The sequence below is a fragment of the Heliophilum fasciatum genome (genome assembly GCF_004341395.1).
GTDB classification, from domain to species: Bacteria; Bacillota; Desulfitobacteriia; order Heliobacteriales; family Heliobacteriaceae; genus Heliophilum; species Heliophilum fasciatum.
The window spans coordinates 1-57,671 of record NZ_SLXT01000020.1 but is presented as its reverse complement, the minus strand read 5'-3'; the positions used below and the strand labels follow the sequence as shown (position 1 = coordinate 57,671).

Genomic DNA, 57,671 nt, shown 5'->3' with positions numbered 1-57,671 from the left:
GAAATGATCACCGGCACAACGGATTGATCAATCATGCGAAACTTTTCGGCTACTTCTGGGTATCGGAAATTTTGGCGCAGCGATTGTATTCCTTTGGCATCGGTCTCGACATTCTGATATAGGCCTTGAAAGAATTTTTCATAAACGGCCGGATCATGAAGATCGATGGAAGGATTCGCAAGCATCATTCGTGATTGTTGCATTGCCGAAAGGTAGGTGCCCGGCGGTGCGCTTCCTTCACTGGGATCAAAGATGATTACTTGGCCTAAACAAGGTCGACCTGCTTCATCTTTCAACCGGCCCTCTCGATTGCATCGTCCTGCTGCTTGCACGATGCGATCAAGTGGGCCAATCGCACGCATCACGACCGGAAAATCAACATCCACCCCCGCTTCAATGACCTGTGTGGATACGAGGCGACAATCTTCCCCCGCCTTGAGACGCCGTTTTACTTCCGCTAAAACTTGCCTGCGGTGTGCCCCACATAATAAAGTGGAAAGATGCATCGCTCTTTCATCATCAAGTTCTTGTAATAGAGCCAATGCGTCTTTTTTGGTATTGACCACAACAAGGCACTGTTCATGGGACCGCATCGCCTCGGCAACTTGAGCCCATGACCATGCTTCATCGGACCGTTGATAATCCACCCGTTTTAAGCGCTGGAAATACCGTTCCGGTTGTGGAACGATCTCCGTGATGCCGTTGATTTTTTGAAGGTCCTGGTTTTCGGTCAGCGCCGGTTGCGTGGCCGTACAAAAAACGACGGTTACACCATAGTGCTTAACCAGGATTCTCAACATATCCAAGATCGGATCAAGCAAATGAGTCGGCAACGTTTGCGCCTCGTCGAGAATGATAATACTCCGGGCAATGTTATGGATTTTTCTGCAACGGGACGTTTTGTTAGCAAATAAACTTTCAAAAAGTTGAACGGTTGTAGTAACAATCAGCGGACTGTCCCAGTTCTCTGTTGCCAGTTGATGCTTTTCTTCCTCTGCCTCGTTACCCAAATGCGGCTCAACAGCGCTGTGATGTTCTAAGACAGCGTCTTCCCCGAAAATTTTTCGATACACATCCACGGTTTGCTCCACAATGGAAGTGTAGGGAATCGCGACAATAATCCTGTCCAAGTTATGGATCATGGCGTGTTTTAAGGCAAATCCCATTCCAGAGCGGGTTTTTCCCCCTCCGGTTGGAACCGTTAATCGATAAAAGCCCGGTTGGTTTTCGGCCGCTTCAAGGCAGGCTTGGAAAATCTCGTTTCGCGACTGATTTAGCATACTTTCGCTATGTCCACTCAGGCGTTCTTGATCATCAATAAACTTCTCCCAAAGCAGCGCTAGTTTGTGTGATTGTTGGCGTAATTCTGTCTTTTCAGGAGAAAAGTAATTCTCGGTGTCTAAAAAATCTGCATCAACGAGGGTAGAAAAAAGCATACGGAGATAGACTTCTGCTTCTTCTTTTGTTTTGACCATGGGCGTTAGCTTGGCGATGATCTGTTTTTTATTGGCCTCTGTTGGTGATAACCCCTTGAACATTGATGCAGCGATATTCTTCACTTCTTCAAAGATGTTATCGCGTGTTTTATCAAAATGAAGTTTTTTAACCGTATCCCAATCGGGCAAACCCGCGTGATGTCCGGCAATGGTTCCACTTAGCATACCGCCAGCTAATTCTTTGGCATACACAGCACCTACCCAAGCGTGGGGTGGTCCTTTTTTTCCTTCAGGATTTCGAATATAGGTTTGAAATCCTTTTTGAAATTTGCCCAGATCATGCCATAAACCTAACCAATAAGCAGCGTCACCATTCCCAAACTTGTCGGCAAACTCTTTGGCCATCATGGCAACTTCCCTTGCATGATCGGTCAGCAAATGTCGTCGATCGCTACTTTCGGATGAGTGCGCCCAATATTCCATATGGTCCCTCCCGTTCCGACACTGATTAAAAGCTCGATTATGATTTGAATTTTCTTTTCCAGATACGCCCTTCCCTTTAATTATTATCTATCGTTATAGCTATTGCAAATGACCTGGAAAATCGTTTGATAGGTATATTGACAAATTTCAACTTCCTGTTTTACAAAATAAAAAATCAGTATGCTGTTCTTCGATACTGCCATACTGAAAAAATGCTGCGGTAATCAATATAAGTTAGCCACTTTATGACTTTCTGTTTTTATCCTCTCAATCAGACTGTTAGGGGACAACACCTTAGCATCACTTCCCCAGGACAGGACCCAGCGGAATAGGCCATCACTGACGGCAGCTTCAAAGACAATTTTAAATGAGTTTCCATCCACTTTCTCAATATCAATGTCCTGCCCAAACTTGTCCAAGATGACATTAATCAGTGAGTTATCAAACTGGATCTCAATGTATTCCGGTTCTCCGGAATACATTAAAAATGTCTTGCGCACATATTCACTGACGTTAAATTCCGTTTTCTCGATGGTATTCTCAATAGTTTTTTTGATTTTTATCGAAACACTTTCCATTCGATCAACCCGGTAGTGGCGAAATCCGGTTTCCCCTATTTTTTTACCAATAAGGTAGTAATAATCGCTATCCTAAACTAAACCATAGGGAATAATCGTATAATGGTTGCCGTTATTTCTATAAATAAAATTTTTGTTGAGATCGTATTTCTTATATTTAAACGTAATTATCCTCGATTCCGTGATCGCTTGGTTAATTGTTTCGATAAGATAGTGAATCTTACTGTTTTGTGCTTTGATGCGTTCATCAATATAAATCTGACTTGTTAACTTTTCAGCAACGCTTTCACTGGTCAGTTCTTTTAGTTTATTGATGATCGATTCTGTCTGTTTTTTAGTCAGAAACCGCGCAGATGATACTGCATCCACTAGAATTCTAAGTTCATTGGTGTCAAAAGGACCGCTATAATAAAAACCCTTTTTGCCATCTTCACTATCCAGAATCTCGCCGATAGAGTATCCTGCGTCTCGCAATACTTCAATATCGCTCATCAAGGTGCTTTTGGTTGTTTTGATTTCCTCTTCTTTCATTCTATCCATTATGTACTTTACGGAAATATGTTGTTCATCATCGGTTTCCTTTTCTAATAAGTTCAAAAGAAATAACAACCGCCGGCCATAACTGGACATTTTACCGACTCCTTTTGATGGCCCCCATCTTCGGGACGCATCCATTGCGTTCGCTGATATGTTGCTACTGCTACTTTCACCGTTGAACACTGTTCCTTGCTTTTTTTATCTCTTTGCGAATCCCAATCATGTATCGATTATCCATTTTTGTTTTTAGATATTATTCAACATTCGACAAGGAAATCCTTCGTAAATTAGGATGAGAACAACTGCCTTCTGTCACTAACTACCGCTCTTCATTTACCAGTCCATTGCAATCACTTGTGAATACTCCGGAGTAAAATGAGCACCTATTCCGGAATATGAGAGCCACGGTTCCAGTAATTTTGAGCCACGCTTCCGGTCCGGGGGCCATACGTCAAGCGGACACAAACACTGCCTCTCGGATTGTCCGTTCGCGTCTGCCATCCGTCAATGGCGAGGGGCTTCGCCTGCCTCTACGCGTTGCTTCGAGGCCCATTGACAGCCATCAGTCGTGAACGGAGTGCGGCAGTTAGCCAGTGTTAGTTTAGTTGTGTGTTTGTTTGGCTCTATGATTTCGGAAAGCTGGCTCATTTTTTCCGGAGACTTGGCTCAGTTACTACCGGAATGGTGGCTTTAAGATGCCGTAATATTCACTTGTTCTCATGTAGATATGATCACATACATGAATAAAATAATTGGTACCCAATCAAATCAAAAAAAAAGAGAGCATATTAGCACCAGCTAAGCTCTCTTCGTATCCAGCAGTCTTGCTCACCAAACCCCACTTTTGAAAACAATAAAAACATCTTGGATTTCAATATATTTTTTAGTTTTTTCGGAGGCTAACCAGGTCAGGTGCGTCGAGACAAATCCCTTATGTGTATGGTAGGTAGGTTTTTCCTATTTCAATAAATTGGATCGTCCAGTACTTTACTGAACAACGGCAGCATGTAATCCGGCGACATGCTCGTCGTACGTTACGTTGGATGATTTTCTTCGTCTGATCGCTGTAGTCTCCAATGTTCAAGACGTCTTTGGATAGCAGAAGCCTTTAGGCATTGCCGTGAGTCCCGGAAGTCTACTACTTCAATTCCTGGCCGTACTGGGTGTAGCATGCCCTTGAATTCGCGCTTATTTCCGGCCACTTGTATAATGTCACTTCAGTGATTCCCGTCTCCCGGGTCAGGGTGGATATGGGGGTATTCTCGGGAGGCATCATCTACGTATGATCGATTCTTTGAACTCTGGATTGTATGCATCCCCTAGATCTACCCTCGGATTATCCTCCTGTCATTATATTGTTTGATGTATCACTGGATCGGCAGAAATCAACGCTCATCCGTTGGTTTCTGGATTATCCGGAGGTCCGACTTTTTATCGAAAACCATTATGCTGGTGTCTCCGACAAGTGGTCGATCCACATGTGGTCTTGATGGATTCAATGGAAGAACCACGGACCCAAAGCCTCCACAAAAAAACAGGTCGTCAGAGAAAAATGGACGCGGAAAGTACACCCAAAAACAAAAACGATTCTCTGGTATTCTACTATAGGAACATTATCCGCTGTAGTGCATCCACAGCGTTTCATTATGTAGTTATTCCTTATAAATCGATTGTTCTAGAACTCTATGAAAAGGTGTTCCATAGAGATATCGGTTACCCCGGAAGTTGAAAAAGTCTAAGTTATTTTATTTAACGCCGCCATCATAGGTGGCTTTATTTGTACTTGTACAAAATAGTGGATTGGCATTAGCGTGAACCCATGGACTTGTTAAAACCACTAAATTCCAATCCTTATCTGATACATAAAAAACATTACCATCAATCGCCACGACTATACTATCGATTAATACGTTTGTGTAATTATTTATGTAAAACTCAACATTACATTTATACCCTTTAATTACTTCGTCAGGAATAGCTGTTCTTACATATTTTCCGGATATTAATGACATATAAGAACTTCCAATCACCACATTTAAACCAATGGTGGTCGGCAATACCACAAGAGATATTAAAGTAGGTATCGTCATAATAATATTTAATTGTTCTTTATTCTGTTTATTTATACGATTTGGAGTAAAATAAATTACAATGCATATAAAAGCAGAAGCCACAAAAGAAATAACAGAAGAAATCATAAGATCATTTTTAGTAAAAGAAATAGCTATAACTAGTATTATAATAAAAGCCAAAGGAGCTACAAGTATCGTCTTTCTAACCCCCCCCTTTAATTTCTTTTCGAGTAATCTACCAAAAAAAGCGCTAGACACAAATAATATTAGAAACAAAATCATTGATATCAGAAACTTTTGATCATTGTTTATTTCTTTAAAGTATTCAATTTTTCCAATAAATAATCCTATGTACAAAAAAAATATCAAAGCCCAAAACAAACCACTTAGTGTTGGAATCGGCCTTGATGCTAAGTTAAATAACCACCATAACATTAATGCAACGATTAACGGAGTAATCCATAGATAAAACACAAACTCAATAGTTCTAGAAGATATGTCACCTAGAAAGAAAATAGACAAACAGAATTGCATTGTTAAAAACACTACCACTGAATAGATCGCGTAATCTAACCTATAATTACTGGGATACTTTTTCATTTGTCCAATGATATAAATCAAATATAAAACTAAAAGTACGTTGAGAAAATAGAGGACACCTATGATTAAAATCGATCTAAAATTTATTGGCACTGCATTAATTACCAATTCCTGCAATGACGGGAGCGGTGTATTTAATTGTTTTCCAAAATAAAATCCGTATAAAAAAGAATATCCTAACCCATAAAAAAACAAAAAGGTTACAGTTCCTAATAGATATTTAATATAACGGAGATATTTTGTTAAATTATGTCTTTGTATGAATTCTTGAAATATCTCGCTTGATAAAATTAAGTTAGTAATCAAAACATAAGCCCTCCATTTCCGTTACTTTTAGCTTATTTTCAATAGCTTCTTGATTTTTCTTTCATAATATTTTTTTCTTATGAAGCATGTACGAATTTAGAATTAAGCTAACCCGACTTCGCAATCCAGTGCCCTTCTTTAAATCCTCTGTTTAAACATCCTCCCATCTCTTATCTAACCTACAAACTACGTTTCCACCCATATAAAGTAAATACCCCACCACAATTGGTGAAGTTTCGAGCAGATAACCGTTTGTTACCTGAAGTCTCAAATAAATCTAAAGACCTACTCACTCCCCCAACCGCTCCAACACCTGCCGATGCGCCGGCACATCCAACCCCAACGCCTCCGCAGCCCGCACCACATACCCCGAAAAGGACCCAATCTCCGTCCGATGCCCCTGGGCTACATCCCGCTGCAGCGATGTCGTGCTCGCCGGGTCTAACGTATCAATCAATGCCAACGTCTTATCCGCCGCATCCGGCGCCAGCGCAATTCCCTTAGCCTGCGCCAACTGCGCAATCTCCTGCAACAACCCCGTCAACAACGCCCGTTTCTCCGGTCCCTTGCGCACTTCCCCGACCGGTTCCCCATAATAAGCCGTCGCGCCGCCCATCGCACAGATCATGAGATACTTCATCCAAACCGCTTCTTCAATCGCCGTGGTGAACTTCGCCCGGATCGACGCCGCTTTGCACAAGGCCTCGAACGCCTGCAACTTCTCCTTCAACCCCGTATCGGCACCTTCCCCGTTCAGCCCAAAGACCATCCGTGAGTGTGGGCCGCTCTGCACGATCTCCCCAGGCCCGGCGATCCATGAAAAAATGTAGCAACAGCCGTTCACCACTTGTGCCTCCGGCAATACCGCCTGTAATCGCTCGGCATTGTCCACGCCGTTCAATAAGGGAATCACCACCGTCGTCGCTTGGACGATCGGGCGAATCTGCTCCGCCGTCGCTTCCAGATCATACCCTTTCGTACAAAACAGCACCACATCCACCGGCCCGATCGCTTCGGCCTTATCCGTCGCTAACGCAGGCACGGCCACAAATTCCTGATCCTGCCCCTTCACCAGCAGCCCTTTTTCTTGGATCGCCTGCAAATGCTTGCCGCGGGCTAAGAAACACACCTCATGCTCCCGGTGCTCCTGCCCATACCGAGCCAGATATCCGCCAAAATACCCACCGACTCCACCTAAACCAACAACTGCAACCCGCATTGTTCATCCATCCTTTCAAAGCAAAAAGCGCCAACCGAGCGGTTGGCGCAACTTCATTCAAACACTCCGGCGCTAATACTCATTCGGTAACTCATGCAGCTGATCCAATCGATACACCGGGCCATCAAGGCAAACATAGCTGTGGCCGATATTACACCGGCCGCACTTGCCAATCCCGCACTTCATGCGCATCTCCAGCGTTGTATAGATATTTTCCGGCTGGAAGCCCAGCTTACGCAATACGTTCAACGTAAACTTGATCATGATCGGCGGCCCGCAGAGCACACAGACCGTATTCGCTACCTCCGGCCGTAACTCCTCCACATAAGCCGGTACAAACCCGACATGGCCCTGCCACTCATCATCACCGTTATCGACCGTCATCGATACGGTAAAATCCTCAACAGCCGGCCAATGCTTCGTGAGATCGTCCAGAAAAATCAGATCGGCCGGCGTACGGGCACCGTAGACCAAATGCAGCTTACCATAATCAGCGCGATGATCAACACAGTAGCGCACGACAGAACGCACCGGCGCCAAACCAATCCCGCCGCCGATAAACAACACATTCTTCCCCTGCATCTCGGTCATGGGAAAGCCGTTACCGTAAGGACCGCGCAAACCCACTTGCTGACCTTCGGCCATCTCATGCAGTTCATCAGTCAGACGGCCGACCTTCTTGATCGACAGTTGCAGATGATCGCCGCCATCGGTCGCCGAAAACATCGCTTCCCCGACACCCGGCAGTGACAGCATCGCTAATTGGCCGGGCAAGGTATGAAAAGGTGCCGAGCAACGGCCCCCTTGATCACGAAGCGCCAGGTAAAAGGTCTTCACATCCGGTGTTTCATCAATGATCTTTGTCACCGTAACGCTCTGAGGGATCAATTCACGTTGCCCTTCACCCATCCAAGGTCACCTCGCCAACTTCTTTGATCACATCGGTGATCTCGATATGCACCGGACAACGGGCGACACAACGGCCGCAGCCTGTACATTGCCACTTGCCGTAACGCTCAGGAAAATAGCGTAACTTATGCATAAACCGCTGCCGGACACGCTCTTTTTTACCGGGCCGGGGATTATGACCGCCGGCCATCACCGTATATTCCGTAAACATGCAAGCATCCCAGCAGCGAATCTTTGTTCCCTCATGAGCATTGCGGCGATGGTCCGTCAGATCAAAACAGTGGCACGTCGGGCACAAGAACGTGCAGGCACCGCAGTTTAAGCACGTTGCCGCCAGTTCATCCCAATAGGGATGCTCAAACATCTCCACTAACTTTTTATCGATGCCTTCCGGATTCACCGCCCGGGTACATGCCTGGGCTTTTGCCGGCGGTTCGATGGTCTCCACCAACAGCCCTTTTTCGGCCAAGCGCGCAACGATTTCTTCGCCGCGCGCTGTACGCGCCTCCACACCGTAACCATCCGTCAGTATGTGGAGTTGCACATCCGTTGATGCATGTTCCGCCGGCTCAAGCCCCATAGACGTACAAAAACAGTCCGGTCCCGGCGTTGTACAAGCCAATGCGACCAGCGTTGTGGCCGCCCGCCGCTTGGCATAAGCAGCATCTTGAGGCTCACGGCTTAAAAACACATCATCCTGGCAAAGAATCGCCTGCACATCACAGGAATGAATTCCCCAGATGATCGTCGGCGGTACTTCTTGCTCGACCGCTTCAAAAGTCACATCCATGCCGTAAGCACTGTAGCGGTAGAGGCTTTCCGTCTCCGGCAGCAAGATTTCTTTGGGGCTGACCGCTGGCGGCGTTGCTTCTAGATCAAGCGTCACCGCTGGGGACCAGGGGGCAAAGCGCGTCACACCGGCCACCTTGGCCGGCACCCAGACGGTTGCCTGGCCCGCCAACAGGGCCAAGGCATCGGCCAGATTTTTTTTGGCTAACGCTTTCAATCGCTTTTCACCTGCCTTAGAGGAATTCTTCCGGGTCATCGGTTTGATAGCGTCCCAACGGCGGTACGACCGTTTCGTCCACACCGGCATCATAGGGGCCGAAAAGCGCTTCAATATCTTGCTGCAGTTTGCGGTTGACCGTCATGATCGGAATGTCCATGGGGCAAACCCGTTCACATTCACCGCAGTCGACGCAGCGCCCGGCCACATGCATGGCTCGGGTGATCGCGAAGAAGGCATTGGCCGACGATGTGGCCGCTTTACTGACCCAGCCTTTTTTCTCCGTATCAAAAATACAGTCACGGCAATTGCATGCCGGACAAACGTTGCGGCAAGCATAACAACGAATGCACTTGTCATGCTGCTCCGCCCAATAGGCTTCTTTCTCGGCCGCTGTCTTCCCTTCCAGTTGGGCCACCTGGGCCATGCGCTCACCGGCGCGGCTGCCCACACCGACTTTCCGCGCGGCTTCCGCCGTTACACCGGTCGGTGCCGACGGTTGCTTGGAAACTTCCACACCGCCCAGGACCTGATCGGCCATGACCGGGTTGGGAAAGCGGCACTCGGCACATTTCGTCAAAAGCGAACCGGCTTCATCAACCATACCCGGACAGGGTAGGCCGATCACCAGCACCTGCTCCGGCGTGATCTGTTGATCCTGCAAGAGGCGCACGACGCCGCGGCTATCACAGCCTTTGACAAAGATCGCCCGCTTCTTGTCATTGTTGCGGTGATCGAGGAGCAACGCCGATAAGTTCGATACCGCGTATTGATCGTAGGCCAGCCGATCGGCTTTGGCGGCATCTTGAATATATAAGGGCGACGTCAGCGTCGGCCGACTGCCTTTTTTCCATCCATACACACCGGCGACGGTACCGGACTCCAGCAGTTCCCGCGCCAGTGTACGCATCGCTACATTTACATTATGCAATTCCTTCAAGGCTCTACCTCCCTCCAGAGACGGTTCGGTCCCAGTGGGCGCACTTGTTCGGTCAGTTCAGTCACAACATCGCGGAATTTCGGCGCTTCCGAACCAGAAATCCACCGTGCTTGAAAGCGGCGCGGATCGACACCCATAAAGGTGAGCAAGCGCTGCATCAATAAAAACCGGCGGCGCGTAAAATAGTTGCCTGTTCCATAATGGCAATCACCGGGGTGGCAACCGGCCACCAGCACTGCATCGGCACCTTTTTGAAAAGCCCGCAAGACAAACTGCGGATTGACCCGGCCGGAGCAGGGCACCCGCACCAGCCGCATATTCGGCGGATACTGCATGCGCGACAGCCCCGCCAAGTCCGCACCGGCGTAGGTACACCAGTTACAAGCAAAGCCGACAATATAGGGTTGCCATTCGCCGTTTTTGGTCTTGCCCGTATCCGGCGCCGCTGTTGGTGGCGGATCGAGTACCGGCAGGCCCACATGGCCCTCCGTGACGGCGCAATCGGCCGGCGAACCCGATTTGGGGCTTAGCGCTGACATAAAGCATCCACCTCCGCCATGATTTGTTCATCGGAAAAGCCGCCCATATTCATCGCACTGGACGGGCAGGCAACGGTACAAGCGCCACAGCCCTGGCAAAGGCCGCTGTTGATGGTCGATACCATCCGTTCGCGCATCTTACCATGAATCCGTTCCTGCTTGGGCTGCCGTGTAATCGCTTTGTAGGGGCAGATGGTTACACAAAGACCGCAGCCGGAACACATTGCTTCATTGCACTGGGCGATCATCGGTTCCCCCGTCAGTTCTGTTTTGGTCAGCAAGGCGGAGGCTTTGACGGCCGCCGCTGAACCTTGGGCCACCGAATCAGGAATATCCTTGGGGCCTTGACAAGCGCCGGCCAGGAAAATACCGCCCGTTTGCGTTTCTACCGGCTTCAGTTTGGGATGAGCTTCTGTGTACCAGCCATGGGCATCATAAGCGATCCCCAGCGTCCGGGCCAGTTCCCGGGCGTCATGTTGCGGATCCATCCCCGCCGCCAGGACCACCAGATCCGCTTCGATTTCCACCGGGCGGCCCAAAAGCGAATCGTCGCCGCGCACGATCAACCGATCGCCCACTTGGAAAATCTTCGACACACGCCCACGGATATAGTGGCCGTCATAATCGACCTGCGTGCGCCGGTAAAATTCTTCATAATTTTTACCGCCGGTGCGCACATCCATATAGAAGATGTATGATTTCGATGCTGGCAGTTTTTCCTTGAGTAGCGTCGCTTGTTTGGCCACATACATACAGCAAGTCTTGGAACAATAAGGTCGATTCTTCGCTTCATCGCGGGAACCGACGCATTTAATAAACACAATGTTCTTTGGTTCTTTGCCGTCAGAAGGCCGCTTGATCTTGCCGGATGTCGGCCCGGAGGCATTCAATAAGCGCTCCAAGTGCATCCCCGTGATCACATCAGGGATCCGGCCGCCGCCGTATTCTTCATAAGCGCTGATATCAAACTGCTGATAGCCCGTGGCGACCACGATCGTACCAAAACGCTCTGTGACGACTTCATCTTGATCATCAAAGCGGATCGCGTCGGTCGGGCAAATCTTCTTACAGATCCCACATTTGCCAGTCTGCAAATAGCGACAATGAGGCGCATCGATGACCGGTTTATTGGGCACCGCCTGCGGAAAGGGCACATAGATGGACTTACGAGGACCCATTTCCATCTCAAACTCCGAAGGCACTTTGCTGGGACATTTTTGAATACAAGCGCCGCAGCCGGTACACCGCTTGGTATCGACATAGCGTGCTTTTTTGCGAATCGTCACATCAAAAGAGCCGATAAAACCGCCGACCGACTCCACTTCGGCATAGGTCATCAGCTCCACATTGGGATGCTGGGCCACTTCCACCATTTTTGGCGTCAAAATACAAGCGGAGCAATCCAGCGTGGGGAAGGTCTTGTCGATCTGGGCCATCCGCCCGCCAATCGAATGTTCCCGGTCCAGCAGCGTCACCGGAAAGCCGTTATCAGCGATGTCCAGGGCCGCTTGAATCCCGGCAATTCCGGCGCCGATAACCAGAGCGCGCTTGGTCATGGGAATCGTTGCCGCCTTCAAGGGCTCATTCTTGAGCACCTTGGCCACACCCATGCGCATCAAGTCGATGGCTTTTTCCGTGCCGGCTTCTTTATCGGCATGCACCCATGAGCAATGCTCACGAATATTCACCTGCTCGACCATGTAAGGATTAAGCCCGCACCGACCGGCACATTTGCGGAAAGTCGTTTCATGCATCCGCGGTGAACAAGCCGTAACGACATACCCATCCAAATTGTGTTCCTTCACGGCCTCTTGAATCAACACTTGTCCCGGTTCCGAACACATATACTTATATTCCTGGGCATGGACAACGCCCGGCATGGCTGCGGCTTCATCAGCCACTTGCTTACAATCCACCGTGTGGGCAATGTTGCTGCCGCAGTGACAAACAAAAACTCCTATTCGCTTCATCTTTTACCTCCTCAGCCGCTGGCCGGGACCGGCAACGATTGCAACAGGCCCGTTGCTTCCACAAAGTGGCGATCAAGTCCCAGTGTTTTCATCGGCAGACCAAAAGCGAAGCCCATCAGTTCCGTAAAGTAATAGATCGGCAATCCCAGGGAACGGCCTAATTTTTTTTCGGCGGTCCCTTGCCGCATATCGAGATTGGATGTGCAAAGCGGACAAGGTGTCACTACACAATCGGCGCCGGCCAGCTTTGCATACTTCAGGACTTCTGCCGTCATCTGCACGCCTGTATCGGGTCGCGTCAGGGTCAAACTGCCGCCGCAACATTCCGTTTTATAGCCCCATTCCACCGGTGTGGCCCCGAGCCGTTCCATCAAGTGATCCATCGTCATGGGATTTTCCGCTTCATCCATGGCGATCGCACGGGGTTTCACCAGTAAACAGCCGTAGTAGCAAGCCACTTTCAATCCCTGCAAGGGACGGCGGATCTGGGCTGCCAATGCACTGTCATCGATATCATGTACCATGATCTCCAAAAGTGAACGAGCCACAATGGCACCGCTCAATTCTTCTTCAATCACTTCTTCCATTTCCCGACGCTTTAGCGGATCCCGTGCCGCCACTTCCGCCGCTTTGATGCGCTGGTAACAGGCGGCACAAGGAACAGCCACTTCACGAAACCCCTGTTGCTCCGCCAAGGCCAGATTGCGCGCCGGCAAAGCGATCGACAACAACGGATCATGGTTATGGGCCGATGAAGCGCCGCAGCAATTCCAATCGCGGATCTCCTTCATATCCATATTGAGATGGCGAATCACCGCATCAGCAGACAGGCCATACTCGATGCCGGTTCCAGTCAACGAACAACCAGGATAGTACCCATATCTCACTTGATTTCACCTCGCTTTTTGCGCACATTGGCAAAGATGCGCGCTACAGCTTCCGGGTTTTCAATCTTTTTCGGCAAAAAATGCAATTTGCCTTGAGCCAGCATGGCCGGCCCAAATTCAGCATTGCTAAACAAGTTGCCGGTCAATACATTTAAGCGCGCCATCATGCCCACTTCATGCAGCAATCCATGATCCTCCACGGACTGCAAAAACAGATCATGAAAAGTTTTGCTGGTTTTATCCGAGACCAGTCCCGCTCTTTGCGCTTCAATGCGCAGCGACTCCATCAGCCGCGCCGGTTCCACTTCCCGTGGACAGCGCACGGAGCAAGTTTCACAAGCGGCACAAGCCCAGATACTATAGGAAGAAAGTACTTCGCGAATCAATCCCATTTGAATCATGCGGATTAACTGGCGAACTGTATTTTCCATCGCAAAAGCCGTTGGACAACCGGCGGCACATTTGCCACATTGATAACAAAGAGCGGTATCAATGCCGTACACCTCTTTAAGCCGACGGCGAAAATCTTCGCTATTGTCGACGGTCGTAGATACCATCACGGTCCCCATTTTGCGTCCCTCCTTTGGAGTAGCCCGGTAACCCTAAAAAAAAATCCAGTGTCCGTCATGGGAAATCCCCTGTCAAACAACCGGATGTCGATATATTAATCCTATCACGGATAGTAGAAAAAACCTAGTGGTGGAAATTACAAATCACAGATTATCCGCCCCGGATGAGTATAAATATTCATCCGCCGTCCCCGGACAAAACCGATGACGGTCACACCGATCTCTTCGGCCAACTTGAGGGCCAGATCGGTCGGTGCAGAGCGGGAAGCCAGCAAAGGAATGCCCATCTTCGCGACTTTCAGCAAGATTTCCGAAGAGATTCGTCCCGATGTCAGCAAAAAACATTCATCCAGCGGGATCGCTGCCCGGAAACAGTGGCCGATGATCTTATCGACGGCATTATGACGCCCTACATCTTCCCGAAAGATGGTGATGCCTTGCGCACTGGCCAGCGCCGCCCCGTGCACACCGCCGGTCTCACGATACAGATCCGATCGCCCTTGCATCTCGCCCATCGCCTGGAGAATCTGCTCCGCCGACACTTGCAGCGGGCGATCGTGGAGGGGACGCACCAGTTGCGTATCGGTCACATCATAATAAGTCGTTCCTTTGCCGCAGCCCGTCGTCACATACCGTTTCATAAACGTCTTCGGCGCGATCAGTGATGTTTTTCCTTCCACAAACACCTGCCCCGTCACCCGTTCCCAGCGCAGCTCCGTCACGTCCGACAAGTCTCGAATAAAACCTTCGGCCACCAAGAACCCCAGAGCCAGATCTTCCAGATACTCCGGACTGGCCAGCAGCGTCACCAGTTCCTCCCCGTTTACATAGATCGTCACCGGCGATTCACAGACAACCGGATCGTCTTTTTCCTGCTTCCGGCCGTCAGCGATGCGCTCGATCGAAACAAGGCGGTATGGTTGCTCATACCGCCTTGTTTGATCGAAGCGTTCACCGGAACCGCTTATATTTTCATCTTGCACTGACGATGCCTCCTACTCCAGATGCCCCGTTTCCACCGGAATATAGCGGCGGACGCGAAAACCCGGCTGCCGTACCGGACGTTGCCGGAGTTGTTGATAGGCCAACAGGATCACCAGTACCGAAAGCACAACCGCACTGATCCACGCCCAGTGGTACTGGCGAAAATCAAACAGTGTCGGGTAAATGTTCAATCCATAGTCAGCGGCGTCATTAAAGACAATCCACAGACTAACCCACTTCCAGGTGATCGTGGAAAAGGCGAATCGCGGCCAAAACAACAGCGCCTGCACGGCCATGCCCAGATGGGACAATCCCAACATCCAGTTGACGATCGACGGGCCTCCGGCTAGATAGGCCCCATGGATATTCAGGATCACCGCCCACAGGCCGTATTTGATCAATACCGCCGGCGCCAGGCAATTCAGCCATGATGAGTGCGTCCCCATCAAACGTAGGACCAAGATGATCGTAAAATCCAGCGAAGCCAGCGGGCTGTCCGGAACCAAAAGCCAAAGATACCAGGGCGTATCGGCTAATTGTTCTTTGTACCACCAGAATCCATAAAGAGTACCCACAAAATTAATCAAGATCAACAAGAGTATGATTTGATCACGTTCAAGCCACCGTCGCAACCGTTCCGTCTGCTTCTGCAGGCCACTAACCAGAAAAGGGGCCATCCTGTATCTCACCTCATCCTCTCTTTTCCTAGCTATGGCAGTCGCATCAATGTAACTTGGGCCTGTTCATCATCAAATATGGCCAAACTGCCACGCCGATGATCGCGCGGTACCCCTAAGGACCCCACACCGATAATATATCGTTCACCGGGCTGTAACCGAAGCGGCTGATGCTCCGTAAACGGTACCTCTTGAACATCACCGTCATTCCAAATATAACACGTAGCCAAGTGCGTATGACCATGAAAACAAACCGTAAAGTCATCGGCCAAAAAATTACGCCAGGCCATCTCCGGAGAATGGATGCGCGTCGAATCGGCACGCAGCGGTCCGCCATGAACAAACAACAGACCGTCTTCACGCCGGGCCAGCGGCCACGAACCATAATAGTCCCACAGTGCCGGGCTCACATCGGCCGGTCGCGGATACCTTTCGACAAAACGATCGCAATTTCCTTTAATCCCCAGCACATGGGCATGATGAAAAAGGGTCAGACAATCGGCCAATCCATCAGTGTCACCATAAGGCAAGACATCACCTAAAAAAATCAAGCGATCCGTTGCTTGCAGCAGGGCCAAGGCTGCCGCCGTCTGAAGTGCATTGCCGTGCACATCGGCAAAAAGACCCCAACGCATCACCGGACTCCCCTTTCATCCTCCCTTACCAAAAGGTAAAGGGATCTTGATTCTGGCGATGCGGCACCACGGTCAGGGGCACCTTCGCCTCCCCGGCACAACGGGTTAAATAAGTACAAAGCGCTGCGATCACCGGTTGCTCTGTAGCATAATGCCCGGCATCCAGTACATCAATTCCCAATTCCAGCGCCATTTGCGCTTCATGATATTTCACATCACCGGTAAGCAACAAATCAGCGCCTTGCATCGATGCTGGGCGCAACAAACTCATGCCGGAACCGCCACAAAGAGCAATCTTCCGGACAATCCGCTGGCGATCACGGCCGATCCAGCGCAATGCCGGTATGGACAGGCGCGATTTCACCAGGTCCACCAGATCTTCCACGGTCATCGATTGCGCTAACCAGCCGTAGCGCCCCAGGCCTTGGGCGGGGCCGCGGTTGACCAGTCCATACACATCATAGGCCACTTCTTCGTAAGGATGCGCTTTCAGCATCGCTTTCAGTACGCGCGACAATTGCGATTTACGGACAATCGCTTCCACGCGGCACTCTTGAACTTCTTCCATCACACCGGTTTGCCCGATAAAAGGCTGCGCACCCGGTAACGGTAAAAAGCTGCCCAGCCCTTCCGTGCGAAAGGTACAATGGGAATAATCGCCCAGTTGTCCGGCACCGGCGTCACCCATGGCTTTACGCACCATCGCTTCCTGCGCCAGTGGGACAAAAACCACAATCTTCATCAGTTCTTCCGCGCGATCATCGGCCAGCGGCCGCACTTCTTGCAGTCCCAGCGTCTCGGCCAGCACGTCATTCACACCGCCGGTCGCACTGTCTAAATTAGTATGGGCCGCATACACTTGCAGTTGTTCGGCAACCAGCGTACGGATCAGGGCACCTTGCGGTTGATCCCAGCGCAAGGCTTTCAAGGGCTTAAATAAAAAGGGATGATGGGTGACGATTAGCTGACATCCGGCTGCCAGCGCCCCGTCAATCACCTGCTGATCCAAATCCAGGGCTACATAGACCCCATCGATCGCTGCAGCGGGACTTCCTACTTGCAGGCCAATGGCATCCCAATCTTCCGCCAGCCTTTTCGGTGCTAGCTGTTCGATCCATTGGATGATTTGTGCGCAAGCAACAGCCATTCTTTCACCATCTCCAGATTCTTGATTCGTTCCGCTTTATGGCCGATCGCTGCCGTATCGGGCTGTTTGCTGCGCCCCATCCCGGCAAGCGCTCGCCGGTCTCGCTCCAGTAACCGCTCGATCAGGGTGACCAACAGCGGGTGGCGCCGCTCCAGCAACAGCGGTCCCAACTCGGCGCTCAAGGATTGCACATAAGCCGGCCAATCGGGATGCTGCAACTGGGCCTGCCCGTTGCCACGGTGCATCTGCATCACTTCATAGATGCGTGGCCCTTCAGCAATTAGATCTTCCTGATTAAAAAACCAGCCATGGTCCGCCAGCCATGTTCGTAATCCCGTCGCTCCCTCTAAGGGCTGCAAGATCAAGCATTCGACACCGGCAAGCTTGCCCTGCGCCATACCTTCATCAAGGATGTGCCGGATCGTGCCGCCGCCCATACCGGCGATGACGATGGTTTGCACCTCGCCCGGCGCGATCACCTCCAGGCCATTGCCTTCGCGCACATGCACACGATCAGCAACGCCATAAAGGGCCACATGCTGCCGAGCCGTTGCGAGCGGACCGGAATGAATATCACCGGCTACCGCCATCGGTACCGCACCTTGCCGCACCAGCGAAACGGGAATATACGCATGATCAGTGCCAATATCGGCCATGCCCCATCCCTGGGGAATGGCATCATGGATCCAAGCTAAACGCGGACTCAATAGGACGGTCATGATTCGTTCCTTTCTTGATACAAAAACCCCGTCTGCCACCAGAGCAGACGGGGTCGCTTAAAACAAATTGGTGGGCCCACCTGGGATCGAACCAGGGACCAACCGGTTATGAGCCGGCCGCTCTACCGCTGAGCTATAGGCCCGTGGGCAATATTATACCCCACTTGCCCACCTTCGTCAACGGGTGAACGGACCAATTCTTGCGATTGGCTGGAGCCGCTCAGGGCGGGTATCGCCTCGGCTAATCCAAATAATCTTTTAACTTCTTGCTGCGGCTGGGATGGCGCAACTTGCGGAGCGCTTTGGCTTCAATCTGCCGGATCCGCTCCCGGGTTACCCCAAACTCTTGTCCCACTTCTTCTAACGTCCGTGACCGGCCGTCATCGAGGCCAAAGCGGAGGCGCAACACCTTCATTTCCCGCGGTGTCAGCGTTTCCAGCACTTCTTCCAGTTGCTCTTTGAGCAGGATAAAGGAAGCGGCTTCCGCCGGGGCCGGTGCATCTTGATCTTCAATAAAATCACCAAGATGGGAATCTTCTTCTTCACCGATCGGCGTTTCCAGGGAGACCGGCTCTTGGGCGATCTTCATGATCTCACGGACCCGCTCGACAGGGATGTCCATTTCTTTGGCAATTTCTTCGGGTATGGGCTCACGGCCGTATTCCTGCAGCAACTGGCGCGAAACGCGAATCAATTTGTTGATGGTCTCCACCATGTGCACCGGAATCCGGATCGTCCGTGCTTGATCAGCAATCGCCCGCGTAATCGCTTGGCGAATCCACCACGTAGCATAAGTAGAAAATTTATAGCCCTTACGGTAGTCAAATTTTTCTACCGCTTTGATCAAACCGAGATTTCCTTCCTGAATCAAGTCCAGGAATAACATCCCCCGGCCCACATACCGTTTGGCAATGGAAACGACGAGGCGCAAATTGGCTTCTGCTAAGCGGCGCTTGGCTTCTTCATCGCCTTCTTCCATGCGCTTGGCCAGGGAGATCTCCTCTTCGGCCGAAAGCAACGGTACCCGGCCGATTTCCTTGAGATACATCCGCACCGGATCATCAATACCGACACCTTCCGGAACGGAAAGATCAACTTCAATCTCTTCTTCTTCCCGAATCACCGGTTCTTCCGTCTTGACGATGGCTTCAACCTCTTCAGCAGTTCCGGGGACCACCTCAATGCCCATGTTGCCAAGGTTTTCATAGATCTCGTCAATTTGTTCAGGCGTCATTTCAATCCCTTGCAAGGCATCCATGATTTCCTGATAAGTAAGAATCCCTTTTTTCTTGCCCTTGACAATCAGGTCCTTGACGTTTTCCATCTGTTGGACTTGCTCATCTTTCATCCGTGGTTCCCCCCTTGTGCCAGAGCCGTTGATTCCACCGAGTTCCTAACGGCATGGCTCCGTATATGCGCGCCGCGCGATTGCGGGCTTGCTGTAAGCTCGTCAATTGCGGCAAAATATGTCGTACTGTATCCAAATCGCCTTGCTGAGATCGCACTGCAATCTCCAACTCTAAGCGCTCGATTTCACTTAACATCCAGGCGTAGCGTAAGATATTAACACAATCCTCCACGGTTGCTTCATCAGGGCTACCCCAATCGGTCAGCAACAGGGAACTGTAATAAGCACCGGCCGGCGATGCCGCCAGTTGATCCGTTACGGCCATGGTCAAGGAACCAGAGCGTTCTCCTGCAGCGCGTTGCATAGCCTGGACAATCGTTTGGATCTCCGGACTGGCCGGAGGAAATTGATCACCCAAACGCTGCTCCAGCCAGCGCACGCGCTCCCCATCATCGGTCATCCAGTGAATCAGATAGCGCCACGCTTGTTCCAGGCGACTGGCACCGTCGGGGCCTTTCGCTGCCGCCGGGCTTGCTTCTGATGAAACCGTAGCATGTTCAGGAATAGTTTGCCTAGAAATTCCCTTTTTATGCCCCATTTCGGCCCCATTCCGGGCAATTCCTCGCAATTCCGACTCAATCGTATTGGGTGCCAAGTACAACTGTCGTGCCAGCCAATGAATCGTCGCTTCCTGTTCCACAGGACTGCGCATCATCAAAATATCTGGCGCTAACGCTCGCACTAACGCTACTTTCCCATCGACTTGGGCGCCATCATGCTGGGCCGCTTCTTGCCGGTACCGAAACTCAAAAAAAGAGCATGCGCTATCCATAATTCGCCAAAAAGCATCAGTACCATGCTTTTGCAGGTATTCGTCAGGATCTTTTCCATCAGGAAGCGAAATGACTTTTACCTGCGCACCAAGGGGAACAAGGATCCGTCCTGCCTTCACCGTCGCTTCCATTCCCGCTTTATCACTGTCATAACCGATCACCACTTGTGACGCATAACGCAACAGCAACCGTCCCTGGTCTGCCGTCAACGCTGTTCCTAAGGTGGCCACCGCTTGGGGAATACCGTACTGATGACAAGCAATGACATCCATGTATCCTTCGACTAATAAAGCCAATCCTTTTTGCCGAATTGCCGGACCTGCTTTATGCAATCCATAAAGCTGCTGCCCTTTTTTAAATAATGCCGTTTCCGGTGAATTTAAATACTTAGGAACCGTATCATCAAGAACACGTCCACCAAAGCCGATTACCCGTCCACGTACATCATGAATCGGAAACATCACCCGGTCACGAAATCGGTCGTAAGCTCCCTCGCCCTCCGGTCGGCGCACGGCCAAACCAAAGCGCTCCAACTCATCGACGCGATACCCTTCTGCCAGCAAGCGCCGGTAAAGAAAATCCCACCCCGGCGGTGCAAAGCCCAGCGAAAAAGCAATGATCACACTGTCTTGAAGGCCACGGCGGTGAAAGTATTCGCGGGCGACCCGGGCCCGTGCGTCTTCACGCAGGCACTGAAAGAAAAGTTCCGCTGCCCGCTGGTGCAACGCATAGCCGCGTTCCACAAGCGAACGCGCCTCCCGCTGCGCCGGTGTCAGTTCCTTTTCCGGCAAGGTCACTCCGGCTTGTTCCGCCAGCTTGCGCAAGACTTCAGGAAAACTTAAATTCTCGCGAAGCATCACAAAACTAAAGACATCGCCGTGAACACCGCAACCAAAACAATGAAAAACTTGCTTTTCCCCGGAAACACTAAAGGAAGGCGTTTTTTCCGAATGAAAAGGACAAAGTCCCACATATCGGCCGCCTTGGCGTTTCAAAGGTACATATTGAGCCACTACATCGACGATATCCAACCGATGGCGAACCTCATCCACGATACGGGGATCCTGCAATGCTCATCACCCCATCATGATTTCGCCATTATGGGCGTAATTCCTGCTTTTTTGACTCGGTTTCCCGCTTTCCTGTCGCGAGCGAAGGGCAACCTCCCTGTTCAAGTATCTTTTAATTCGCGTCGGAGCTAATATTTCCTTCACAATACGACATTTTTTTTCATCGCGAACGGCTATAGTATGCCAGAAGTTTACAGCCTATAATCTCAACGGGTAAACCAAGGCATGGGCAAAAACATTTTTTCATAGATCTTGAGGGCAAAACGATCGGTCATGCCCGAGATATAATCGACAACCACTCGCTCTAAACCGTCGCGCTCGACATTCGCCAGGTATTCTTCCGGTAAATGTTCCGGCCGGGCCACAAACAAACGATACAGCGCAACCAGTAACTCTTTGGCTTTGGTTTCCTCTTGTTTGGCCACAGAACCAATGTAGACCCGATCAAACATAAATTGCCGCAAGCAGAGTGTCGCTTCTTCCACGGCCGGCGAAAGACGGATGGTCCCTTGCCCCTGAGACGCTTGCACGATATCCATGATCATCGTATTGATCCGCACGCCATGACGATCACCGAGAATGCCCGTACATTCCGCCGGCAAATCATGGCGGCTGATGATCCCGGCCCGCAGCGCGTCATCAATATCATGATTGATGTAGGCAAAGCGGTCGGCCCAGCGAACAATTTGACCTTCCAGCGTCGCCGGTCGGCCACGGCTGTTATGATTGAGAATCCCGTTGCGTACTTCCCAGGAAAGGTTCAACCCTTTACCTTCTTCCAGCAGATCGACGATCCGCAAACTCTGGGCGCAGTGGGAAAAACCGCCGGGGTAGACTTGATCGAGCGCTTCTTCCCCCGCATGCCCAAAAGGGGTATGACCAAGGTCATGCCCCAACGCAATTGCCTCCGTCAAGTCTTCATTAAGTGCCAGTGAACGGGCGATGGTGCGCGCGATCTGCGCTACTTCCAAGGTATGGGTCAGCCGCGTCCGGAAGTGATCGCCTTCCGGCGCGATAAAGACCTGCGTCTTGTGCTTTAAACGGCGAAAGGACTTGGCATGAATGATGCGATCCCGATCCCGTTGAAAACAAGTGCGCATCGGACAAGGATCTTCGGGCCGGCTGCGGCCGCGACTGTTCTTACTGCGAACTGCCAAAGGGGACAGGAGTGCTTCTTCCCGTTGCTCCCAGTCTTCACGCATGATCACGGTCACACCTCCCGTACCTGGATCAGATGCGGCCCAGTTTGGCCATGGCCGCCAAACGGCGTGCTAAAATCTTGGCGCGCTTCAAGCCATCACTGTCATTGGCCGCCGGACGCTGCGCTGATGCGCCAAAGTGGCCGCAGTCGGCATCACCATAGCCGTCGCCGACAATCGTCATGCCTTGGACGAGCAACAGATCATGAAGCGCCCGTGTGGTTGTTTCCTGTCCACCGTATTTGGAAGCGCCGACGGTGACCACACCGGTTGGAATGCCCAGCCACGCTTTCGTGCCGCGTACTTGCCGCGTTTTATCGAAAAAAGCCTTGAGTTGTGCGCTGACGCTGCCAAAATAAACGGGGCTGCCCCATAATACGGCATCGGCTTCGCCGATGATCCGGAAGGCTTCCTCCAGCGCTGTCCCGCGAAAGCAAACGCCGCTGCAAGGATTGGAACAAGCCGTACAGAAGGGATGTTTCGCTGCCAGCACTCGTTCCTGGGCGTGGAGCCAGATCACTTCGATGCCGGCTGCCTGCCATTCTTCCTCGGCTGCTTTTAATAAGGTTACCGTATTGCCGTCACGATTCGGACTGCCATTGACAATTACAATCTTCAACCATCATCGCTCCTATCCGATTTTAAGCCATCCCTACGATATGACCCTTAGTTAATACCACTTCCAATGGCAAAATACCTGCTTTTCTCTCATAACAAAGAAGCCGGGATCGCACTCCCGACTCCTTTGCCTTGTCTCTTGACCACTTAGATAATAATACAGATAAGTCCACCGTGCCCATCGTTGACGATCCGCTGCAGCGTTTCCTGCAGCTTGCCTTGGACGTTTTCCGGCATCCGCTGCAGTTTATTTTGGACACCTTCCCGCACCAGATCATGGAGTGATTTGCCGAATATGTTGGATTCCCAGATCTTTTGCGGGTTTTCTTCAAACTCATCTAACATGTAGCGAACCAGTTCTTCACACTGCTTCTCCGTACCGATGATCGGTGTGATCTCCGTCGTAATGTCAGCGCGAATGATGTGCAGTGACGGGGCGCTGGCTTTGAGTTTGACACCGAACCGGCTACCCTGCTTAATCAATTCCGGCTCTTCCAGGGACATTTCTTCCAGGCTGGGATTGACCATGCCATAGCCGTTTTGACGCACATCCTCCAGGGCACCGGCCACTTTGTCAAACTCCCGCTTGGCCATCGTCAGTTCTTTCATCAGGCGCAGCAAGTCATGCTCTCCGCCGATCCGCAGTCCCGTTTCCGACTGCAGCACTTCGTAGAACATGCCCTCCGGCGCGGTCATCTCGATCGTCGCCGCTCCGGACCCAAGGTTCATCTCCTGCAAAAAGGCTTCGTTGACAAAGTCAAAGCTGCCCAGTTGCTCCACGGCCAGATCAATATCACGTAGCCGTTTGACTTGGGCGATCGTATCCCGAACGGCTTGCTCGAATTGCTGACGCACTGCATGGTCGGCGCTTAATTCTTCGATCCACAAGGGCAAGTTGATGTTCACTTCGGTCACCGGAAACTCATAGAGGGCTTCTTCTAAGATTTTCAGCACATCATGCTGATCAAGCGTCGCCACATTCAGCGGTAACACCGGTACCTGATAGCGCCCCTCCAGTTCATACGCTAACTCGGCCGTATCTTTGGTATGGGGTCGTGTGGAATTCAAGATCACCACAAAAGGCTTGCGCAGTTCTTTGAGTTCCTGAACCACGCGCTCCTCAGCTTCCACGTAGGCTTCCCGCGGCAGATCCGTAACGGAGCCGTCGGAAACCATGACAATGCCGATCGTCGAATGGTCAGCAATCACCTTGCGCGTACCAATTTCCGCTGCATCTTGAAAAGGCATCTCTTCATCGGACCACGGCGTCATGACCATGCGGGGACCGGCTTCCTCCTCATAGCCTAATGCCCCGTCCACTGAATAGCCTACACAATCGACCATCCGCACCCGCATTTTGATCCCGTTTTTGACGCCGATTTCGACGGCTTCATTGGGAATAAACTTCGGTTCTGTCGTCGTAATCGTTCGACCTGCACCAGATTGCGGTAATTCATCGCGCGCCCGTTCCTTATCATGAACGTTCTTGATGTTTGGCAAGACCAGTAATTCCATAAAGCGTTTGATAAAGGTGGATTTACCCGTGCGGACCGGGCCTACCACCCCGATGTAGATGTCGCCTCCGGTGCGATCGCTGATATCACGAAAAATATCGAGCTTCTCCATCGCGGTCTTATCCCTCCTCTTTTGTTTTTTGCCCTAGCCGCCCGGGCAAAAGCGCCCTGAACAAACACAAGCAGGTAATACCGCTACCAATATATGAGGACAACCTCACACCTAGACCTACCAGAGCAGTTCCATTCCAATCGATCCTCAAGAGGTCCCAGAAGAAGGAAGTTAACTCCTCTCAAGCAAGGGTATGAACCCGCATGACTTTCCAGAACAAAAAAAGCAGGATCGACATGCGATCCTGCTTTTTCGCTAGCAGACAAAATCATGATTTCCAACGCTATGTTGCTTAATGGGCCCAGCCTTTGACGCCCTCTTCCACCTCATGGGTTTTTAAGCGTCCCATCAAGTTGGCTACGGCCTCGGACGGTGCGACGCCTTCCAAAAGAACGCGATAGCATTGGGTAACGATGGGCATTTCGACGCCCAGGGTCTGCGCCATTTGATAGGCCGCTTCGGTGGTGCGAATGGCTTCCACGGTTTGACCGACCGCATCGAGGGCAGCCTGCAACTTTTTGCCTTTACCAATGAGTACGCCAAAACGCATATTCCGCGAATGGTGGCTTGTACAGGTAACGACTAAATCGCCGATACCGGCCAGGCCGGAAAAGGTGCTGGCCTGGGCACCGGCCGCCACACCGAGACGAGTGATTTCCGCCAATCCCCGTGTCACCAAGGCTGCCTTCGTATTGTCACCAAAGCCCAGGCCTTCGGCGATCCCACAAGCTAAGGCGATGACGTTTTTCAGCGCGCCGCCCAACTCGACACCCAGCAAATCGGGATTGGTATACACACGAAAATGAGGACGCATCAGCAAATCCTGCACCGCTTCGGCCATCGCCCGGGACTCTGACGAAACGACGACCGTCGTCGGAATATCGCGGGCCACTTCTTCCGCATGGCTGGGGCCGGAAAGCACGACGACCCGCTCGGCCATCGCCGCCGGCAGTTCTTCTTTTAAGACTTCCGACGGTCGTTTGCCTGTGCTGGGCTCAATCCCCTTGCATGTGCTGATAATCACCGCATCGGGCGATCCTTTTTTCGCGACCAGCCGCGCCGTTTCCCGGAGCGCCGCCGAAGGCACCGTCAGTAAAATGACCGACGCATCGGTGATCACATCGTCCAGGTTGGCCGTTGCCCGTACCCGTGCCGGCAGCAGCACGCCCGCTAAATAACGACGATTTTCCCGGTATCCATTAATATCCTTCGCCAAGTCGGAACGACGCGACCACAACTGTACCGTCCGATCCGGTTGCGCTAATAAACGCCCTAACGCCGTGCCCCAACTCCCTGCTCCTAATACAGCTACCTTATCTGCTTGCATCCCGAACAGACCTCCTATGACAGTTATTGCATGTTACCGAAGATGGTTTCATCATTTGCGGCGAATGGGATTTTCTTGACCGGCCAATAAGCGTTGTAAATTCGGAATATGCCGGTAGAACACAAAGGCACCGGTAACAACGGCCACGATCTGATAGGGAAAGGGTTTATCCCACCATACCATTAATGCCGGCAACGTAACCGACGCCAACATGGAACCAACGGAAACATAACGCGTCAGCAATACAGAAGCCAAAAACAAAACTACCGTTACGCCCATGACATCGGGCGCCAGCAGCAAAAAAACACCGGCCGCACTGGCCACACCTTTGCCACCTTTAAATCGCATAAACGGCGAAAAGGTATGTCCCAGGATGGCGGCCAAGCCCATCAACACCGCAATCAATTCCCCCTGTGCCAGCCCCCACCAAGCGGCCAGCGCCCCTTTCGATGCATCGCACAACAGCACCAGCGCACCGAGCGGCGCGCCTAAGACGCGAAAGGCATTCGTCGCCCCCACATTGCCACTGCCATGTTGGCGAATGTCGATCCCACGCAGACGACCGGCCAGGTACGCAAAGGGGATGGAACCCAAGACAAAAGCGGCTACCATCAGCAACAGGGATCCAACCCATTCTTGACCCATCATCGCTTCTCGATCACACCTTCTCTTTTTCCCGTTGACGAATGATAAAGCGAATCGGCGAACCTTCAAAGCCGAAGGTCTGACGGAAACGATTTTCAATATGTCGCTTGAAGGAAAAATGGAACAGCTTCTCATCGTTCACAAAGAAAACAAACGTCGGTGGTCTTACATCAGCTTGTGTCACAAACAAAATTTTTAAGCGCCGCCCTTTATCGGAAGGAGCCGGCATGACTCGTAAAATATCGGCCATCACTTCATTAATTACCGATGTGGCAATGCGTCGCGTATTTTGCTCAACAACAAAATCAACCAGTTCTAAGATCTTCGGCAACCGTTGTTTGGTCAAGGCCGACACATAGATCGTCGGCGCATAACTTAAAAACAGCAATTCCGAGCGCACCTTTTTATCAAAACGGGCCATGGTCTTGTCGTCTTTCACGACCAAGTCCCATTTATTGAGTACAAGCACGCAAGGTTTTCCCGCTTCGTGGGCATACCCGGCGATTTTTTTGTCTTGCTCCGTCACGCCCTGGGACGCATCGATGACCATCAAGACCACATCACTGCGGTCAATGGCCCGCAAGGACCGCATCACGCTGTAGCGCTCCACCGCTTCGTCGATCTTCCCTTTACGGCGCATGCCGGCCGTGTCGATCAGCATGTAGTGCTTGCCGTCCCGTTCAAAAAGCGTATCGATAGCATCACGGGTTGTACCGGGAATATCGGAGACCATGACCCGATCTTCACCTAACATCGCGTTGACCAGCGAAGATTTACCGACATTGGGGCGGCCGATAAAGGCAATTTTAATCGCGTCCGGATCCTCATCGCCAGAATCTTCCGGCGGCAGCGCTGCCACTATGGTATCGAGCAGATCGCCTGTATTCATCCCGTGCGATGCCGAGATCGGAATCGGTTCTCCTAAACCTAAACTATAAAACTCCATGTAGCGCTCAGGTTTCGAAAAATCCTCCACTTTGTTCGGAACTAAAAAAACCGGCTTTTTCGACCGGCGCAGCAATTCCGCAATTGCCTCATCACCGGCCGTCAGCCCCTGCCGTCCGTCAACGAGAAAAACGATCACATCAGCTTCGGCGATAGCCGCTTCCGCTTGCAACCGCGTACCTCCTGAGAATACATTATCCTCAGCGCCGCCCAATTCTAACCCGCCCGTATCGACTAAGGTAAACTCTCGCTCTCCCCACTGGGCATGGCGATAAAGACGATCCCGCGTCACCCCGGGCTGATCCTCCACGATCGCCACACGGCCACCGGTAATACGATTAAAAAGTGTGGATTTACCTACATTCGGCCGGCCTACCACAGCTACGATCGGTCTTGCCATAATCCTCTCCCCTTTCGTTGGCGCTTTTGGCGACGCCATAAGGCGGACCAAAAGGCCCCTCCATCTGCTTCAATCACTTCTACAGTTACATCACCAAGCGCAGCGCTGATCATCGCTACCGTCATGCTATCTAAGGTGATATCTCCATCGGCGCGCAACATCGTCGCCGGCAACAATACTCGATCACCCGGCCTTGGCGGGTCATCCAAGGCCTGCAGCGTCGCTACCACATCGCATCCTGTCAACAGCCCCGTCACCGTCACCGTGGGGCCAAAAAAAGTATTCCTTACCGCCACGAGGCGAATGTGCTCCGAACCGGGCAATCCCTGTTCCTGTGCTTGGTCCAGTAATGGCACCAACACCCGCTCGGCCGACACACCAGCGATCACGAAGGTTCTTCCCGTACCTACCGGCGTCACACCAGCCAGCGATGCTTCCATTTGTTCCGACCAACTGTCGATAAACAAGCGGCTGATGCCGATGCCATTTTCCAACTGGCTGAAGTCATCATAAGCTTCCGCCTCAGGAAAAGGCCGCTCGGCCGCCAGATAAAGCTCATCGGCCGCGTAAAAAAGCGATTCGCCACGCTCTGGCCGGGCCACCGCTTGCCACCGCTCCACTTCATCGATCACGGCCGCCGCTTCCTCCGGCGTAAACACCCGCAGCGGGTACAAGCCCTGGCGAAATTGCGTCAGACCCACCGGCACAACAGCCACACTGGCCAGCCCTTCACCGAGGGACCACAGATCTTCAAAGGAACGCGATAAGACTTCACCGTCATTGACGCCGGGACAGCAAACAATCTGCGTATGCACTTGCATCCGTGCATCGACCAGTTGGCGCAATCGCGGCATCAGTTCCGCCGCCTTGGGCTGCGCCAGTAACCGGCTGCGCACCGCCGGATCGGTCGCTTGCACCGATACATATAGCGGACTTAGCCTCATCATCAACAGCCGTGCCCAGTCATCGTCACTCATATTCGTCAAGGTAATAAAGTTACCGTGCCAAAAGGAGTGCCGATAGTCATCATCCTTTTGATAAAGCGAGCGGCGCAACCCCGGCGGCATTTGATCAACAAAACAAAAAAGGCAACGATTGTGGCAACGGCGCATGCCATCAAACGTCGCTTCCGCAAAAGACAATCCCAGATCATCGTCTTCATTTTTTTGCACATGAAAACAAAGAGGCTCCTGCGCGCCTTGAGGCAGCACCTCCAGCGTAACCGCCCGATCGCGAATGAAAAAACCAAAATCCAACACATCGTGAATGGCTTGCCCATTGATCCGCACCAACCGGTCACCCCGTTGAATGCCCAATGATGCTGCCAGTCCACCGGGCTCTACGCCTTCAATCAACCCGCCTGCGGTGCGCACCTTGTAGCCTCCTTACGAACACCCTTACGAACAACAATTCACTGGCTACCCATTATCTTTTCTATTATGCAGGACTACCCTTGTTTCGTCAAGGAAAGAGGTACCAGTTACGAGTCCAGTGCCCTGCCTAAAGCTCCCCCCAAGGCATCCATCCTTTTCTCTGCCTGGGCCAATTCGCCGGGCACTGCTGGCGGCACCCATAGGTCAAGCATGCGCGGGCACAAATGTTGCTGTGACGCTTGACGATGCCAAAACACCAGCGGCCGTTCCGGTGCCGGCAGGGCCAGTGCCCATCGCTCGGCAAAACGGCTGTTGGCGGCCACGCGCACGTGATTAAGGGCCACCCCGATGGCCGGACGACGATCCGGCTCACCGTTAGACCAAAGCGGTGTTGTTTGTTGATGGATGCGCACAATGGCCGCCGGGCCTTTTTCTGCCCAGGCTTGTAACCGGAGTTGGTCAATTTTTGTGGCATCTTCCACGACGACTTCATAGCCAACACGTTGCACCGCCTGCGTCAGCGGCTCAAGCGTCTCCCATTGGACCTTGTCGCTTATTTCGGTGATCAAGACAACCGTGCCGCGCCCTCCATCGTCAGGAAAACGTAGCTGGCAAGCCGGCCCCCATCGGCTCACCAAATCATCTTCTGCCCATCGGTCCGCCGGGGACGCCGATTTCACCTGGATAGCTTGTTCCGAGACTTCCGTGACCTGCCAATATCGACCTTGCTCATCCAGCAGCCCTTCCCCGGGTTGCCAAGGCCGAAAGGTGATCGCCAAGGAGCCGCCGCGCTCATCAATCACCCTGCGTTGCACTTCCCAGGGCGCCGCTTCGGCAATCCGGTGCCACGGCCCATAGCGAAAGCTGATCCAAGCCAGTCCGGCTATCGCTGCAAAGAGCAACGGCAGGAGAATCAGCGCGCCCAGACAGCGCCTTCCGATGATCCTGCGCTCAGCGTTCATCATCACGAGCACCTTCGAACGAATGCTGCTTGTTGCTTGCTTCTGCTTTTTTTCCGAGCCAGTTGGCTAATGGGCGATCGAGCCAGTCACCCAGGTAGGACAAGGGCAAGGAAAAAAAAGACGCTAAGACCACGCGATCAAAGGCCAGTCCGCTTCCCCACGTTATATTGCGCCACCCTACAGTCAGGGCGAGCCAACTACCGCTGACGACTTCCGCCACCACCGTTCCCCACAAAAGCGCGATCAACACGGCGCGCCCATCGCGCAAAATCGCCGTCGCCACCAGTGCGCTCAGCAGCGCCAGCGCGCCATGGCCGTTGAGGTAAAACCCTTCCGGTTCCAGCCCCACCCAAAAACGAGCAACCCAACCGAAAAAAGCAACCAAAGCTACCGCCACAGCAAAACGCCACTGACTCAATGGCTGCTGCCGCCACAAAATCATGCCAAAGATCAACGGTAGCAACGTGCTGGCCAGATAAATACCGTTGTCACTGGCATTCATCTCATCAAACAAAGCCATCAACCACCACAGCGCCGTCGCCGCCACCAGCGCCGGATAGGTGATGCCGAGCCGTTGCGCTACGCCGCGCCACAAGCCAAACAACCAAAAGATCAACATCACCAGTAACACCATTGAACCCAACGGATAGCGCGCCATGCGCACCCCTCCACCAACAAATTCACTCCCCATAGATTGCCCGCTGACGGCCATTACAAACGCAAAAGCGCCCTCCTACTTGAGGAGAGCGCGTAACGCCGCAATGATCATCGCCGGACTGGGCGGACAACCAGGAATTTTCAAGTGAACAGGTACATGATCTTCGGCTCCGGTACCACAAGCGTAGGCACCGGAAAAAGGTCCGGCGCCGCAAGCACAATCACCGACAGCGACAACCACCTTCGGATCCGGCGTCGCTTCGTATGTCATCGTCAAGGCTTCCTGCAAGTGCCGGGTCACCGAACCGGTAACCAGCAGCAAATCAGCATGACGCGGTGAAGCCACAAAATCTAACCCATAGCGCTGAATATCATAGACCGGATTCAACAGCGCACTGAGTTCCCAGTCACAGCCATTACAGGAGCCACAATCCACATGGCGCATATGTACCGATGTACCACACCAACCATCGGGTAACGGACGCACCAGCACCGCTTCACCGGCATGCCCATCGGTTTGGGCTGCTGCAATGGGAGGCGATGGCGGCGTCTTGGCAAGATGGTGCCACAATAAACGAAACACCGCAGTCCCCCCTAGCGATCGCTACAAGCGTAGCAAAGTTCGAAGCTTTTATTGATCAGCGGAAAGTCAGGCACCATATTGCCTGGCACAGCCGCCACCACCACGGGCCAGTTGGCATAGGACCCCGTACGGACCCGGTAACGGCTCACCAAGCCTTGTGCGTCAATCTCCAACCAGTGAACCGTTTCCCCTCGCGGCGATTCCGCTACGCCCCAGCCCCGTCCCGCCGGGTATTCGTCGATCACCGCCGCCCAGTCGCCAGGCTTCATTGTCGTTGTCGTTGTCGTCGCCATCGCCAGCAATGCCGCTCGGGCCTGCTCAATCAGGGATAAACTTTGTTCGATTTCTTCAATGCGCACTTTTAATCGCGCCGCCACATCCCCTTCCTGATGTACCGGCACCTGCCAACGCAGCTCGTGATAGGCCGCATGGGGATGATCACGGCGGCAATCACGGTCAATCCCGGAAGCTCGCGCCGCGACACCGACAGCCCCCAGTCGCCAAGCCGTCGCCCGGTCCACGATTCCCGTGTGATCCAAACGATCCATAAACGATGCATGCCCCAACAGCGTATCGGCCAACATGGCTGCATCACGCCGTACTTCCCGGAGCACTTTGTCGATCCCTTCAGCGGCTAGGGGTCGGCGCAGCCCACCGGGAACCAAGATCCCCCGCAAAAACCTCGATCCGGTCAGCGCGTCGTTGAGTTGTTGCAGTTGCTCTTTGATCCGTGTGCCCGCCATCGTCCCCAGCGCTACCGCTGTGCCGGCACAGATATTGCCCAGATCGCCGATATGATTATACAGCCGCTCCAGTTCACAGAGCAGCACCCGCCCGTATCGCGCTGCCGGCGGCACTTCCACTTTCGCAATCGCTTCCACGGCCTGACAAAAAGCCAAGCTATTCGTCAGCGAGCAAACGCCGCAAAGCCGCTCCGCTGCCGCTAACACCGTCATCACCGGCTTGCCTTCACACCATTTTTCGATGCCGCGATGGGTATAAAACAAATTGGCTTCCAGAGCTTGAATCTGCTCGCCAACGGCAGTGAAACGAAAATGACCAGGCTCAATGATCCCGGCATGAATCGGCCCTACCGGGATCTGCATCGCTTCTTCACCAGGCGGACGAAAGGAAAAGCGCCGTGGAGCGGTGGCCGCCACCTCACTCGGTGCATCCTGACGGAGCGGATGATACCCATGGGGCCAGTTACCGTGCAACACCAGCCGGCGCGGATCGGGATGACCGACCGGCACCACCCCCAGCAAATCGCGCGCTTCTCGCTCATGCCAGTTGGCTGCCGGTACTGCCGGTGTCCACGAAGGATACTCGGCCGCCTGTCCATCCACAGCCATTTCCAGGGCCAAAAAAGCCGGCTTGTCGATCAAGGAAAACAAGTAGGTCAAACGATAAACACCGCTTTTTGCCCGCTCATCAACGGCCACCATCATCGTCAGCGGTAACCCCAACTGCCCATGAACCACTTGGGCTACTTCCGGCCCTTGTTCCGGCAGCACGGTACCCCATAAGTTCCCCTGCCGATCGCTCTTTAGAGATACCCAGGCACTCAACACCTTACGAATCATCGCCCTGCTCCTCCTAACACTGCCGCTGCTTGCAACAAACCTTCACGAACTACTTCAGGTAGCATGATGCCCATCATCAACACCAGCGCCAGCGGCAACAAGGCAATCCATTCGAGGGGGCTACCGGAGGTTGCCTGCACCATCGCCGCGGAGCGCTGCCACTTTAACGACGGCATCCCCAGGACCATCTTTCCCACATGGTAAACCATACCGGTAAAAGCCAATAGCAACGGCGCCAACAAGGCCATTCCTGTCCACCCCTTCGGCGCTCCTAATCCGGCCGCCACGACAGTCAGCTCACTCATAAACAACCCAAAGGGTGGCGCCCCGGCTAACGCCAAGATTCCCGCCAGCAGCGCCGCACCTAACCAGGGCGTCCGCGCAAGAGCCCCGCGAATCCGGGCAATCTTACGGGTCTTATATTGCTGCTCCAAGCGACCGACGATCAGAAACAAAGCGGCCTTCGTCAAAGCATGGTTAAACAAGTGCCACGTTGCCCCAAAAAGCGCCAAGGGTGAGCCTATCCCTACGGCCGCGACAATCAAGCCCACATGCTCCACACTGGAATAAGCCAACAAGCGCTTGATATCATGCTGCAACAGCACAAAAGGCACAGCGATCACCATGGAAAAGATCCCGAACCCCAGCAAAAGATGAGAGGCAAAATCACCAGGCACGGCCCGCACAACGAGCACATGAAAACGAAACACCCCGACGAGGGCACAATTGATCAGCACGGCCGATAACAAAGCACTGATCGGCGACGGCGCTTGGCTGTACGCATCGGGCATCCAGTTATGCATCGGTGCAAAACCCGCTTTGGTGCCAAAGCCAATCACCACAAAGATAAAAGCCAACTTGACCAATTCCGGATCGAACCGCCCCGCCGCCGGTAACAATTCCGACCAATTCAGCGTCATCAGGCCCGATTGCATGGCCGCAAAATAAAGCAAAATCAAGCCCAGAAGTGCCAACGCGATCCCTACAGAGCAAAGCAAAATATATTTCCAGGCCGCTTCAATGGAAGCTTCCCGTCCATAAAAACCAACGAGCAGTGCCGAAACGAGCGTCGTCGCTTCGATGGCGACCCACAGCAAACCCAGGTTATTGACCATCGCCGCTGCCAGCATCGTCAGCAAAAAAAGATGCATCCAAAGATAATAGCGACCCAATTTGGCTGTATCGATAATCCCCGCCTGCCGTTCCCTTTCCATATAAGCAAGGGAAAAGCAAGCCGCGCAAAAACCAACCAAAACAATAATCATCAATAATAGCGCCGACAATGCATCGACATAAAGATGACCGCCCCAGCGCACTTGCGGCCCCTCGCGGAGGACCTGCGCAATCAAAGGCATCGCCGCTATCGGTAAGAGTAAGCCCCCCAGTGCATTGATCCGATGCTTCCATGCCGGCGACGGAACGAATAGGCACAAGCAGGCCGTTACCGCCGGGATCGCCAAGAACCACATCTCCACGAGCTTACCCCCTCAATTGATTCAGTCGATCCGTATCAGTGGAAGCAAAGACCACTTTCATCTGATGGGTCAAACCGCCCATGATCACCGCGCTTACAAGCACATCAAAGAAAATTCCCAGTTCGACGATAAAAGGCATACCAAAGGTCGATGCCATGGCTAACATAAACAGTCCGTTTTCCATCGTCATCAACCCAACCACCTGCAGCAAGGCCTTGCGATGAGTGATCATCGTCAAGATCCCCAGCAAAATCACACTGAGCGATACCGGTAACAGCCCGCTCATCACCGCCGGTACCGGGAGCCGAATCGAGCCCACTGCAAAATAAACCATGACCACCAGCGCTACCGCTCCCACCGTGGCCACCACCGGCGATAAGACCGGCTGCATTTCCAAGACCCGCTCCGACCTGCGCAGGGCCCAGAAAAAAGCCATCGGCATGGCCACCACTTTAATCAAAAACAGCAGTAAAGCTACACCATACATATGATGGACGCCGGCCACGACGGCCGTGATCAAGGCCACCAGCGTCAACAAAAGCGCTTGGATCGTCAAGTTCACTACGGCTCGGTCTAAGCGGCGATTCCCGACCAGCCAGATCGCTGCCAGCAACAACACGGTCCCCACGATCTCTACCAATTGCATCGGCTCACCTCCTACTGTACAAACCGCGCCAGCAACGCCAGCACCCCTAACATCAGCGATGCCCCCATCATCCGGGGCACACGAAAAATCCGCACCTTCGCAAAAAAAGACTCCACCAGCGCCAGGCCCACACCGACCAACGCCAAAAGCAAGCAAAACAAACCGGCAAACATCCATCCCTGTCCGAAGGGCACCATCACCTGCAGCCATACGTTAAGCAATAACCACTGCTTCATCCAGACCGCCAGTTGAATCAACGCCAGCGACGGGCCAGAGTATTCCAAGATCATTCCTTCATGGATCATCGTCAGTTCCAAATGCGTATCGGGATTATCGACGGGGACCCGGCCCGTTTCGGCGACAACGAGCACCGCCAGTGCCAAAAAGGCCAGCAAGTGACTGGCCGACCACCAATCCCAACCTGCTTGCCGCACCGTTTCGCCGATCGCCGTCAAGTTGGTCGTTCCGGCATCGATCATCAACACCAGTGCCGCCAAGATCAAGGCCGGTTCGGCCAGCGCCGCTACATACATCTCCCGGCTGCTGCCCATCCCGCCAAAAGAACTGCCGGCATCCAGACCGGCCAGGGCCAAGCAAAAACGGCCCATCGCCAGCAGATAAACAAATAAAAGCAATTCACCGATCGCAGCGCCGCTCATCGCCGGCAAAGCCGCCGCTACCAAGGGCGACGGCAGCAGCATGGCCGCCACCACCGTCGTCGTCAACAGCCCCACCGGTGCTGCTCGAAAGATCCACGACGTGTGCCCGGAAATGACCTCACCCTTACGGCTGTACTTGAACAGATCACGATAGGGCTGCCAAATCGACGGACCGTGCCGCCCCTGCATCTGTGCTTTCAGCCACTTGATCCAGCCCTGCAGCAACGGTGCCGCCACCAACGCCAGTACCGCCTGTAAGGCGCCCGTCCATAATTCCATGGTCATCACCTTCCAAACAGCAAAAGCAACAAAAGTGTTGCAAAAATATAACTGAGATAGATATGGACATTGCCCCCCTGCAACGGTCGCATCCGCTGCGCCAACCGTAACAACCCGTCAGCGAAGGGGCGGTAAAGATCGCGCTCCACAGCAAAACGTCCCACAAAACCAAGAGCCAGTCGTAGTGGCGTCGCAAAGGAAGTGGCATTATACTCCATCGTCGGCTCCAGCGGCAAACCGCAGTTCCACGTCTCCGCCACGACCGGTGCCCGCCCGCTCCGCTTACGCAGCAGCGTTAACACAGCGGCTACCAACAGCGCCACCACCATCAAAAGCCCAGCCACGGCATAAATCATCAGTTGGCTCCCCGCCGACGCCCCACCGCTTATCGGCAGATTCCCTGGCGCTGACCAGAAAATCAACCCTAACCCCTGGTCCATCAACACCAGTGGCGATGATGCGGTTGGCCCCAGCACCGCCTCCAGAGCCGGCAAGGTTAACCGCAACCCAGCGGACGGCAAGAGACCGAAAAACACACAAGCTCCCGCCAGCAACGCCATCGCTGCCCGCATCACCGCCGGCACTTCCCTGGCTTCCCGAGCACCTTGGGAGCGTGGCAACGCCAAAAAGACGGTACCGAAAGCCTTCACAAAACAAGCCGCCGCCAGCGCACCGACCAACCCCAGCAGCGCCGCCGCCAGCAACGCCAAGACCCCGCCGACTAAGGTCCAATTCAGCGATGAAAGTCCCCCGAGCATCGTCGCACCGCTGTTTACGCTGCCCCCAATCGCCATGCCCATATCGGCGTTCAACCCAAAGGCGCCCACGTAAAATAAACTCTGCAACGTCAGCCACTCGCTGGCAAAACCATTGACGAGAGGAATCCCGGCCACCGCCAGCGACCCGATAAAAAAGGCCGCCGCCGTCGCCGGCATCTGACGAATCAAGCCACCCAGATGATCCATGTTTTTTTCGTGAGACGCACGGTACACCGCACCGGATGACAAAAAAAGCAACGATTTAAATAACCCGTGATTCAATCCGTGAAATAACGCTGCCGACAGCGCCAGCGACGTCACCTCAGCCAACCCGGCTTCGCGCGCGACTAACGCTGCCCCCAGCGCCATCACGATGATCCCCACATTCTCCACCGTACTGAAAGCCAGCATCCGCTTGAGATCCTTTTCCACCAGCGCATAGTAAACACCGGCCAGCGCCGATAAGGTACCTACGCCCAACACCAGCAGCGCCAAGGCCATCGGCAACGCTTCTGCCCAGCCAAAAAACACCCGGATCAACATATAAAGAGCCGCTTTGACCATCAGCCCGGACATGACGGCCGAGACATGGGCCGATGCCACCGGATGAGCCCGAGGTAACCAGATATGTACCGGTACTAAGCCAGCCTTCGTCCCCAACCCCAGCAACGCCGCCAGAAGCAGCAGCAGTTGCACTTCCGGCACTTGGCCTTGCAGCGCTTCCGCCAGCGAAGCGAAATGACCATCACCGGCTTGCACCGTCAAATACAGCAAGAATAACACCACAAAGCCGCCGGCCAGATGGGTCATGGCTAGATAAACAAAACCGGCATGGCGCACCGGTGACTCTTCATGACGGCTCAACACCAGTCCTGTTGATACCAAGGACATACTCTCCCAAGCCAGCAAAAAAAGGATCGCCTGATCGGCCAATACCACCAGATCAATCGCCACAAAAAACAGATTTAACAGTGCCGTTTGCCACAGCGGCTTGGCCTCGCCGGCGGCAAAGGAACTGCCAAATAACGCTACCGGCATGGCCACACCGTGAAAAAGCAAAATAAAAAAAGCGGCCAGCCCATCCATCCGCAGCGTTATCATGCCAAAGGGCGCCATCGACCACAAATCAAGGGACCACGCTGTTCCCGACCAGAGCACAAGGAGTGCCGCCACGAACCCAGAAAGACCGGCCATCATCAGTAAGGCGTGACCGAGTCTTATGGCCATCATCCGGCGAGTCAGCGTCGATAAACTACCAAGCAAAAACAAAAAGAATGCAGTCATCATCAGCGTTTGGCTGCTCATCATCGCTTCCTCCCTCTTTTGCTGAATTCCAGAATCCACCGCAGCTTACATACCCACTTATTTTACACCTATCCAAAATTTCAACCAAGACACTGTAATCCCCAAAGGATGCCCTATCATCGCCTGCTATCCCTTCCGGGACCATCAGCGGAAAATAAATAAGCAGGACGAGCCTTTTCGGGCAAACATCCTGCTATCATCGAAAAATTAATTCATCCCACGCTGGCTCAACCAAGCTTGGGTCGCGCCGGTAAGCACATAAGGACAGCGTTGTAACGAAGCGATATCACCACTGCCAACCATCGTCATGGCCGTAGCGCAGCCTCGCTGCAGACGATCCAGGTAATCAAGCGCTGCCTGCTCACCCGATTCATGCCAATCACCCTGCGGTGTCAGTAAGTACCGCAGCACTTCACCGGCCACAGCGACCAGCGAAGCGCCCATCACCAGCGCTTTGGCCACTTCGAAGCCGCCGCGTACACCGCCGCTGGCGATGACGTGAACATCATCACCAGGCGCCGGCAGGTGCTCCTGCTGGCCAACAGCGGTAGAAGAACGGGCTTCCCGGCGAAAGCGCCGCACCGCATAGAGCACTTCCGCCAGCGATACCGCCGTCGGCAATCCCCAGGCCATGAGTGCTGCTTGATCAGCCGGCAATAAGCTGGGTGTTTGAGCATCTTGTGCCGTCTGCACCGCCGGCACTTGGCGCCGCTGCTGCTCAATCGCCACAAAGTTGGTACCACCGGCACCACCGGTATCAATGTACCGTACACCGGCATCGAGCAAGCGGGCAGTAACTTCCGCCGAGATCCCACAGCCCACTTCCTTGACGATCACCGGCACCGGCGATGCTTTGACGATGGCGGCAATATTGTCTAACCAACGGTGAAAATCACGATCACCTTCGGTCATGTTCAGTTCTTGGGCCACATTCACATGGACTTGCAAGCCATCGGCCTCAATCGCCTCAATGGCCCGCAACGCATCGGCTACAGCCACATTGGGGTTGACATTGGCAATCAGCACACCATCGGGATTTGCTTGCCGCGCTACGCGATAAGTCGGCCACAGCGAAGCGTCACGAATCGCTGCCGCTTGCGAACCAACTGCTAAGGCGACTCCCGCTTGGCGAGCCACACGCCCCAAGGCGGCATTGATGCCCGTCACCTGGGCTGTCCCGCCCGTGATGGCATTGATCAACAGCGGCAACCGTAATCGTTTGCCTAAAAAAGCGCATCCCAGATCGATCGCGTTCATATCCACGCCCGACAGCGCCTGAGGAACTAACCGTACATCTTCAAAACCATTCGTTTGCGGCCCGTCGGCTAAGGCCAGGGCATGGCGAATATGATCCAGTTTGCGTTGCTGCCGTTGTTCCACCCCGGGTCCCCCTTGTGTTTATTCGCAGCTTCAACGCCGCGACAGCAATGATTTACTCGTCGTCTTTGGCGGCTCCCGGACGGCGAGCCAGGGCAATCTTACCGGTCCGTACCATCTCGACGATGCCATAGTCCTGAAGAACTTCACAGAGCGCGTCAATCTTCGATTCTTCACCGGTCAACTCAATCACCATCGTCTCCCGGTTCACATCGACGATCTTCGCCCGGAAAATCTCGACAATATCGACGATATGGGAGCGAGTCTCGGCCCGCGCCTTGACTTTGATCAAGGCCATATCCCGCTCAATCGATGGTTCCTGGGTCAAGTCAATGATTTTAATGACATCGACCAGCTTCGACAACTGGTTGACCACCTGATTCAAATCGCGATCGTCACCTTCCACCACGATGGTGATCCGTGTCATGTCAGGCTCTTCCGTATGACCGGCCGAGATACTCTCAATATTAAAAGCGCGCCGGGCAATCAGACCGGCTACATGAACCAATACGCCAGGATGATTTTCTACTAACACTGCCAGAGTATGCCGCATCAGCCTACGCCTCCTTCAATCATCTGATCCAAAGATGCTCCGGCAGGCACCATGGGCAACACATTTTCTTCTGCACAAACATGAATATCCATCACAACCGGTCCATTGATCGCCAGCGCCTGCGTAATCACTTCCGTCAGTTCTCCCGGCGTCGTTGCCCGGAGGCCCGTTGCCCCAAAAGCTTCGGCAATCTTCACATAGTCCGAAGCGCCTACGCCAAAGCTCGAATGAGAGTAGCGCTGGTTAAAGAACATGCGTTGCCACTGTTGAACCATACCCAGGGCATTGTTGTTGAGAATGGCCACTTTGATCGGCAATTGATGCTCGACGATCGTCGCCAGTTCCTGAATGTTCATCATGATCGAGCCGTCACCGGAAATTAAGGTTACCAGTTCGTCAGGAAAAGCCAGTTGGGCGCCGATGGCCGCCGGCAAGCCAAAGCCCATCGTACCTAACCCGCCCGACGTCAATAAGGTCCGGGGCCGTGAAAAACGATGATACTGGGCTGTCCACATCTGGTGCTGTCCCACATCGGTAACGACCAGACCGCGTCCTTCTGACAGGCGATTCAACTCTTGAATCACCAACTGCGGCTTAATCACCGTCTCACTGGCTTGATAGGTCAGCGGCGAATCGGTCTGCCACTGAACGACTTGATTAAGCCAGGCTGTATGTTTCTCGACCACAAAATCATAACGGGCCAGGGACTGCTGCAACGTCGGCAGGCTCCAGGCCAGATCACCGATTACGCGCAGATGGGTCCGCACGTTTTTGTCAATTTCGGCCGGATCGATATCCAGGTGGGCAATTCGCGCATTAGGCGCAAAATGGGTAATCTTGCCGGTCACACGATCATCAAAGCGTGCGCCCACACCGATAAGCAAATCACAATTCATGACGGCCAAGTTCGCCGCTACGGTCCCGTGCATGCCGACCATACCGAGGTGGAGGCGATGATCCGTCGGCATGGCCCCAAGCGCCATCAACGAACTGATCACCGGAATTTCATAGGTTTCAGCCAACCGCACCAGATCCGCTGATGCCCCGGCAGAGATGACACCACCACCAATAAACAACAGCGGTTTGCTTGCCTTACTCAGTGCTTCCGCCAATGCATCCACTTGTTCCGCCTGGCCGGCGAACAGCGGTTTATAACCGCGCAGCTTCACTTCCTCCGGATAGACAAAGTCAATGGTGGCGGTAAAGATATCCTTGGGAATATCGACGACGACCGGACCGGGGCGGCCGGTGCGCGCAATGTAGAAAGCTTCTTTTAAGATCCGCGGCAAATCGGCGGGGTTTTTCACCAGGTAGTTATGCTTGGTAATCGGCGCGGTTATCCCCGTAATGTCCGCTTCCTGAAAAGAGTCCTTACCGATGACCGGCATCACCACCTGTCCGGTAATACAAACCATGGGAACGGAGTCCATGTTAGCCGTCGCAATCCCTGTGATCAAGTTCGTCGCCCCGGGGCCGCTGGTGGCAAAGCAAACGCCGACCTTGCCGGTTGCCCGGGCATAACCGTCAGCCCCATGGGCTGCCCCCTGCTCATGGCGGGTCAGCACATGGCGAATGGAAGAGTCATAGAGAGCATCATAGAGAGGCAGTACAACCCCACCGGGATACCCAAAGATCAGTTCAACGCCTTCTTTTTCTAAACAAGCAACAACCGCTTGTGCACCTGTCATCTTCATTCCAAAAAACCCTTTCGTCACGCTGTCTGAATCATCAACTAGTCTTGCTTCATTTGCTCAATCAATACTTGCAGCACTTGATCAGCCTCGGCATAGGGAACCTGGCATGTCCCTACTTTGGGATGACCGCCGCCGCCGTATTTGAGCATTAACGAACCGACATTCGTTGTGGATGTTCGGTTAAATACCGAATGACCGCAAGCAAAAACGCAATTTTGCTTGTTACGACCATCGACCACCCAAATCGATATATTTTGTTCCGGATACATGGCGTAGATCATAAAGCGATTGCCGCTATAGATCAAATCGACATTACGTAAATCGGTGACGATCACATTACCATGGAGTTGCGTATGCTTGGCCACCATTTCCCGGAACAACCGGTCTTGTTCATAATACCGTTTCACCCGCTCTTGCACATCGGGCAACGCCAAGATCTCGTCGATCGTCAGCGTCCGGCAATAGCCGATCAACGCATCCATCAATTGATAATTGGAGATGCGATAATCCCGAAAACGCCCCAATCCGGTACGCGGATCCATAATAAAGGACAGCAAGGGCCACCCTTGCGGATGCAACACTTCATCGATGGTAAAAGCGGCCGAATCGGACTTGTCGACAGCGGCCATCAAGTCGTTCAGATGCTGCGGAAAACGCTCCGCACCGCCATAGTAGTCGTAGATCACCCGGGCAGCACTGGGTGCTTGGCGACTGCAACCGGCACATTGATTCTGCAGCGATCCCCGTTCCTCTTCACTGGCATGATGATCGAACCATAAGCCGCATCCCGGTACATAGGGCACATTGGCTAAAATATCATCAGCCGTTACTTCGACTACACCATCTTGCAGATCCTTAGGATGAACAAATTTACGCTCATGAACCATACCCAGTTCTTCAAAAAGAACAGCACAAGCTAAGCCATCAAAATCAGAACGTGTAAGCAAGCGCATCGGAAATCTTCCTTTCTAAACATGCCTATCATCTATTTTGCTATCCCTCGCCTTGAACGTCAAGACCACAGCTCGATTCATTGGCTGTTACGCTTCCTGTAAATGAATCGGCAACCGGACAAAACGGGTTTGACCACGGAACTGTTGCATCTTATCCCAACAATGTCGTGCAAACACAGGATCAGCGGTAGCAATAAAACATTGCATACCTTCGTTCATCACGTCCATGAGCATATCAACAAAGTTTTTCATCTGTTCTTCATTTAAATGCTGCGCCGGTTCATCCAAAAGCAAAAACCGCGGTACCTGCGGCCGCAATCGGTGCAGGGACAATAACACCGACAGCGCCAGTGTGGTTCGCTGTCCTGGATTCATCTGCCGTAGCGTCAACTTGGCACCGTCATCGGTACGCAGTGCACAGAAACCGCGCCGGTCGTTCTTCAAATCGGCAAATCCATCGGCACCGTGAATGCGCATAAAGCCATCACGAATCATTTCCCCCAGTTGCGTCAAGATCGCTGTGGTGAACTGCTTCAGGGGCGGTAAGGAACGCAATACTTCCAGTGCCTGCTGCACCCGGGCATATTGCTTCAATCGTTCCCGCTGCAGTTGTTGATAGTTCTGCAAGGCCTCCTGGTGCTGCTCCGTCGTTGGCAAGTCATGGACAGCCTCCTCACCGGCCAAGTTTTGTTGGATCGCAGCTTGCACCTGCCGTAGCCGCCCGATACTTTGTTCGATGGACTTGATTTTGACATGAAGATCATCCATACATCCCTGTACATAAATTTCAAAAGTCACTTCCGGACAATCCTGCAAATATTCGCGATAGATCGGATCATCATTCGTAAAATTACGCGCCTTTGTCATGGCTTCGGCCGTAATGCCCATGCGTTTCAAAAGATCGACTTTGTTTTGTAATTCCACAATTCGCGCTTTGCGGTTGGCTTGTTCCTGTGTTTGCCGAGGTTGCCCAAATACATGATCGCGCAATTCTTCCGGCGAACCGTAAGCAGCATAACATAAGGGACAAGTACTCTCATTCGTAGCATAACGCAAATATTCTCGTCCAAAAGCCTGCAAGCGCTCCTTCGCTTCCTCCAGCAACGCAGACTCCTTGTCCCCGATGGTCCTTTCCTGGCTTCGCTTTTCCGTTTCTTCCTGCGCTTCCTGCGCCAATAAGTCGGCAATTTCCTGCTGAATTTTTTCAAACTCTTCGCCAATGGAGGGATTGAGCAACCACCGCTTCGCCTCGCTATATTGCGTAAGCACCGCTTGGTACCGGGCCATCAATGTCTGAAAATCGCCCTGCTCCTGTTGAAAACGAGCGATCTCCTCTGCCCGTATGGCATATTCCTTTTCCAACTGTAACCGTTCATCGGGCAACATGTTTGCATCAGCACTCACCGCACAACTTTCGACGGCCATCGCTTGTTCTTGCCCAATAATCAGTTCATGCAGTTGCTCCAACTCACTGTGCAATTTCTTGCAGCGTTTTTCAAAAGCACCGCGAAAGCGTATCCAAGTTTTCTCCATCTTGATGACTTCATCACCAAAAAGCAGCCGCGAAAAAAGTTCAACCTCAGCACTGCCGGGCATAGGCTGACCGGCTTCCAATGCAAAAGCAGCGGCACTGGCCATGTTCAAATGATTAAAGCGTCCGAATTGTCGGTTCAATGAATGCTGGCTACGTCCATAGACAGTGCCATACCAAGCTGCTTCCAACGTTTCGAAGGGCCATGGACGGTCTTTCCCCATCTGCTTCGACTGCCCCTTTTGGTTGCGATAAAACAAACCGATGGCGTGGGCGAGCTCAGCAGCGTCACCGTCCGGTACATGCGCCATTTGACCGGTTATCGCCAATTCCATCGCGGCCAGCAAGGACGTTTTGCCCGAACCGGTAGGACCATAGATCACATTCATCCCTGCTGGCCGCATGCTCCACGGTTGGGGAAAACAGTTCTCCCGAAACCCGGCCACTTCGATCTTTTCAATACGTTGGATCGCATCAACATGACTCCAGTCGGTCCCATCATCGGGAACGATGGCTGCCGGATCCCATCGATGCGATAATAACTGCCCCGTTTCCAGGTATTTATCAATCGAGGCTTGTGTCGCTTTTTCCGTTAAGCACCCCGTCAGAGCTTCTGGCAAAAGAATTTTCACCCATTGATCAACTGGATTATGATGCATCCTGTTCGTGTCCTTTTTATGTATTTCTTTGGTCTGGTATATTCGTTGTTTTTTTTCTATTTTCCTTCATGTTCACTGCTAAGCGAAGCAATTGCGTGATTTTTTCGAGGAAAGCACCGTATCATAGAATTATCTTTGCGTTAACCAGTTCTGCATAAGACCACATTGAAAAATTATGATATATTATGGTTATAAGTGAAAGAGTATGTTTTGATTTGACGATTTTTCACCAGCGAAGGAGCGATGCTCATGTTTAATTTGTTCCCGCCGACTCAAAAGCGCAATAAAAATATTCGACCACCGGAAATCACGCAAATATCACCGGTAAACAGTGCGTCGAAAATTTTGGAAAGCATCGCTGCTGCCGTGCCTGATCCTTACTATGTACGGGACATGAATTATAACATTCTTTATTGGCCTAAAAGCATTGCTGAACTAACCGGGTACAGTGAAGGCGAAGCCATGCGGATGAAATGCCATGATATTTTCAAAGGTGACCATTGTCAGAACTGCCCTACCCAAAAGTGCCTCGATTCCGGTAACTTCTTCAAAGATGCCCCTGTGACCATTTATAATAAAGCCGGCACACCGCTGCACATGTTGATGACGAATGGCGGCATTTACGATGAGCAGAAAAAACTCATTGGCGCCGTTGGATTTTTCAAAGACAATCGCCCACGGCAGGATCTGCTGCAAACCTTTGAAACGACAGCTCAACAATTAGTACAATTATCGCAAGAAATTAGTGCCAAATCCCAAGAAGTAACCAGCCTTTCTCATGAAGTGAACCAATACTCCCACAAAACGATGGAGCTTTCTTCGAAAGGCTTTGCGGATGCACAGTTGTTACAGCAGCAAACGGCACAATCGCTCCAATTCACCGATGATGTCAAACGCAATTCCGAAAAAGTCATCGCTTCCATGAATTTTTCCAATGATAATATTGGACAGTTAGAGCAGCGTTCCACCGAAGTCGAACAGATCGCCACCTTGATTGAAGATATTGCTTCGCAGACCAACTTGCTGGCTTTAAATGCAGCCATTGAAGCGGCCCGCGCCGGTGAAAACGGCCGCGGCTTCGCTGTGGTGGCCGGTGAAGTGCGCAAACTTGCCGAGATCTCGGCCCGTTCTGCCCAAGAAATTAAAGTCACCCTTGAAGAAATCAATGACCTCGTCAAAAAATCAATCGATGCGATCAAAGCAACCCAAAGCGACCTCGAAAAAGGCAATCGCGCCATCGAGCAATTGATCAGCTATAACCGCAAAACATCAGAAGCCACAACCGGTGTGGTGACCTCGCTTAAAGAAGCGGCTGGGCTGTCCAAAAACACCTTTGAAAACAGTAATGTGCAGCATCAGGCCTTGGAACAAGTCGCCCGAACAGCAGAGAACTTAGAAAACATCATCCAAGCTTTCCAATTCGGCATTACGAAACTCGGTAGCCAAGGTTAACCTACAACCCCATACTCATCCGTTACAGGGCAAAGCCACCATTTTAATTCTACCGGGGCTTTGCCTTTTCTATAGGTACCGTTTTGAAGGAGAATCGGCCATGTTCAAAAATAAAACACTTTCCAGCCTCTGTTTAATGATCCTCTTATCGGTCGCCCTGATCTTTGGTAACTGGGTAATCGGCGATTCATCGTTACGGATGATGAAGCAAAACATGAATGAGTTATATGCCATCGCTGATTTTCTGTCAGCCGGTGCGGAACAAGCCCATCAGGAAAACATCCGGCGTTATCATGAAGCAAGAAAAAGTCAAATGCTCTTCCTGACCTTAACGATCTTGCTTAATATCGCCATCGGTGCCCTCGTCGGCAGGCGCATTATCGCTGAAAAAAAGCTGCTGGAAGAAAACCGCATTCTCGAAGAAGCCAACAAAGCCAAAAGCGATTTTCTGGCCAACATGAGCCATGAAATTCGCACCCCGATGAATGCGATTATCGGTATGACTCACCTCTTGCTCAAGACCCCCCTTACGGATCAGCAACGCAATTACGGCAAGAAAATCCAGCATTCCGGTCAACACCTGCTGGGGATCATCAACGATATTCTCGACTTTTCCAAAGTGGAAGCCGGAAAAATGACCATCGAACATACGTCGTTCCAATTGGAATCGGTACTCGATACGGTTGCATCGCAGAACATTGATCGGGCGGCCGCCAAAAACATCGAGATCATTTTTGACATTGATCAACAAGTGCCCAACAATCTCATCGGCGATCCCCTGCGGCTCGGCCAAATCCTGATTAACTACACCAATAACGCGGTCAAATTTACCGAAAAAGGCGAAATCACCATCCGTATCCGCGTCGAAGAGGAAACTGAAACGGACGTATTGCTTTATTTTGCCGTGCGCGATACAGGCATCGGTCTGACGGAGGAACAGCAACGCAACTTGTTCCAGAGTTTTCATCAAGCCGATTCCTCAACGACCCGCAAGTACGGCGGCAGCGGCTTAGGTCTGGCCCTCTCCAAAAAGTTGGCCGAACTCATGAATGGCACCGTCGGCGTAGAAAGCACTTTGGGCCAAGGAAGTACCTTCTGGTTTAGTTGTCGCCTTGGCAAAGGCAAAGCGCGTACACCCCTTCGTCTCATTGAATCCAACTTGCGTGGCCGCAAAGTCTTGGTCGTTGACGATAACGTGACGGCTCGCAACATCATTGCCGAAACCTTGGAGTCCCTGGGCTTTAACGTGACCGAAGCCGGTTCCGGTGAAGAATCGATTCAGTTGGTCTCCAAAGCCAAAGACAAACCTTATGAGATCGTTTTTATGGACTGGCAAATGCCGGCCATGGACGGCTTGGAAGCCGGACGCCGTATCCGCCAGAAACCGATACCGACGCAGCCCCATCTTGTCATGATCACTGCCTATGGCCGGGAAGAACTCTTTCCGCAGGCCCAAGCCGTTGGTTTCCAAAGTGTGCTCGTTAAACCGATTCAACCGTCCATACTCTTTGAAACAGTGGCCTCGATTCTCTGCACCACCGAAGAAGACACGCTGCGCAGTATCGAAGCGGAACCTCAGAATCAACACGACGCCAACATGGAAGCTTTTTGCGACAGCCATGTCCTGCTGGTCGAAGATAACGAAATCAATCAAGAAGTGGCGATGGGCATTCTTGAAGAAGCAGCGATCAACGTTGATGTTGCCGTTAATGGCCAAGAAGCACTGCGCATGTTGGATAAAAAACGCTACGACCTTGTCCTGATGGACATGCAGATGCCGGTGATGGATGGAATCACCGCAACCAAAGAGATCCGGAAGCAAGCACGGTTTAAAGATCTGCCGATTATCGCGATGACGGCCAATGCCATTCAAGGTGATCGCGAGCGTTGTCTCCAGGCCGGTATGAACGATTATGTAAGTAAGCCGATTGATCCAGAGAAACTCTGGAACGCCTTGCACCACTGGATCAAGCAACCAGCCTCTTCGCCCAGCACCGCTCCAACTGCCCTTGCTGCCACTTCCTCATCAACAATACCCGCTGCCCAACCGACGGCCCATCCTCCCTCCCAGGTCATGTTAAGCACGGGGCAAGGGGAGCCGCAACAATCCGATACCGCTTCCCCGGCAGTCGATACCGCCTTCGAATTGGGCTTTCTATCGCCGGTAGAAGGTATCGATCTCTCTGTCGGCCTTAGGCGGGTACTCGGCAAAAAAGCGCTTTATATTTCGTTGTTACGAAAGTTTGTGGCCAGTCAAAAATCACTTCCTGAACAGACTCAAGCCGCTTTGTCTTCCGGTGATCAAGTTGGTGCCGAACGGCTGATCCATACAACAAAAGGATTGCTGGGTAATCTCGGTGCTACAGCACTGATGGAGCAGGCGGCAACGCTGGAAGCAGCAATTCGCAACCAAACAAGCCCTGGCGATGTGGAGCGCTTATTGGATGCATTTTCATTCGATCTGTTATCGCTAATCACCCAATTGGAAAAAGCACTGGGAATCGAATCGGCGGCATCACAAACCCCTGTTGATACTGCTCCCGCCCCCGACCTACCATCTGCCCGGGTTTCCACTATTGACCCTGCTTCAACCTTGCCCATTGATCAAACCAAAGCCGTTGAAATCGGTAAACGCTTGACTGCCCTCCTTGCTGAAGATGATTCCGAAGCCGTCGATCTCCTTACGGAACATGAAGCAATCCTCAAGCTCTGGCTCGGAGACCATTACGAGCCTATCGCCCAAGCCATCCAAGACTTTGAATTTAACCTTGCCCTGCATGAGCTCAACCAATTCCTCAACGCATCTTGACATCTTTGATAAAATGAAACGATAAAGGAGGAAAGCCATGCTAAATCCGGATGAAAAGAAAACTATTCTCGTCGTCGACGATACACCGGATAATCTTGCCTTAATGAGCGCGTTGCTTAAAGATGAGTACAAAGTTAAAGTAGCCAACAGCGGCGAAAAAGCATTGCGTATCGCCGGCGGCGAAAAAATGCCTGATCTGATTTTGCTCGACATCATGATGCCCGTCATGGACGGTTACGAAGTTTGCCGCAGACTGAAAGCCGATGAGCGAACCAAAACCATTCCTGTTATCTTTCTAACGGCCAAGTCCAACATCGATGACGAACAAAAAGGGCTTGAATTGGGGGCCGTAGATTATATCACCAAACCAATCAGTCCACCCATCGTTCTCGCTCGTCTCCGCACCCATATGCAACTGAAAGAAACGACCGACATCTTGCGTGATCAAAATCAAATTTTGGAACGAAAAATCTTGAAAAGAACGCAAGAAATCCAAGAGATCCAAGATGCCACCATACTGATGATGACATCCCTCGCGGAAACACGGGACAATGAAACGGGCAATCACATCCAGCGAACCCAATACTATGTCCAAGCACTGGCTCGAAGATTACAGGCTCACCCACGCTTTCGCGATGTACTTACCGACGGTGACATTGAGATGCTCTTTAAGTGTGCCCCCCTCCATGATATCGGCAAAGTCGGTATTCCCGATCGCGTACTGCTTAAACCGGGACGCCTCACTGAGGAAGAATTTACAATCATCAAAACCCATGCCATCATCGGCCGTGATGCCATCGAGCATGCCGAAACACAGCTTGGTAGAAAAGTGGCCTTTTTGCAATCGGCCAAAGAAATCGCCTTACATCATCATGAAAAATGGGATGGCACCGGCTACCCCGATGGGCTTAGCGGCGATTCCATCCCTGTTTTTGCCCGGATCATGGCCGTGGCTGATGTTTATGATGCCTTAATCACACGACGCATTTATAAACCGGCGATGATGCATCACGAAGCCGTCGCCGTCATTACCGACGGCAAAGGCACACACTTTGACCCGGATATTGTTGATGCTTTTCTTGAAGCCCAAGCCGAGTTTCATCAAATCGCTGCGCGTTTTGTCGATGCTGCGCAAGCACCGCCGGCCGAAGCGCTATCTACATAAGTTCAGTTACTGTCATTCAACTTCTCGATCATTTTTGTTGTTACTGGCAAGGGTGCCGCTTCGGGCGCCTTTGCCTTTTTTCTTTTCCTCTTTCGGCTTCGGCGGCATCCCACTTCCCCCCTGGGGCGGCGTTGTAAATTCACCGGTCACCGGTTGATAACTGCGTTGGCACTCACCTAAAGGCCGGTAGGTCAAGTTCTTGTAGGTATTTTGCCGGTTGGCCCCTTTTTCTTTATCCATAGCGCACCCCCTTTCTCCGTTATTAACCGATCATTACCAACCGTACGAAGCGCTTCGATATTTCCACTGCTTACGGTTCAAAAAACTCAACAGCCACAATTTCCGTATTTAAGATAATCATCCCTTGCGACCGTTCTACTTTCCGGTCAAAAGCACCGTGATCGTCAATTTGCCAAAGCTCCTCCAGGTAAATCTGTTCATTCTCCGGAAACACCGAAGCGTAGGAATTATCGCCATACTTGCCGCCGATTTTACGGCCATCTTTGAGGTGAACGATCACCCAGTAATGTTGGCGATCACTGAAGACCTCGTCCCAGGGACGCCGTTTGAGCGTAACAATATACCGGGCTACCCAAGGTAAGCGCGAGAGATGAATGATCAGCAGCGGCCAGATCACCGGCATAATCATCAGGATGACCATCAGTTCAACAGCGCCACGAGCCGGATTGACCATCAGCACATTACCGGTAACGAGCGGCCAGATCATCCAAGACATGGCGGCAAAATTAAGTGAACTATAGGCTATCGCTTCATAAATCGCTTGCGAAAAATCGCGCGGCAGCCCCGGCATCAATAAATCATAGACTTTGATCGAGATAAACCCGGGAATGAAAAAAAAGAGAAACTGAAAAAAAGTGAGGTCACTTGGCATGGTTTCCTCCCCCCGCCAACCGTTCATCATGGAAAGCCATCGCCCTGTTGCGGTAGCGATGGCTTTCTTTATCCTTATGTAACGGAGACGGAAGAGGGACCTAATCCCGTTGATCCCCACCGGTAAAGTGCAACTTCACCGAAACGATTTCCGGACGATTGCCGATTCTCAGCGGCGGTCCCCAAGTACCATAGCCGGTAGAAACGATCACCTGCAAAGCATTTTTGCGCAGATAGCCGGCATCGACTTCATACATTGATCCGGTGATCCAGTGAAAAGGAAACATCTGTCCCCGATGCGTATGTCCGGAAAGCTGCAGGTCAATCCCTGCTTGCTCCGGTTGCTCTAACTGAAAGGGCTGGTGATCCAAGAGAATCATCGGTAAGGAGCGATCAACATCGGCCAGCAACGCTTCCATGTCTTTGCGTTTCTCCCCCGTAAACCGCTCACTGGCTCGATCCATGCGGCCGATTACATAAAAAGCATCTTGGATCTTAACCGCTCGATCCTGCAATACAGCGATGCCTACCCCTTCCAAGGCCTGCACAAAGTCAAAGCCATGGCCGCCGATATATTCGTGGTTGCCAGTGATTGCATAAACACCCCAGTTAGCGCGCAATTTCTTCATGATGCTCGCCATATCTTGATCGATAAATGGTCCAATATCACTGTCGAGGGTGTCGCCGGCCAGCAAAATTAAATCCGGTTGCAGCGCATTGACTTGCGCTACCATCTCCGCTAAACGGTCGCTGTGAATAATCGTGCCCAGATGAATATCGGACAGCATCACCACATGAGCTTCCTTCAGGCCTGGTGCACTTTTGTTGATCTGCAGATCATAGGAGTTGGCTACGGGGTGACGGGCGTTCCAGATACCATAACTTAAAATCGTCAGCACAATGGCGCCGATCACCGCACCGGCGATGACCCCCGCATCGGGCCTTTCCACCCACGCGCTGGGCAGCAGTCCTACCCAGCGTTGCCAAAGGCGCAAAAGATCGAAAACCAAAAGGGTTAAAGTAAAATAAAGCATCGCGGCAAGCCAGTACGAACCGATCAGCGCCAGTCCATCAATCACCACTACCGGCAAGAATGCTTTGGCGAAATGGGAAAGCAGGAAAGAAGACGCAATGAACGTGAGCAATCCCCAAAAAAAGAAGCGCATGTTTGGCGACAGACCCAATGCTTTTAGCCAGTTCCAAATATGCGATCCAATATAGTAGTTGATGAGTCCATAAACGGAAAGTACAACTGCAAAGATTGCGTAAAAACCAGTTCCCATGTAACGGCTCCTTCATAACGACGATTTTGTGGGGGCAACATGCGACATTTAAAAATCAGTGTATCCTATGCTGGGGTTTATAGGCAACGCTATTAAATGTTAAAATATAAAACATCACGCTAAAAAGGCCACTGACAGGGTCAGCAGCCGAAGAAGCGCGCATCAAAAGCAGCATAATAGCTACGTTAAGAAAATTTAATCAGATTTAATCCGATCTCTTCGTTAAAAGCGCGAGCAATCGCTCCTTCAATCACTTCAACGACCAATTCTCCGGTACAACTGATTACGGCCGATGACAGATGACCGCCAAAAGCCTGATATGTCGCGTCGGTAAGCGTAGCATGGACGTGAAGATATACTTCACCGTTCATTTGCGAGATATTGCCCACTAAGCTGGCGATTTCCATATCACCGGTACGCTCTTGCGAATGATATTGCTTGGTCCCTGATGCAAAAAGACCGATGACGGCATGGCCAATGGCACCGAGACCAGTAACCGTACCCAGGAAAACCTTTTGCTCCTGACATAACCGTTTTATCGACGTAATGATTTCATCGCCTTTGTCCAGACGAACGATGATTTTATTCCCGAATCTGCGATATTCCAATGCAAGCACCTCCGAGCGTAACATACCCTGAAAATATAAGTGTCATACTTAGCCAGTCATACAACATCATCTAAATAAAAAAAAGCCTAGCGTAGGCCAAGTTACTCCAAACTGTTGCTAATCGAAGTCAATGTCTGATGAAGTAGATCTGTTTTATCTTTATTTTTTTCAACGGAGATAATTTCCGCATTTTCATAAAAATTATAAAATAGTTGATGGATTTCAGTCTCTGATTCCCCAAGTAAATGAACTTCTTTGATTGTAGATGAAACGTCATCTACGTAACAAATCGTAAAGAACTGCAAACCCATCTCCTCTTTCCCTATAAAATCCCTATTAAATTAAATAATATCGTTAATCAAGATATTCTCGGCTACCTCCGCTAGATAATAGCCAATTAAATGGATTTTTTGCAACGTAGTGTCATTTAATAATTCATATAATAACATACTATGAAATTCTGTACAGACGGACTACGGACCTACTATTTCCGTGGCAAAAAAAGGAGGCTAACTTTTGCATGTTGCCTCCTTTATCTTTACCTATTAAGCACCATACCCGCTTTAAAAGCCATGTCTGCTTTAAAACGCCATACCCGCTAATGGAGCTCCCTTGGTAAAGTATCGTTCAATTTTTTTCTCTACATCCCGATCCGGAATCAATGGCGGTGCATGATGCGGCTTGCTGCGCACATCAATGATCATATTGTCACAGCCCCAGTGTTTGTTAGCATAAGAGGCGTTCACGCCATACATATCACAGGCGGGATTACTGCGGGTAAAGGTAACCCAAAGAAAATCTTTGATCGAACGACTGATATCTTCGCTGTCATCACAGACCAAGATCAGCGGACAAGAAGACATGGCACCCTTTTGTTGAATTACTTTAGCTAGTTCATCGAATTCCTTCTGCGCCTTTGCGTACGTTGAAAAAGCCGGTCCTTGAAGGGCTACGACACCGGGCATAACGAATCGTGGATGGCTAAAATTTTGCAGTTCTTCCGGCAGTTTTTTGATTTGCTCGGGTACTTCTTGGCATAAGATTCGCTTACGGTCCCCACAAGCGGCAATAATCACCTTACTGCCTTGATTTAAGCCGGTACCGGAATAATCCAAGGTATCGATCGTCGTGTTGGTTTGGAAGTGAATATCGCGACGCAAATCCACTCGCTCTAAGATATACGTTAAAAAATCAACTTCCCGGTGCGTATCCAGCGGTTGGTCTTCTTCCGCTGCAATCAATAAGTACTTGGCCAAACTCAGTTGCCCAGTCCCTAATATCCGGTTGGCCAGCGTCAACAGTTCCGCCGGTTGCTTCACTTGTTGGTACGGCGTGTAGCGCTCGCTGCCAATGGCAAAAAGCAAGGGATGTACTCCGGCCGCATCGACGGCATGCACTTCTTTCACACCGGGGATTTCTTTTTGGACAGCATCACCGGTCAGTTCATGAATGAGCTCCCCAAAGGATGTATCCTCTTGGGGCGGCCGTCCCACAACGGTAAAAGGCCAAATCGCATTTTGCTTGGCGTAGACTTTATGAACTCTCATCAGGGGAAAATCATGGGTCAAACTGTAATAACCAAGATGATCCCCAAAAGGCCCCTCGGGTTTTGTTTCTCCCGGATGAATTTCACCGGTAATCACAAAGTCAGCATCATGACTAATACAATAGCCATCAACGTAGCTGTAGCGAAAGCGACGGCCGGCAAGCATACCGGCAAAGGTCATCTCACTTAGGCCTTCCGGCAAGGGCATCACCGCCGATAGCGTATGAGCCGGTGGCCCGCCAATGAAAATGCTGACTTTTAATGGTTCACCTTTTTTCGTTGCTTTAGCTTGATGTACCCCAATACCTCGATGGATTTGATAGTGCACACCGATTTCTTTGTTTAATTCATATTTATTGCCATTCAATTGAACTCGGTACATACCCAGGTTGGCGTTCATAATTCCCGGCTTTTCCGGGTCTTCACTATAGACTTGAGGCAAGGTAATAAATGCGCCCCCATCATTGGGCCAATGCTGAATCAACGGCAGATCGGCTATCTTGATTTCTTGGAATGACGCCGGTAATGACGACTCTTGCTTCGGTAATGCCTGTGTAGCAGCCATGGCTGAGCGAACATGGGCAAAAGGATTTTTCAGCGCTTTGAAAGGATCGTTCCTTAAGGCAATTACATCTTGTGTGCTTGACCAGGTTTTACGGAAAATGAATTTACTTCTTTCGATCGAGCCAAATAAATTGGAAACAGCCCGATACTTTGACCCTTTTACCTTTTCAAATAATAAAGCGGGACCGCCTTCCTCGTACACTTTCAGATGAATCGCAGCCATTTCGAGATAAGGGTCTACTTCTTCCCGAATGCGAACTAAATGGCCATGCTTCTCAAGATCATCAATCACTTCTTCGAGATTTTGATACATTCGTCACTTGCTCCTAATGATGTTTTGTCACTTTTATTTTATCTTATTTCCGCTCGTTCAACAAATCGGGTATCGTTCAATCGCTTCATCGCTCAATAGCTTCATCGCTTCATCGCTCAATACGCTCAATATCACCGATTGCTTCCCAAAAGAAAAGGCGACCTTGCCGCAAAAGCGAAGTCGCCTTTTCATCCATAAATTTATTTGAATTCTTCGTTACAAATCAAATCTTATTCTAAAGCACTTCCGGAATCCCTACATCATTGCCGATCCTGAAAAAATGATTGACGACCTTGCGGCTCTGCTGCCCCATACGCTCAAAATCCATCGCTGATACATAGATAGCTTCTAATTCATCATGACGATCCTTCGCTTTGGCTAAGAATGCTGTTCCCTCTGCCACAACTTTACGATAACGTTGCTCCACTTCTTCGATCTGCTGCAAGTTCTTCTCATAAACTTGCTGATCCATATAGAGAAAAGGGTCGACCAGTTCATCATTGGGCCGCGAAGGATCGAGTACATGTGGTGCAGTTCCATCAAGTAGCGCGATTGATAACTCAGGAAGCAGAATCATATCGAGCGAATGGGGATCAAAACCACAGTGATAACGTTCCACCGCATAGCCTTTTGTCAAAGCAGCCGTCGCTATCTTTTTAAGTAAGGTTGATTTACCGCTCCCCGGCTTTCCTTTAATGATAAACCGACGATCCAGATGGCCGGTAAGATTATCATAGAAATCGCGAGAACCGTCCGGTGTTGCCGCACCCATAAAAAGATGGCGTTCTCTCCCTGAACCGCCCTTATCAGGTACAATGGCGATAACTTTCTGAATCAGTTCGTCTGTCATTGCTGACATCTTATTGAAGTCCATGCCCTCGATATAATACTGTTCCCATTCATCATGAATGATCTTAGCTTCAGCAAAGCGTTCGTAGGCGGAGGCAAAATTAGCGGAGATCTCATCGGTTAAGGCGATCACTTCTTTTTTATGCAGATAGAGTTTACTGCCATCCCAAAAATCACCGAGATTAAGGATCTCGTCAACGACTCCTGGATAACGCGGATCAATAACATGAGGTGCTGTCCCATCGACCATCCCTAACTTTAAAGATGGCACGATGAACCCGTCAAGAGAGCCATTATCTGAAGCACAATGGATAAACTCTACGTCAAAACCTGCTTGTAAAAATCGATCTCCCACCGTCTTCATCAATGTTGACTTGCCCGTTCCCGGTCCGCCTTTCAAGATCAACTTCCGCTCCACATCTTGAAAGACTGAGTCAAAGAGCGAATAAAAACCAACCGACGTATTCCCTCCTGCATAGAAATGTCTCGCTTTACCGCTCATCCGCTACCACACCTTTTCATTTCTGGAGTTTGGGGATGCTCCTATAGTATGCCCATGCTCTCTTAATTGTGCTTGTCATGGTGAAAAGTTCCTCAAAGTCATCTAAGTATATGTAAATGGCCAATACCTTTTATGAAACAGTTTATTAAAATAAATGACCCGTAAAGAATAGGAGCTTTTTAAATAGTCCTATTCTTACGGGTCATTTATTCTATGATCAATGCTATTGATTTAAAAAAAGAAAAAAAGGCTGATAAGCCTTCTTCTAAAAACTGAAAAAATTTGCTCACTGAAAACTGCACAGTAACTTGGGTGAGTGATGAACGTCCTGTGAGGTCAAGACCTCGACTGATTCGTACCCGTCCACTAAACACCTCGCGGTGCGTACATGCCGGGCCGATCGACCAGATCGTCTTTC

At 51.6% G+C, this 57,671-nt stretch carries 48 protein-coding genes, 1 tRNA gene and 1 rRNA gene (1 of these 50 running past the window's edge); 3 read left to right on the top strand and 47 right to left on the bottom strand.

Annotated elements, in window-relative coordinates:
- The 40 genes from cas3 to EDD73_RS10590 all read right to left on the bottom strand — a co-directional run.
- On the bottom strand, positions 1-1,919 hold the 5' portion of the coding sequence (gene cas3, locus EDD73_RS10785; protein ID WP_131919804.1) for a CRISPR-associated helicase Cas3'. The gene continues 241 nt to the left of window position 1, outside the view; the window shows 1,919 of its 2,160 coding nt (coding positions 1-1,919); its start codon is at positions 1,917-1,919; its stop codon lies beyond the left edge, outside the window.
- A 224-nt stretch (positions 1,920-2,143) separates the two neighbouring features.
- The gene (locus EDD73_RS10780; protein WP_456319112.1) at positions 2,144-2,497 is read right to left on the bottom strand and encodes a helix-turn-helix transcriptional regulator; all 354 of its coding nucleotides are present in this window, start codon (positions 2,495-2,497) and stop codon (positions 2,144-2,146) included.
- 72 nt (positions 2,498-2,569) lie between these two features.
- Positions 2,570-3,127 carry a helix-turn-helix transcriptional regulator gene (locus EDD73_RS10775; protein ID WP_131919802.1) on the bottom strand — a complete coding sequence of 186 codons (558 nt, stop codon included), beginning with the start codon at positions 3,125-3,127 and terminating at the stop codon, positions 2,570-2,572.
- A gap of 1,652 nt (positions 3,128-4,779) precedes the next feature.
- Positions 4,780-6,012, bottom strand: a complete 1,233-nt coding sequence (locus tag EDD73_RS10770; protein ID WP_131919801.1) for a hypothetical protein — start codon at positions 6,010-6,012, stop codon at positions 4,780-4,782.
- Positions 6,013-6,301: 289 nt separating this feature from the next.
- Positions 6,302-7,231: a ketopantoate reductase family protein gene (locus tag EDD73_RS10765; protein ID WP_131919800.1), complete on the bottom strand. Its 930-nt coding sequence runs from the start codon at positions 7,229-7,231 to the stop codon at positions 6,302-6,304.
- A 72-nt stretch (positions 7,232-7,303) separates the two neighbouring features.
- Complete coding sequence (locus EDD73_RS10760) at positions 7,304-8,140, bottom strand: FAD/NAD(P)-binding protein (protein WP_131919799.1); 837 nt, start codon at positions 8,138-8,140, stop codon at positions 7,304-7,306.
- Positions 8,133-9,146: a 4Fe-4S dicluster domain-containing protein gene (locus EDD73_RS10755; protein WP_165876463.1), complete on the bottom strand. Its 1,014-nt coding sequence runs from the start codon at positions 9,144-9,146 to the stop codon at positions 8,133-8,135. Before EDD73_RS10755 ends, EDD73_RS10760 begins: the two co-directional genes overlap by 8 nt.
- Before the next feature lie 16 nt (positions 9,147-9,162).
- The gene (locus tag EDD73_RS10750) at positions 9,163-10,086 is read right to left on the bottom strand and encodes a 4Fe-4S dicluster domain-containing protein (protein ID WP_243116887.1); all 924 of its coding nucleotides are present in this window, start codon (positions 10,084-10,086) and stop codon (positions 9,163-9,165) included.
- Positions 10,083-10,484 carry a hydrogenase iron-sulfur subunit gene (locus EDD73_RS10745; protein ID WP_243116889.1) on the bottom strand — a complete coding sequence of 134 codons (402 nt, stop codon included), beginning with the start codon at positions 10,482-10,484 and terminating at the stop codon, positions 10,083-10,085. Before EDD73_RS10745 ends, EDD73_RS10750 begins: the two co-directional genes overlap by 4 nt.
- Before the next feature lie 128 nt (positions 10,485-10,612).
- Complete coding sequence (locus EDD73_RS10740; RefSeq protein ID WP_131919796.1) at positions 10,613-12,595, bottom strand: CoB--CoM heterodisulfide reductase iron-sulfur subunit A family protein; 1,983 nt, start codon at positions 12,593-12,595, stop codon at positions 10,613-10,615.
- Between the two features lie 11 nt (positions 12,596-12,606).
- Positions 12,607-13,482 carry a CoB--CoM heterodisulfide reductase iron-sulfur subunit B family protein gene (locus tag EDD73_RS10735; protein ID WP_131919795.1) on the bottom strand — a complete coding sequence of 292 codons (876 nt, stop codon included), beginning with the start codon at positions 13,480-13,482 and terminating at the stop codon, positions 12,607-12,609.
- A complete protein-coding gene (locus EDD73_RS10730; protein ID WP_131919794.1) occupies positions 13,479-14,051 on the bottom strand; it encodes a 4Fe-4S dicluster domain-containing protein in 573 nt (190 codons plus the stop codon). The genes EDD73_RS10735 and EDD73_RS10730 overlap by 4 nt, the downstream gene beginning before the upstream one ends.
- Positions 14,052-14,188: 137 nt before the next feature.
- A complete protein-coding gene (gene fdhD / locus EDD73_RS10725; RefSeq protein WP_131919793.1) occupies positions 14,189-15,034 on the bottom strand; it encodes a formate dehydrogenase accessory sulfurtransferase FdhD in 846 nt (281 codons plus the stop codon).
- Positions 15,035-15,046: 12 nt separating this feature from the next.
- Complete coding sequence (locus tag EDD73_RS10720) at positions 15,047-15,712, bottom strand: DUF1405 domain-containing protein (RefSeq protein WP_131919792.1); 666 nt, start codon at positions 15,710-15,712, stop codon at positions 15,047-15,049.
- Positions 15,713-15,744: 32 nt separating this feature from the next.
- Entirely contained in the window at positions 15,745-16,347 is a 603-nt protein-coding gene (locus EDD73_RS10715; RefSeq protein WP_131919791.1) for a metallophosphoesterase family protein, read from the bottom strand.
- A gap of 25 nt (positions 16,348-16,372) precedes the next feature.
- Positions 16,373-17,494: a Nif3-like dinuclear metal center hexameric protein gene (locus tag EDD73_RS10710; protein WP_131919790.1), complete on the bottom strand. Its 1,122-nt coding sequence runs from the start codon at positions 17,492-17,494 to the stop codon at positions 16,373-16,375.
- Positions 17,449-18,213, bottom strand: a complete 765-nt coding sequence (locus EDD73_RS10705) for a tRNA (adenine(22)-N(1))-methyltransferase (protein WP_131919789.1) — start codon at positions 18,211-18,213, stop codon at positions 17,449-17,451. Before EDD73_RS10705 ends, EDD73_RS10710 begins: the two co-directional genes overlap by 46 nt.
- 68 nt (positions 18,214-18,281) lie before the next feature.
- Positions 18,282-18,356: transfer RNA gene (locus EDD73_RS10700), tRNA-Ile, on the bottom strand.
- A 98-nt stretch (positions 18,357-18,454) separates the two neighbouring features.
- Positions 18,455-19,561 (bottom strand): RNA polymerase sigma factor RpoD, encoded by a 1,107-nt coding sequence (gene rpoD, locus EDD73_RS10695; RefSeq protein ID WP_131919788.1) that lies wholly within the window; start codon positions 19,559-19,561, stop codon positions 18,455-18,457.
- Positions 19,551-21,464 carry a DNA primase gene (gene dnaG / locus EDD73_RS10690; protein WP_131919787.1) on the bottom strand — a complete coding sequence of 638 codons (1,914 nt, stop codon included), beginning with the start codon at positions 21,462-21,464 and terminating at the stop codon, positions 19,551-19,553. The genes rpoD and dnaG overlap by 11 nt, the downstream gene beginning before the upstream one ends.
- Before the next feature lie 206 nt (positions 21,465-21,670).
- Positions 21,671-22,672, bottom strand: a complete 1,002-nt coding sequence (locus tag EDD73_RS10685) for a deoxyguanosinetriphosphate triphosphohydrolase (protein WP_131919786.1) — start codon at positions 22,670-22,672, stop codon at positions 21,671-21,673.
- 22 nt (positions 22,673-22,694) lie between these two features.
- On the bottom strand, positions 22,695-23,282 hold the full coding sequence (locus tag EDD73_RS10680) for a flavodoxin family protein (RefSeq protein ID WP_131919785.1): 588 nt from the start codon (positions 23,280-23,282) through the stop codon (positions 22,695-22,697).
- Positions 23,283-23,428: 146 nt separating this feature from the next.
- Positions 23,429-24,907, bottom strand: a complete 1,479-nt coding sequence (gene spoIVA / locus EDD73_RS10675) for a stage IV sporulation protein A (RefSeq protein WP_131919784.1) — start codon at positions 24,905-24,907, stop codon at positions 23,429-23,431.
- A gap of 292 nt (positions 24,908-25,199) precedes the next feature.
- Positions 25,200-26,234 (bottom strand): NAD(P)H-dependent glycerol-3-phosphate dehydrogenase, encoded by a 1,035-nt coding sequence (locus tag EDD73_RS10670; RefSeq protein WP_131919783.1) that lies wholly within the window; start codon positions 26,232-26,234, stop codon positions 25,200-25,202.
- Positions 26,235-26,285: 51 nt separating this feature from the next.
- Complete coding sequence (plsY, locus tag EDD73_RS10665; protein ID WP_131919808.1) at positions 26,286-26,879, bottom strand: glycerol-3-phosphate 1-O-acyltransferase PlsY; 594 nt, start codon at positions 26,877-26,879, stop codon at positions 26,286-26,288.
- 13 nt (positions 26,880-26,892) lie between these two features.
- Positions 26,893-28,224 carry a ribosome biogenesis GTPase Der gene (gene der, locus EDD73_RS10660; protein ID WP_131919782.1) on the bottom strand — a complete coding sequence of 444 codons (1,332 nt, stop codon included), beginning with the start codon at positions 28,222-28,224 and terminating at the stop codon, positions 26,893-26,895.
- A complete protein-coding gene (locus EDD73_RS10655; RefSeq protein ID WP_131919781.1) occupies positions 28,206-29,597 on the bottom strand; it encodes a DUF512 domain-containing protein in 1,392 nt (463 codons plus the stop codon). Before EDD73_RS10655 ends, der begins: the two co-directional genes overlap by 19 nt.
- Before the next feature lie 107 nt (positions 29,598-29,704).
- Positions 29,705-30,559 (bottom strand): hypothetical protein, encoded by an 855-nt coding sequence (locus EDD73_RS10650; RefSeq protein ID WP_131919780.1) that lies wholly within the window; start codon positions 30,557-30,559, stop codon positions 29,705-29,707.
- Complete coding sequence (locus tag EDD73_RS10645; protein WP_131919779.1) at positions 30,549-31,217, bottom strand: hypothetical protein; 669 nt, start codon at positions 31,215-31,217, stop codon at positions 30,549-30,551. Before EDD73_RS10645 ends, EDD73_RS10650 begins: the two co-directional genes overlap by 11 nt.
- A gap of 75 nt (positions 31,218-31,292) precedes the next feature.
- Positions 31,293-31,799 (bottom strand): NADH-quinone oxidoreductase subunit B family protein, encoded by a 507-nt coding sequence (locus tag EDD73_RS10640; RefSeq protein WP_243116886.1) that lies wholly within the window; start codon positions 31,797-31,799, stop codon positions 31,293-31,295.
- A gap of 11 nt (positions 31,800-31,810) precedes the next feature.
- Positions 31,811-33,382: a hydrogenase large subunit gene (locus EDD73_RS10635; protein ID WP_131919778.1), complete on the bottom strand. Its 1,572-nt coding sequence runs from the start codon at positions 33,380-33,382 to the stop codon at positions 31,811-31,813.
- Positions 33,379-34,851: a proton-conducting transporter transmembrane domain-containing protein gene (locus tag EDD73_RS10630; RefSeq protein ID WP_243116888.1), complete on the bottom strand. Its 1,473-nt coding sequence runs from the start codon at positions 34,849-34,851 to the stop codon at positions 33,379-33,381. The genes EDD73_RS10635 and EDD73_RS10630 overlap by 4 nt, the downstream gene beginning before the upstream one ends.
- Before the next feature lie 10 nt (positions 34,852-34,861).
- A complete protein-coding gene (locus EDD73_RS10625; protein WP_131919776.1) occupies positions 34,862-35,503 on the bottom strand; it encodes a hypothetical protein in 642 nt (213 codons plus the stop codon).
- Between the two features lie 11 nt (positions 35,504-35,514).
- Positions 35,515-36,441: a respiratory chain complex I subunit 1 family protein gene (locus tag EDD73_RS10620; protein WP_243116885.1), complete on the bottom strand. Its 927-nt coding sequence runs from the start codon at positions 36,439-36,441 to the stop codon at positions 35,515-35,517.
- 5 nt (positions 36,442-36,446) lie between these two features.
- Positions 36,447-38,504: a proton-conducting transporter transmembrane domain-containing protein gene (locus EDD73_RS10615; protein ID WP_165876462.1), complete on the bottom strand. Its 2,058-nt coding sequence runs from the start codon at positions 38,502-38,504 to the stop codon at positions 36,447-36,449.
- 207 nt (positions 38,505-38,711) lie between these two features.
- Complete coding sequence (locus EDD73_RS10610) at positions 38,712-39,884, bottom strand: isopentenyl-diphosphate delta-isomerase (protein WP_131919773.1); 1,173 nt, start codon at positions 39,882-39,884, stop codon at positions 38,712-38,714.
- Positions 39,885-39,936: 52 nt separating this feature from the next.
- Entirely contained in the window at positions 39,937-40,434 is a 498-nt protein-coding gene (gene ilvN / locus EDD73_RS10605) for an acetolactate synthase small subunit (protein ID WP_131919772.1), read from the bottom strand.
- On the bottom strand, positions 40,434-42,128 hold the full coding sequence (gene ilvB, locus EDD73_RS10600) for a biosynthetic-type acetolactate synthase large subunit (RefSeq protein WP_131919771.1): 1,695 nt from the start codon (positions 42,126-42,128) through the stop codon (positions 40,434-40,436). Before ilvB ends, ilvN begins: the two co-directional genes overlap by 1 nt.
- 38 nt (positions 42,129-42,166) lie before the next feature.
- Positions 42,167-43,081, bottom strand: a complete 915-nt coding sequence (locus tag EDD73_RS10595) for a DHH family phosphoesterase (RefSeq protein WP_131919770.1) — start codon at positions 43,079-43,081, stop codon at positions 42,167-42,169.
- A gap of 87 nt (positions 43,082-43,168) precedes the next feature.
- Positions 43,169-45,232 carry an AAA family ATPase gene (locus EDD73_RS10590; RefSeq protein WP_165876461.1) on the bottom strand — a complete coding sequence of 688 codons (2,064 nt, stop codon included), beginning with the start codon at positions 45,230-45,232 and terminating at the stop codon, positions 43,169-43,171.
- Positions 45,233-45,520: 288 nt separating this feature from the next.
- Here EDD73_RS10590 and EDD73_RS10585 point away from each other — a divergent pair, with 288 nt between their 5' ends.
- From EDD73_RS10585 to EDD73_RS10575, 3 genes are all read left to right on the top strand, one after another.
- Positions 45,521-46,723: a methyl-accepting chemotaxis protein gene (locus EDD73_RS10585; protein ID WP_207668871.1), complete on the top strand. Its 1,203-nt coding sequence runs from the start codon at positions 45,521-45,523 to the stop codon at positions 46,721-46,723.
- Between the two features lie 100 nt (positions 46,724-46,823).
- Positions 46,824-49,532, top strand: coding sequence for a response regulator (locus tag EDD73_RS10580; protein WP_131919768.1), 2,709 nt, complete (start codon positions 46,824-46,826; stop codon positions 49,530-49,532).
- A 37-nt stretch (positions 49,533-49,569) separates the two neighbouring features.
- Positions 49,570-50,697, top strand: a complete 1,128-nt coding sequence (locus tag EDD73_RS10575) for a response regulator (RefSeq protein ID WP_131919767.1) — start codon at positions 49,570-49,572, stop codon at positions 50,695-50,697.
- 12 nt (positions 50,698-50,709) lie between these two features.
- Here the strand turns inward: EDD73_RS10575 and EDD73_RS10570 are convergent, their stop codons facing one another.
- From EDD73_RS10570 to EDD73_RS10540, 7 genes are all read right to left on the bottom strand, one after another.
- Positions 50,710-50,937, bottom strand: a complete 228-nt coding sequence (locus EDD73_RS10570; RefSeq protein ID WP_131919766.1) for a hypothetical protein — start codon at positions 50,935-50,937, stop codon at positions 50,710-50,712.
- Between the two features lie 70 nt (positions 50,938-51,007).
- Positions 51,008-51,589, bottom strand: coding sequence for a DUF6338 family protein (locus EDD73_RS10565; protein ID WP_131919765.1), 582 nt, complete (start codon positions 51,587-51,589; stop codon positions 51,008-51,010).
- Between the two features lie 100 nt (positions 51,590-51,689).
- Positions 51,690-52,871: a metallophosphoesterase gene (locus EDD73_RS10560; RefSeq protein WP_131919764.1), complete on the bottom strand. Its 1,182-nt coding sequence runs from the start codon at positions 52,869-52,871 to the stop codon at positions 51,690-51,692.
- A 185-nt stretch (positions 52,872-53,056) separates the two neighbouring features.
- Positions 53,057-53,479: a PPC domain-containing DNA-binding protein gene (locus tag EDD73_RS10555; protein WP_131919763.1), complete on the bottom strand. Its 423-nt coding sequence runs from the start codon at positions 53,477-53,479 to the stop codon at positions 53,057-53,059.
- Positions 53,480-54,060: 581 nt separating this feature from the next.
- A complete protein-coding gene (locus EDD73_RS10550; protein ID WP_131919762.1) occupies positions 54,061-55,902 on the bottom strand; it encodes a UbiD family decarboxylase in 1,842 nt (613 codons plus the stop codon).
- 235 nt (positions 55,903-56,137) lie between these two features.
- Positions 56,138-57,253: a PRK06851 family protein gene (locus EDD73_RS10545; RefSeq protein ID WP_131919761.1), complete on the bottom strand. Its 1,116-nt coding sequence runs from the start codon at positions 57,251-57,253 to the stop codon at positions 56,138-56,140.
- A gap of 332 nt (positions 57,254-57,585) precedes the next feature.
- Positions 57,586-57,671: ribosomal RNA gene (locus EDD73_RS10540) — 23S ribosomal RNA — on the bottom strand; the annotation flags it as partial.

Bases quoted from the DNA above. Each gene is read 5' to 3' on its own strand.
- EDD73_RS10615 (WP_165876462.1), bottom strand. From the start codon at position 38,504: ATGAGCAGCCAAACGCTGATGATGACTGCATTCTTTTTGTTTTTGCTT.
- EDD73_RS10645 (WP_131919779.1), bottom strand. From the start codon at position 31,217: ATGGCGCGCTATCCGTTGGGTTCAATGGTGTTACTGGTGATGTTGATC.
- EDD73_RS10760 (WP_131919799.1), bottom strand. From the start codon at position 8,140: ATGGGTGAAGGGCAACGTGAATTGATCCCTCAGAGCGTTACGGTGACA.
- EDD73_RS10780 (WP_456319112.1), bottom strand. From the start codon at position 2,497: ATGGAAAGTGTTTCGATAAAAATCAAAAAAACTATTGAGAATACCATC.
- ilvN (WP_131919772.1), bottom strand. From the start codon at position 40,434: ATGCGGCATACTCTGGCAGTGTTAGTAGAAAATCATCCTGGCGTATTG.
- EDD73_RS10730 (WP_131919794.1), bottom strand. From the start codon at position 14,051: ATGGGGACCGTGATGGTATCTACGACCGTCGACAATAGCGAAGATTTT.
- EDD73_RS10775 (WP_131919802.1), bottom strand. From the start codon at position 3,127: ATGTCCAGTTATGGCCGGCGGTTGTTATTTCTTTTGAACTTATTAGAA.
- EDD73_RS10580 (WP_131919768.1), top strand. From the start codon at position 46,824: ATGTTCAAAAATAAAACACTTTCCAGCCTCTGTTTAATGATCCTCTTA.
- EDD73_RS10720 (WP_131919792.1), bottom strand. From the start codon at position 15,712: ATGGCCCCTTTTCTGGTTAGTGGCCTGCAGAAGCAGACGGAACGGTTG.
- EDD73_RS10740 (WP_131919796.1), bottom strand. From the start codon at position 12,595: ATGAAGCGAATAGGAGTTTTTGTTTGTCACTGCGGCAGCAACATTGCC.
- EDD73_RS10565 (WP_131919765.1), bottom strand. From the start codon at position 51,589: ATGCCAAGTGACCTCACTTTTTTTCAGTTTCTCTTTTTTTTCATTCCC.
- spoIVA (WP_131919784.1), bottom strand. From the start codon at position 24,907: ATGGAGAAGCTCGATATTTTTCGTGATATCAGCGATCGCACCGGAGGC.
- EDD73_RS10710 (WP_131919790.1), bottom strand. From the start codon at position 17,494: ATGGCTGTTGCTTGCGCACAAATCATCCAATGGATCGAACAGCTAGCA.
- EDD73_RS10635 (WP_131919778.1), bottom strand. From the start codon at position 33,382: ATGATTCGTAAGGTGTTGAGTGCCTGGGTATCTCTAAAGAGCGATCGG.
- ilvB (WP_131919771.1), bottom strand. From the start codon at position 42,128: ATGAAGATGACAGGTGCACAAGCGGTTGTTGCTTGTTTAGAAAAAGAA.
- EDD73_RS10560 (WP_131919764.1), bottom strand. From the start codon at position 52,871: ATGGGAACTGGTTTTTACGCAATCTTTGCAGTTGTACTTTCCGTTTAT.
- EDD73_RS10625 (WP_131919776.1), bottom strand. From the start codon at position 35,503: ATGCAATTGGTAGAGATCGTGGGGACCGTGTTGTTGCTGGCAGCGATC.
- EDD73_RS10670 (WP_131919783.1), bottom strand. From the start codon at position 26,234: ATGCAAGCAGATAAGGTAGCTGTATTAGGAGCAGGGAGTTGGGGCACG.
- EDD73_RS10765 (WP_131919800.1), bottom strand. From the start codon at position 7,231: ATGCGGGTTGCAGTTGTTGGTTTAGGTGGAGTCGGTGGGTATTTTGGC.
- EDD73_RS10650 (WP_131919780.1), bottom strand. From the start codon at position 30,559: ATGAACGCTGAGCGCAGGATCATCGGAAGGCGCTGTCTGGGCGCGCTG.
- EDD73_RS10705 (WP_131919789.1), bottom strand. From the start codon at position 18,213: ATGACCGTCCTATTGAGTCCGCGTTTAGCTTGGATCCATGATGCCATT.
- EDD73_RS10630 (WP_243116888.1), bottom strand. From the start codon at position 34,851: ATGTGGTTCTTGGCGATCCCGGCGGTAACGGCCTGCTTGTGCCTATTC.
- EDD73_RS10545 (WP_131919761.1), bottom strand. From the start codon at position 57,253: ATGAGCGGTAAAGCGAGACATTTCTATGCAGGAGGGAATACGTCGGTT.
- EDD73_RS10620 (WP_243116885.1), bottom strand. From the start codon at position 36,441: ATGGAATTATGGACGGGCGCCTTACAGGCGGTACTGGCGTTGGTGGCG.
- EDD73_RS10715 (WP_131919791.1), bottom strand. From the start codon at position 16,347: ATGCGTTGGGGTCTTTTTGCCGATGTGCACGGCAATGCACTTCAGACG.
- EDD73_RS10585 (WP_207668871.1), top strand. From the start codon at position 45,521: ATGTTTAATTTGTTCCCGCCGACTCAAAAGCGCAATAAAAATATTCGA.
- EDD73_RS10595 (WP_131919770.1), bottom strand. From the start codon at position 43,081: ATGCGCTTGCTTACACGTTCTGATTTTGATGGCTTAGCTTGTGCTGTT.
- der (WP_131919782.1), bottom strand. From the start codon at position 28,224: ATGGCAAGACCGATCGTAGCTGTGGTAGGCCGGCCGAATGTAGGTAAA.
- rpoD (WP_131919788.1), bottom strand. From the start codon at position 19,561: ATGAAAGATGAGCAAGTCCAACAGATGGAAAACGTCAAGGACCTGATT.
- EDD73_RS10550 (WP_131919762.1), bottom strand. From the start codon at position 55,902: ATGTATCAAAATCTCGAAGAAGTGATTGATGATCTTGAGAAGCATGGC.
- EDD73_RS10575 (WP_131919767.1), top strand. From the start codon at position 49,570: ATGCTAAATCCGGATGAAAAGAAAACTATTCTCGTCGTCGACGATACA.
- plsY (WP_131919808.1), bottom strand. From the start codon at position 26,879: ATGGGTCAAGAATGGGTTGGATCCCTGTTGCTGATGGTAGCCGCTTTT.
- EDD73_RS10570 (WP_131919766.1), bottom strand. From the start codon at position 50,937: ATGGATAAAGAAAAAGGGGCCAACCGGCAAAATACCTACAAGAACTTG.